Genomic DNA, 56631 nt, shown 5'->3' with positions numbered 1-56631 from the left:
GGGTCAGGCGGCCCCCATGCCGCGGATGTAGGCGGTGGCCATCCGCGCCTGGATGCGACGTCCCACCGCGCCGCCGAGGCTGGTGACCAGACGTCCGGGACGGGAGAAGGCGCTCACCGTCGCGGTGACGGTCCCGTCCTCGTTGAGGGCGACGCCGAAGTACTCCTCGCCGCACTCGACGTGGCCCGGCAGTGTCCCGTACACCAGGCTCGACGGGCCTGCGGTGAGGACCAGGCACGGGGAGTCCAGGGGAGTGAGCAGTCCGCGCCCCGGGGTGACCGTCACCAGGTCGCCGGTGACCAGCGGCGCCTGCGGTGACAGTGGTGTTCCGTGGCGGTGCAGCGGGGCGCCGGCGAGATGGTGCGCCCGTCCCGAGAACAGGTTGGCCAGCGCCCGGTCACGGTCGGCGGTGCCGTGGCCGATGACCCGGCTGTGGCTGAGGTGGTGGAAACCCTCCCGGTGGAGCCGGCTGAGCAGCGCGGGCCGGGCGTCGATGTCGTGGATCGACGCGGACAGGCCGGTGAGGTCGCCGGGGTAGGTCAGGTCGCGTTCCGACGGAGGACGTTCCGGGGCGCGCGGCGGGGTGGACGGACGGCGTAGCGGCATGGGGTCTAGGGTACCGGCCCAGGACGGCACGGGTACTTTCCGATGAGAGAGCATATGTGTCCCGGACACGATACAATCCCCTCATACCATTCCCGGCCCCCAGCGAAGGGACAGTACGATGCGCAGAAGAACCACCACAGCAGAACCGTCCGGTGGCCGTCCGCGGCGCTCCGTCGCCAGGATCCTTTCCGCCGGGGCGATGGCTGTCGCGCTGGTGACCGGTGGTTCGGCCCTGGCGCTCCCGGCGACCGCCGCGGCAGCGACGTCGACGCACGCCGGTGACGGCATCATCATCACCACGGCCGACGGCGGCGAGTCGATCTGCACCATGAACTCGGTCGTCGAGCGCGACGGCACCTTCTACGGGGTCACCGCCGGCCACTGCCTCAACCCGGAGGAGCTCGGCTCTCAGGTGGTGAAGGTCTCCACGAGGGACGGCCGTCTGCTGGCGGACTCCGGGGACGTCCAGGCCGGCGGCGTGGTCAGGGGCGGCACCGCGAACCCGTTCGACCCCCAGGCCGGGCTCGACGACTTCGGCTGGTTCCGCCTGGATGAGTCGGTGACCCCCGACCCCGGCCAGGTGTCGAGCACCGCCGACACCGGTTTCCCGATGCTGGACGACCTCCTGCGTGGCGGCAACCAGCCGTTGGGGGACCCGGTGCCGGTGAGCCGGAACCTGGTGGGCAGCATCGTCTGCAAGGACGGCACGATGTCGGGCAGGACCTGTGGTCCGGTCCTCGCGGTCAACTCCGACACCGAGGAGATCACCGCACTGATCCCGGCGATCGGCGGCGACTCCGGCAGTCCCCTGCACGTGTCGGGCAGGGACGGCAAGCGGCACGTCGTGGGCACGCTGTCCAACGGCACTCCGGTGCTGTTCAACACCTTCGACGGCACCCGTCAGCACCTGAACCGAATCTGAACCCTTTCCGGACAGAGATTCCAGCGGCCTGTCAGGGATCTCCAACGTGGGAGCCGTACTGTCGGAGACATCGCCACCACACGTGGTGAGGTGGTATCCAGGACGGTCGTCGCGAAAGGACTCTCGTATACGGCAGCTGAGCATTCTCCTCTTGAAACGTCAGCAGGACACCCCCGGTTCGTCAGGAGCCGGGGGTTTCCTGTGTCCGGGGACACGGGCAGCACTTTCTCGGTACACTCGGGATCCTGTTGTCCACTGACCTCTACCAACCGGGTCAGCCGGCGCCAGGTTCGGCCGGAAGACCCGGGGGAACCGGACCTGACGTGACTTCCTCCACCGACAAATCTGCGGCCCGTTCTGGGGCCCGTTCTGGGGCCCGTTCCGGGGCCACCGACGGCGCCGGGGCGACAAGCGACCAGGGGGAGGAGGTGACCGGGCGGGGGCCTGACAGGCTGGTCCTGGGGGTCTCCGCAGGATTCATCGTCATCTTCGTCGCCGTGTGCGTGGCCTTCGGGCCCCGGGCCAGGGACACGTTCTCGGTGATCTCAGGGTGGCTGATGACCAACCTCAACTGGCTGTACATCGCCGGCGTCACCGTGGCGCTGCTCTTCCTCGTGGCCCTGGCGTTCAGCCACTTCGGGCGCATGCGGCTCGGCCCGGACGGGGAGAAACCCGAGTACTCGCTGACGAGCTGGTTCGCGATGCTGTTCGCCGGCGGGCTGGGGAGCGTGCTGATGTTCTGGGGGGTGGCGGAGCCGATCAACCATGCGGTGAACGTCCCCATGCAGAACGAGGAACCGATGTCCCACGAGGCGGTGAACCAGGCCATGGGGTTCACGATGTACCACTTCGGCATCCACATGTGGGTGATCTTCGCCCTGCCGGGGCTCGCCCTGGGATACTTCATCTACAAGCGGAATCTCCCTCCCCGGGTCTCCTCGATCTTCGCGCCGATCCTCGGCGGCGCCATCTACGCCTGGCCCGGGAAGCTCATCGACGCGCTGGCGATCATCGGCACCGTCTTCGGTATCGCGGTCTCCCTGGGGCTCGGCACCCTGCAGATCGAGTCCGGACTCGGACGGGTCTTCGGTGTCGAGGGGTCGACGCTGCTCCTGGTCGGGATCATCGTCGCCATCGTCGCGCTGGCCAGCTGGTCGGTCGCCGCGGGCCTGGACAAGGGCATCAAGAATCTCTCGAACATCAACATCGTCATGGCCGTCGTGCTGATGCTCTTCGTCCTGGCCACCGGGCCGACGCTGATGCTGCTGCGGGGGACGATGGACACCGCCTCCCTGTACGCGGAGTGGCTCCCGAGGCTGATGTTCTGGTCGGACGCCGACGAGATCACCGTCGACGGGTGGCAGGGCACGTGGACGGTGTTCTACTGGGCGTGGACGATCTGCTGGTCGCCGTTCATCGGGATGTTCGTGGCGCGCATCTCCAAGGGCCGTACCGTCCGTGAGTTCGTCGGCGGTGTCCTGGCACTGCCGGCGTTGTTCATCCTCGTGTGGTTCGCGGTGTTCGGTTTCGCCGGTCTCAACGCCGAGCGGCAGGACCCGGGCAGCATCTCCGGTCCGGTCGTCGAGCAGGGGGACGCGGCGGCGTCCCTGTTCATCCTCCTGGACACCCTGCCCTGGACCACGCTGGTCAGTGGCTTCGCCCTGGTCGTCGTCGCCATCTTCTTCGTCACCTCGATCGACTCGGCCGCGCTGGTGACCGACATGTTCGCCGTCGGGGAGGAGAACGTGACCCCGACCTACCAGCGGGTGCTGTGGGCGGCGTCCATCGGGGCGGTGGCTGCGGCGATCCTGGTGATGTCGCCGCAGGCGGGCATCGAGGCGTTGCAGGAGATCTCCATCATCATCGGACTGCCGTTCTTCCTCATGTTCTTCGTGATGATGTACTCGATCCTCAAGGGGATGAACAACGACTACCACGCACGGCCGGAGCCGAGGACACGTCAGTGGGAGAAGACCGACAGCCCGGAGGCGTTGGAGGAGAACGAGCGCAAGCCCGCACCGGGGTACGACGAGACCGGTGACGAGCTGCCCACGGCGATCTACGACGAGGAGGGGAACCTGATCGTCCCGGGCAACATCATCGTCGCCGGGGACGTCGGCGTGGTCGGGGATATCGGCACGGCCGACCCGGACGACTACGGGGCCTTCGCGGACATCGACCTGCCCGACGGGGATAGGGAAGGGTGACGTTCGTCCCCGGGGGTGACCCCCGTTACACTAAGCAGATATAACCGCATACCAACTTTCAGGAACATGAGCGCGAAGGAGAACACCATGGTTCAGCGTGTAGGCGTTATCGGGGCCGGCCAGATGGGCGGCGGCATCGCCGAGGTCGCGGCGAAGGCAGGAAGCGACGTCCTGGTGTGGGAGGCCAAGCAGGAGGCACTGGACTTCGGCAAGGCGAAGATCGAGAAGTCCCTGGCCAAGGCCGTCGAGCGCGGCAAGCTCAGCGAAGAGGACCGCGACGCCGCCCTGGGACGGCTCACCTTCACCACCGCGCTCGAGGACTTCGCCGATCGTGAACTGGTCATGGAGGCGATCATCGAGAACGAGAAGATCAAGAAGGACGTCTTCGCCAAGCTCGACGCCATCGTCGAGGACAAGGCTGCACCGCTGTGCTCCAACACCTCCTCGCTGCCGATCCAGGCGATCGCCTCGGCCACCGAGAACCCCGGCCGGATCATCGGTCTGCACTTCTTCAACCCGGTGCCCGTACTGCCCCTGGTGGAGGTCATCCCCGCGCTGACCACCGACGAGGCCACCGTGGAGACGGCGCGCACCTACGCCACCGAGGTTCTGGGCAAGACCGCGATCCAGGCCAAGGACCGCTCCGGCTTCATCGTGAACTTCCTCCTGGTGCCCTACCTGTTGTCCGCCGTGCGCATGGTCGAGCAGGGAGTCGCCACCAAGGAGGACATCGACACCGGTATGAAGCTCGGCGCCAGCCATCCCATGGGCCCGCTGACCCTGGCCGACATGGTGGGCCTGGACACCTGCGCGTTCATCGCAGACGTCATGCACGAGGAGTTCGGTGACCCGTCCTACGCCTGCCCGCCGCTGCTGCGCCGGATGGTCCAGGCCGGCCACCTCGGACGCAAGTCGGGCAAGGGTTTCTACGACTACGCATAGATCCCTGCACGTGGTGTGAGTTGTCGCTACAGTCGGTGGGGCACACCTTTTCCACACCACCGTGAAGGAGATCCGCATGTCAGGGTTCGACGACATCAGGAACAAGGCTGAGGACGCCGCCGGTCAGGCCAAGGAGGCCGCCGGTGACGCCACCGGCAACGACGACCTGAAGAACGAGGGCAAGGCCGACCAGGTCAAGTCGGATGCCAAGCAGAAGTTCGAGGACGTCAAGGACAAGGCCTCCGACAAGGCCAACGAGGTAATCGGGAAGTTCAAGGACAACTGACCGGGCTCTCCGCCCCGCCCATGACGGAAAAACCCCCGCCGCCCTTCCCACGGGCGACGGGGGTTCTCCCGGTGAAGGGGCGGCAACGCCCCGGTGCCGCTACCCGGAGGTCTCGCCCTCCGAAACCTCGCCGGGGTACTCTCCGGAATGCTCGAGCGCAGGGCCGCTGTCGCCGTGGAATCCGAACCGGCGCAGCCGGGCACGGTCCTCCTCCGACGAACTCGCGGTGAGCCGCAGCAGCTCGCCGTAGATCCCCCCGCTGACCGCCAGTTCGGCCGGGGAGCCGATCTCGTCGACGTGGCCGGAGTCCAGGGTCACGATGGTGTCCACCGTGGCGATGGTGGAGAGCCGGTGGGCGATGACCAGCGTGGTGCGCCCGACCATGAGCTCCTCCAGGCCGGCCTGGACCGCCCTCTCGGCGCGGGTGTCCAGGGCCGAGGTGGCCTCGTCGAGGACCAGGATCGGGGCGTCCTTCAGCATCGCCCGTGCCACGGCGATACGTTGTTTCTGACCGCCTGACAGTCGGAGTCCGCGCTCACCGATGAGGGTGTCGTAGCCGTCGGTGAAGTTCCGGATGAAGCCGTCGGCGTTGGCCCGCTCGGCGACCCGCCGGATCTCCTCGTCGGTGGCGTCAGGACGCCCGTAGGCGATGTTCTCCCGGATCGTCCCGGAGAACAGCGCGGCGTCCTGGAACACGACACCCACCATGCCGCGCAGCTGGGCCGCGGAGAGTTCACGGATGTCGTGTCCGCAGACCTTCAGTGTTCCACCTGTCGGACGGTACAGCCCCAGCAGGAGGTTGACCAGCGTCGACTTCCCGCCGCCGGACTCGCCGACCAGCGCGACCTTCTCGTTGTGTCCCGCGGCGAAGCTGACCCGGTGGATCACCGGGTCAGCGGGGTCGTAGCCGAAGGTCACGTCGTCGAACTCGAAGACCGGTGTCACCCCGGGATGCGACGGATCCTCCACCGCCGCGGGCGGGGAGGGGATGGCGTCACGGACCTCGGCCTCGTCCACCACTGAGGGGCCGTACTCACGCGAGGCCGAGAGCAGTACCGGGGAGGCCGTCGGCTCCTCCAGCTCGTCCATGGCCTCGAAGTACTCCCGCGAGCCGGCGGCCGCACGTTGGGCGGAGTCGACCATCCAGCTCATCATCGTCGCCGGCTGCTTGGCCATGGCCACCAGCTGGACGAGCAGAACCAGCTCGCCGATGGTGAAGTCGCCGTTGAGCGTGCGGGTGAACAGCACGAGGTAGATCGCGAAGAACACCACGTTCATCCCCGCCATGCGGAAGATGTCCATCATGTGCCACCACCGCGACTGGCGCTTGGTGACGTCGACGGTCTCCGCGAAGTGGGTCTGGAACAGCCGCAGCTCCCGCAGTTCGGAGACGAAGGACTTGACCACCTTGACCTGGCCGACGACCTCGGCGAACCGTCCCTGGGCGGTGTCGATGTGCTCGTTCTTGGTCTTCTCCCACCGCATCCACCGCTTACTCGTCAGTGCGGTGAGCCACAGGTACATCGGGAAGATGATCACCAGCAGCAGGGCCAGCGGCCAGTAGTACCACGCCGAGATCGCCAGCACCACGATCACCGTGAGGACCATGGAGAAGAAGTTGTTCGCGAAGGCCTGGAGGAACTGTGTCAGGCCCATGATGGAGCGGTCCAGACGCGAGATGATCGTCCCGGTGATCTGCCGGTCGAAGTAGCTCTGCGGCAGCGACAGCAGTTTGGCGAAGTAGCGGTTGGACAGGATCTGCCGCATCCGCATCGCCATGACGTCGCCGAACCAGCCGCCCACGTTGTGGATCACGGTGTGGGCGAGTTCGGCGGCGAGGAGTCCCAGTGCCACACCGACCACCACCCGGGTGGCGGCGCCGGTGCTGACCGTGCCGTTCACCGAGTCCACGATCGTGTCGGTGGCGTGGCTGATCAGGAACGGTGAGGCCAACGACAGCAGGACGGTGGCGGTCGCCGCCACGATGACCATCGTGTAGTACGGCCACAGCTCCTTCATGGAGCTGACGATTCGGGTCAGGCTTCGCACGCGTCCCCGCTCCGCAGGTCAGCCTCGGCGATACGGTCGAGGGCGGCGTCCAGGATCTCCCGGGAGGTGCCGAAGTTCAGCCGGACATGTCCGGCCCCGGTCGGCCCGAAGTCGGTGCCTTCGTTGAGCCCGACCCGTGCCAGGGTGCGCAGCCGTGCCGCGGGGGCGGTGACGGTCCCGTCGGCTCCACGCAGCCGGTCCACCCCGGACACGTCCAGCCACGCCAGGAACGTGGCCTCCTCCCGGGGTAGTCGGATCCCCGGGAGCACCTCCGGCAGGCGCCGGCTGAGGTGCTCCCAGTTGGCGGCGAGGTAGTCGACCTCCTCGGCCAGCCAGTCCAGTCCGTCGGTGTAGGCGGCGGTGGCCGCCGCCAGCCCGATGGTGGACGCCTCACCGGTGACGAGGTTCGACAACCGTGCGATCGCACGGGAGTCCTCCGGGTTCGTGGTGATGATCTGGGCGCACTTCAGCCCCGCGGTGTTCCACCCCTTCGAGGTGGCGGTCACGGTCACCGTGACCTCCGCGGCCGTGTCCGACACCGTGGCGGTGGGCACGTGCCGGCCGGAGTACACCAGGGGGGCGTGGATCTCGTCCGAGATCACCCTCACGTGGTGCTTCGCCGCCAGCTCCGTGACCTCCCGCAGCTCCCCGGCGGTGAAGGCCCTGCCCAGGGGGTTGAAGGGGTTGCAGAGAATCAGGCTGCCCACGCCGTTCGGGTTGTCCGCGGAAGTGAACGCCCGCTCCAGGGCATCGAGATCGAAGACGGCCCCACCGTCGGCGCCGGTGGCCATCGGGACGTAGGTCGCCGGCCGCCGGGTTGCCGCAGGGACCTTCTGGAACGGCGGGTAGGCGGGGAGCGGGATGACGATCGTCGACCCGGGGGCGGTGAGGTTGTCGACGGCGACGACGATGCCCTTGACCACGTCCGGAACGACCGTGACATTCGCCGGGTCGATCGTCCAGCCGTGGCGCTTCTCCGAGAAGGACGCCAGGGCGTCCGCCAGCAGGCGGGACCCCGCCCCGAGCTCCGGATATCCGAAGTACTCCCGGTCGACCGCGTCACGCACCGCGGCGGCGACCGGCGGGCAGGTGCCGAAATCCGTCTCGGCCACCCACAACGGAAGGACATCGGGCTCGAAGGCCGTCCATTTCATCGTGCGGCGGGCACGCAGGGTATCTAGGTCGGGAAAGGTGAGAGCCATGGGGACAACTCTAACCTCCGGCACCGCCCCGGGACTGCGCAGGTCGCCGTGACCGTCCCGGGTACAGCGGACCGAGCAGCGTCCGTACGGCCCGCCACGGGTCCTGTGTCTGTTGCGGCCCGTCCGGCCTGTCCGGCGCGTCCGGCCCGTCCGGCGCCCCGGCCATGCCGAAGACCCGGGCGCTGCGACCCGGCGCCCGGAACCTCTCCCATCCCGGCGACCGGCCGTGCACGAAATCGACCACCGTGGAACGGAACTCCGCACCGACACCGCCCGGGCCGCCCAGACGTCCGACCGCGTCCGGCCCGCAGACCTGCCGGACCTCCGGCGGATCCACCGTCAGTGTGTCGAACAGCAGCGGAAGCTCCGCACAGTGCTGCGCGGGATACCGGCCGCCCCGGAACTCGTAGGCCCACACCGGTGCCCCCGCCGCCGCGAGGGCCTCGGCGAACGCGGACGCCCACCGGCGTATCGTCCGGTCGCCGACGGTGCGCCCCAACGGGTGCACCGGCCGGGCGGACGCGACGTACCGGCACCACGACCGCAGTGAACGCAGCGGGACACCCAGGGCGACCATCGCCGGAGCCACGAGCCACGCCTCCGGAGTCCCGGTGCGGCCCGCCTCTGTCGCCTCTGTCGCCACCGCCGCCACGGCACCCACCGTCCTGCGCAGCACGGCGTCGACCTGACGCACCCCGGGGAACCTCACGAACTCGTCGTGCATCGTCCCGACGAGCACCGGAACCGGCCGCATCGCCCCCGGCTCGAAGGGGAAGACACCGACGGCGCAGTCGGTGGCGTGCATCCGGGCGAAACGCCGGTACGCCGCAGTGAGCTCCTCCGGGGACATCGCACCCAGCTGCGCGACGCCGGGGTGCCGGGGTGTCCGCAACGCCAGCCGTGTCGACAGACGTCGGGACGTCCAGCCCCGCCGGGGCGCGCCGGGCGACATCAGCACGGCACGGTGGAACAGCCCGTCGGCACGCCTGTCGGTCAGCAGCCAGGCGGCGTGGGCCCCGCCGGCTGACTGTCCGGCCAGGGTGACCCGGCCGGGGTCGCCGCCGACGTCGGCGATGCAGTCCCTGACCCAACGCAGACCAAGGAGCAGGTCCTCCACGCCACGGAAGCGGACGTCCCCACCGTCCCCACCGTCACTGCCGTCTCCACCGTCCAGGGGGAGGAATCCCTCGAAGCGCTTCCGGTAGTTCAACGCCACCACCACACAGCCGGCGCGGGCGAGCGACGCGGCGTCGTACCAGGGCTCGTCGGCGTGACCGGTCTCGAACCGGCCGCCGTGCACCCAGACCATCACAGGGTGGGGGCCGTCACCGGTCCCTGCCGGGCACGTGACGGTGGCCGTGTGGGTGGCACGAAGGGACCGCCGTCGCCGCGTGTCCGCGCAGTCCAGCGTCCCGGACCACGACGGGGCCGGCCTGGGTGGGGCGAACGCCCGGGGACCGTCGTGGGGCGCGGCCACAGGGACGGCGCGGAAGACGGCCACGTCGCCGTTCCGCCATGAGCCACGCACCTCCCCGGAAGGGGTGCCCATCAGGGGAGCGCCGGTGGCCCCGTCGGTTCTCACGGGATCAGGGGGCGTGCTGCGTGGCTTCCTGCAGGATGATCGAGATGACGCCCATCGCGTGCAGGTCCAGCTGTTCGCGCAGGTTCGACGAGGGGTTCATCTCGTGGTCCACGAAGAGTCCCTCCACACCGGACACCATGTAGGTCACGACGGCTGCCCGGCGTGACTCCGGCACATGCCCGAAATGTGTGGCGCCGATCTCGGTGAGCCGACGGATCACGTCGGCGCGCATCTCCAGGTACATCCGTCGGGGACCCGGGTCGTCCGACCGCTTCTGCAGCGCCAGCGGCAGACACAACCGGATGAACTCCGGGTGGTTCTCCAGGGCGTCCAGGAGCTGTTCGGCGATCTGCGGCAGGTGCTGGAGGATGTCCTCGTCCTCCGGGATGGTCCATGCGGCGTTCCAGGCGTCGAAACTCTTCGCGATGACCTGCGACATCAGGTCGTCCTTGTCCTGGAAGTGCCAGTAGAGGGAACTTGCCGGCAGGCCGCACTCCCGGCAGATCTCGGCGATGCTCGTCCCGTCGTAGCCACGCTCGGTGGCGATGCTGGTCGCTGCGTCGAGGATACGCTGGCGGGAGCGTTCGCCGTCGGCGCGGCGGTTCCGTGCACGACGCTTCGGTGCGGGCTTGTCCGTGGCGTCGGCAGCGGAGCCGTTCTTGTGAGGAGACGTGGTCGTGCTGAGTTCTACCGGGGCTGACATGGTCAATATCCTACTGAAAATAACTACCGGTGACGCAGGCACCCCCGAACCGGCGCCCGTGCGGCCGACCCCGCGGCGTTAAGCTGGCGGGCATGACCGGTCACAACGCTCAGTCCAACCCGCTGCTCGCCCCGTCCGACCTGGACCATGAACTGCCCGACTTCGGCGCCATCTCCGTGGGGGACCTGGTCCCCACCTTCCGGACCGGAGTCGTCGACCATCAGGCGGAGATCGCGGCCATCGTCGCCAACCCGGAGGAGCCCACCTGGGAGAACACGATGGACGCCCTCGAGGCCAGCGGTCAGCTGCTGGACCGGGTGCTCGCCATCGTCTTCAACTACTCCGGGACCGACGCCACCGAGGACGTCATCGCCGTGGAGGAGACGGTGGCGCCGGAACTCGCCGCTCACATCAGCGCGGTCAACATGGACGCCGGCCTGTTCGCCAGGGTGAACGCCCTCCCCGCGCAGCCGGAGGGAAGTGAGAACGAGGCGCTGCTGGCCTACTGGCTCCGACGGTTCCGTCGCGGTGGCGCCATGCTCGACGAGGACGGTCGTGCGGAGCTGGGGGCGATCGACGCCCGCCTGGCGGAGCTCTCGACCAGGTTCGGGCGCAACGTCGTGGAGGCGGCGGACGCCGGTGCCGTCCTGTTCACCGAGGAGAGCGACCTCGCCGGGCTCAGCGAGGCGCACAAGGCACGCCTGGCGCAGGACGCGGCGGACGCGGGGCGGGAGGGCTGGCTCGTCCGGCTCGGTCTGCCGACGGTGCAGCCGGTGGTCGGGGAACTCGAGGACCCCGCCGCGAGGGCCCGGGTCCACGAGGCGTCGTTGCGGCGCGGGTACGGGGGCGACTCGGACAACACCGGGGTCCTCCTGGAGATCGTGCGGCTCCGCGCCCGCCGCGCGCAGCTCCTGGGGTACGCCAACCACGCGGAGTTCGTCATCGAGGAGGAGACCGCCGGATCACTCGGGGAGGTCGACGACCTGCTGGGCAAGCTGACCCCCGCGGCCGTGGCGAACGCCGCGGGAGAGTACAAGAAGGTGGTCGACAAGGCCGGGACGTCGGGTGCCGGAGAGCCGGTGGAGGTCAGCGGGGCGGACTGGCCGTACTGGGCGGCGACCTTGCGCGCCGAGGAGCTCCGGGTCGACGAAGCGGAGATGAAGAGGTACTTCCCGCTGGACCAGGTGCTGCGTGACGGCGCCTTCTTCGCCGCCCGGCGCCTGTACGGCATCACCGTCGAGCCGCGGGAGGACCTCGTGGGCTACCACCCGGACGTGCGGGTGTGGGAGGTCCGTGACGGGGACGCCGGGGAGCCGGTGGGTCTGCTGCTGACCGACATGTACGCCCGCCCCACCAAACGGGGTGGGGCGTGGATGAGCAGTTTCGTCCAGCAGAACAACCTGCTGGGGCAGACCCCCGTGGTGGTCAACGTCCTGAACATCGCCAAGCCGGCGGAGGGGGAGCAGGCGCTGCTGACCCCGGACGAGGTGGCGACCGTCTTCCACGAGTTCGGCCACGCCCTGCACGGGCTGCTGTCCGACGTGCGGTACCCCAGCCTGTCCGGGACCAGCGTGCCACGGGACTTCGTCGAGTTCCCCAGCCAGATCAACGAGAACTGGGCACTGGAGCCGGAGATCCTGGCCAACTACGCCCGCCACGTCGACACCGGCGAACAGTTGCCGCAGGAGATGGTGGAGGCGGTGCGTGCCCAGGCGGCCTGGGGGCAGGGTTTCGCCACCTCCGAGTACCTCGCGGCCTGCTGGCTGGATCTGGCGTGGCACCGGCTCAGCGTCGAGGAGGCGGAAGCGGTCACCGATGTCGTGGCCTTCGAGAAGGCGGTGCTGGAGTCCGCGGGTCTCGGCGAGGATGTGCTGCCGGCCCTGGCGCCGCGGTACTCCTCGGCGTACTTCAACCACGTCTTCGCGGGCGGCTACTCCGCGGACTACTGGAGCTACCTGTGGGCCGAGGTGCTCGACGCGGACGGTTTCGAGGGATTCGTCGACACCGACGCCGCGCGGGGGGACTCCCGGTCGGACGACGTCCGGGAGATCGACCCGGACGACGTCCGCTTCGCCGGGGACCGTTTCCGGCGGATGATCCTCTCGCGCGGTGCGACCATCGACTACGACGACGCGTTCTGGATGTTCCGGGGGAAGCAGCGCAGCGTGGAGCCGCTGCTGCGCCGTCGGGGCCTGGCGGGGTCTCTGGACCAGTAGCCGTGGGCGGTGGGGTGGAAGGTAAACTCGGCGGTTGTGACTGACGGCATTGAACAATGGGTCCTCGATCTGCCCCTCTGGCTGCAGACTCCGTTGACCCTGGTCGTCCTGGTCCTGGTGGCGTCTGTCGTGGCCGTGGCCATGATCAGGGTGGCGTTCGGTGTGCTGCCGGTGACCGGGGACGAGGAGCGGGCCTTCGGGTCGGCGGCTGAACCGGACGGCACAGACGGAACGTCCCATGACGAAGGAGAGACACGGTGAAACACCATTCCAGGGTCAGGCAGGCTCTCATCCTGCTGATCGTTCTGCTCGTCGTGGTCTGGCTCGTGACCTACCTCACCTGAGCGCCCCTGCGTCGGAGCCTCCCCGGTTCCCGGGGTTCACCGGGATTTCCGTTTTTGTGTGTGTCGCTACAGAAATCGGCTAGGATCATGCTCCGGAACACACTGGTTCCCGGATGTGATCCGGGCTACCTTCTTGAGAACACAGTGATTGGAGAGACATGCAGGAGTACTCCTCGGAGGCGCTGTACACCATCGGCGAGAACGAGACCTGTCTGACCGTGCTCAGGGAGAACACCCTGAAGCGCCCCCAGACGATCCTGTACAGCCGTCCCCGGAAGTTCGAGTGGGTCGACGTACGTGCGGACGAGTTTCTCCGTGAGGTCTACGACGTCGCCAAGGGACTGATCGCCAACGGCGTGGAGTTCGGTGACCGTGTCGCACTCATGTCGGACACCCGCTACGAGTGGTCTCTGCTGGACTTCGCCATCATGGCCGCCGGCGCCGTCTCCGTGCCGATCTACCCCTCGTCGTCCACGTCCCAGTGCGAGTGGATCGTGCAGGACTCGGGCGCCAAGATCGGTATCGCCGAGAAGTCCGGCCACGCGACCCGCCTGCGCACCTTCGTCAAGGAGGGCGAGCCGGTGGAGGGTACCGCCCACCTCACCCGCGTGCTCTCCTTCAGTGAGGGTGCCGTGGACACCCTCGTCGCTGAAGGCCGGGACGTCCCGGACGACGAGGTCGAGGCACGGATCGCCCGGACGAAGTCGTCCGACCTCGCCTCGCTGGTGTACACCTCGGGCACCACCGGACGGCCCAAGGGTTGCCGCCTGCTGCACTCGAACTGGCTGGGAGAGGCCCGTGCCATCCTGACCCACCCTATCGGCGGCATCGCCGTGGAGGGCAACAGGACGCTGACCTTCCTGCCTCTGGCGCACGTGCTCTCCCGTGCCGTCTCCCTGGCCTCCACCATCGGTGGGGCCACGCAGTCCCACTGGGCGGACATGTCGACCCTGGTCCCGGAGTTCCAGCGCTCCCAGCCGCACCTGATCCTGGGCGTGCCGCGCGTCTTCGAGAAGGTCCACGCCGGCGTGAAGACCAAGGCCGCCGAGGGCGGGGGGCTGGGGGCGAAGATCTTCCCCCTGGCGGAGAAGGCCGCCGTGGAGTACTCCCGGGCCCTGGACACCGCCTCCGGCCCGACGCTGGGGCAGAAGGTCCGTCGCGCCGTCTTCGACAAGCTGGTCTACGGCAAGGTCAGGGAGGCGATGGGTGGTGAACTCCAGTACTGCATCTCCGGTGGTTCCGCCCTCAACCCCGAGCTGATGCACTTCTTCCGTGGTATCGGCGTGCGTATCTACGAGGGGTACGGCATGACCGAGACGACCGCGGCGATCGCGGTGAACTTCGAGCCGGACAACATCATCGGCACCGTCGGCAAGCCGGTCGGCGGCAACACGATCCGGATCGCCGACGACGGCGAGATCCTCATGAAGGGCACCGTCGTCTTCGACGGCTACTGGAGGAACGAGGAGGCGACCCGGGACTCGTTCACCGAGGACGGCTTCGTCATCTCCGGTGATCTCGGCGAGCTCCTGCCGACCGGCCACCTGAAGATCACGGGCCGGAAGAAGGAGATCATCGTCACCGCGGGCGGCAAGAACGTCTCACCCGGCCCGCTGGAGGACATCCTGCGGTCTGCTCCGCTGATCTCCCAGGCCATGGTCGTCGGCGACAACGAGAAGTTCGTCGGCGCGCTGGTCACCCTCGACGAGGACGCCCTCGTCGGCTGGCGTAAGCGCAACGGGGTCAGTGCGGACACCCCGGTCAGGGAACTGGCGAAGAACCCCGTGCTGCGCACCGAGATCCAGGACGCGATCAATGAGGCGAACGACACCGTCTCGCATTCCGAGGGAATCAAGAAGTTCCGCATCTGCGCCCGTGACTTCACCGAGGAGGACGGCGAGGTCACCCCGTCGATGAAGGTGAAGCGCCATGCCGTGGCGGAGCACTTCGCCGAAGACATCGCCTGGATCTACACCTCGAAGTAGTCCCTGAACAGGGGGTTCACAGCGTTCTCCCAAATATCGGCACCACCCCGGCCCAGCCTCCCTGGGTCGGGGTTCTCCTTGTCCTACACTGTCCTTCAGTCGCGACCCCCGATGATCCGCCGACGAGTTACATGACGCTGCTGAGAGGAGCCATCCGTGCACGACGCCGCCCGCCTGCGACTGCGCGAGCTCACCCAGGGTGTCTACGACATCGGCGACGAGGTCGCCGAACTCATCGAGAACCTCGCCGAGGCCATGGCGGACTGGGACGGGGAGCTCGTGGACGACTGTCTGCTCGAGCTCTCCGAGGCCGTGGCGCAGGGACGGCCCGAGGTCCGCGCCGCCCTGGCCGAGCTCAACGGTCTGCGCCAGGCCTTCGTGTCTGGCATCCGCTCCGGCTCCCTGTCCGCGACCACTGTCGTCGACAACCACCCCGGCCGCACACTGTCCTTCCTGCGTGACCACGCCGTCACCCCAGTGGAGGCTGCTCCCGCGCCGATGGTCAGCACGGCCACGCTGAGGGTGAACCTGCGGCGGCGCAACGCCGAACTCACCGACATGCTCGAGGACCTCGCCGAGTGGACGGTGGAGCAGACCCGCCTGGCGGTGGAGGAGCAGAGCGTCCTGCTGCCCCAGTCGCTGGCCCGGGCGGAGAAGCACGCCCGGGAGGTCGTCGCGCAGTGGCGGGCCACCGTCGTCGGTGAGCACCCGGCCCTGGTCGCCGAGCTGCGGGGCGAGGCCCCGCCCCGCTTCCTGGCGGAACGGGCCCGGGTGGAGCAGGTGCTGTCGAAGATCCGTTCGCGCCGCGTCGCCGCAGGCTGACCGTCGCGCGCCGGACCGGTTCGGTGGTGCGCACCGGGACCGATAGCATGGTCCCAATGACCTCCATTCCTGACGACCGGTACGGGCTGTACATCCATGTGCCGTTCTGCAGCACCCGGTGCGGGTACTGCGACTTCAACACCTACACGCCGGGGGAGTCGGGCTCCTCGTCGATGTCGACGTACCTCGGGGCGCTGGAGGTCGAGCTGGAACTCGCGGCGGCGGACTGGGACCGCACCGGGCCGCCGTCCACCGTATTCCTCGGGGGAGGGACGCCGTCGCTGCTGGGGGCGGACGGACTGGTGCGCGTACTGTCGGCGGTGAAGCGGACCCTCGGCCTGGCGCCGGGTGCCGAGGTGACCACGGAGTCGAACCCGGAGTCGACCTCACCGCAGTTCTTCGAGACCCTCCTCGAGGCGGGGTACACCCGCATCTCCCTGGGCATGCAGTCCGCCGCCGGCCACGTCCTGAAGGTCCTGGACCGCACCCACACCCCGGGCCGTGCCACCGAGGCGGCCGGGGAGGCGCTGGCGGCGGGGTTCGAGCACGTCAACCTCGACCTGATCTACGGTACGCCCACCGAGACCGACGACGACCTCCGTCTCACCCTCGACAGGGTCCTGTCCACCGGCGTGGACCACGTCTCCGCCTACTCCCTGATCGTGGAGGACGGCACGGCGATGGCCCGCAAGGTGCGCAAGGGACTGCTGCCGCAGCCGGACGAGGACGTCTACGCCGACCGCTACGGGATGATCGACCTGGCGCTGCGTGAGGCGGGCATGCGGTGGTACGAGGTGTCGAACTGGTCCCGCCCGGGCGGCGAGTGCCGCCACAACATGGTCTACTGGCGCTCGGGGCAGTGGTGGGGCGCGGGCCCCGGCGCCCACGGGTGCGTCCGGCTGGTCGACGACCCGGTCACCGGCAGGGGAGTGGCCCCGGTGGGCGACGCGGGGACACGTGCCGGCGCCCCGGACCACAGCGGGGTGACGCGGCTGGTCAACGCGAAGCTGCCCCGTCGCTACGCTGACGCGCTCGTCACGGGGTCGGGCCCGGCGACCAGCCCGGTGACGACCGTCGAGCCGTTGTCGACCGGTGACGTGCACACCGAGCGGGTGATGCTGGGGCTCCGGCTGAGCGAGGGACTCCCGGACGAGGTGCTCGCGGCGGCGGGTCCCGCCGTGGAGCGCCATGTGGGCCTGGGGCTGCTGGAGCGGACCGGCGGCCGGACCAGGTTGACCAACCGTGGCCGTCTGCTGGCCGACGGGATCATCACCGACATCCTCCTCGCCGAGGAGGCCTGACGGTTGGCCGGGTCCGGTGGCATAATGTGCACACAGGGAACAGCGGGAAAGGAGTGGACCTGATGGCAGGAAAGGCGATGGGCGGTACGGAGCAACGTCGTGCCGAGGTGCTGCACGCCATCGTCGCAGACTTCATCGCCACCCATGAGCCGGTCGGTTCGAAGGCCCTGGTGGAGCGCCACAGCCTGGGGGTGTCCTCGGCGACGATCCGGAACGACATGGCGGTGCTGGAGTCCGAGGGCTACATCATCCAGCAGCACACCAGTTCCGGCCGTATCCCCACCGAGAAGGCCTACCGCACCTTCGTCGACGGCATCGCCCAGGTCAAGCCGTTGAGTCGTGCGGAGCGCCGCGCGATCCTCGGCTTCCTCGAGGACGGGGTGGACATGGAGGACGTGCTGCGACGCAGTGTGCAGCTGCTCGCCCAGCTGACCCGCCAGGTGGCCGTGGTGCAGATCCCCGACCTGAGGCGGGGGCGGGTGAAGCACTGCGAGATCGTGCAGCTCGCCGACACGCGCCTGCTGCTGGTGCTGATCACCGACGCCGGTCAGGTGGAGCAGCGCAACGTGGACCTCAGTGAGCCGCTCGCGGAGGAGGACCTGCCGAAGCTGCGGCAGCTGATCAACGAGACCCTCGTCGGCCATACGCTCGACGACGCCTCGGCGGCCATCGCCGAGATGGCCGCCGGCGACGATGACCGGGTGTCGCCTCAGCTCCGCTCGCCGGCCTTGACATGCGCCACGGTGCTGGTGGAGACGATGCTGGAGCGTCCCACCGACCGGCTGATCCTGGCGGGCACGCCGAACCTGGTTCGGGCGGGGGAGCTGGAGAGCGTGCTGGAGGCACTGGAGGAGCAGGTCGTGGTGCTCCGGCTGCTGTCCGCGGCCCGCGACCGTGGGGTCAGTGTGACGATCGGGGAGGAGAACGGCACCGCCGAGCTGCAGTCCGCGGCCGTGGTCTCCACCGGCTACGGCACCCGGGGGGGTGTGATGGGGGGCATGGGTGTGCTGGGCCCGACGTACCTGGACTACCCGGGCACGATCAGTTCGGTGCAGGCGGTGGGTCACTACGTCTCCCGCATTCTCGCCGGAGAGTAGGACGTACTACACTTGTCGGGGTGATTTCCGGGGCTCACCCCGAGCTCCGGTCAGACTTCAATTACGGTGAGAAGGAATAAGCCACCTTGGCACGTGACTACTACGGAATTCTCGGCGTCAGCAGTGACGCGTCGGACGCCGAGATCAAGAAGGCCTACCGACGCCTGGCCCGCAAGTACCACCCGGACGTCAACCCGTCCGAGGAGGCCGCGGAGAAGTTCCGCGAGGTGTCCCTGGCCCAGGAGGTTCTGACCGATCCGCAGAAGCGGCAGATCGTGGACGCCGGCGGGGACCCTGAGGAGCAGGGCCCCGGTGGGGGCGGTCCCGGCGGCTTCGGCGGCGGTGGTTTCGGGGACATCTTCGACGCCTTCTTCGGCGGGGGTGCCGGTGGCGCAGGCGGCGGCCCGAGGGTGTCGCGCGTGCGTCCCGGCAACGACGCCCTCCTGCGTCTCCAGCTGACCCTGGACGAGTGCTTCGCCGGTGTCACCAAGGACGTCACCGTGGACACCGCCGTCCTGTGTGAGGAGTGCGACGGTTCCGGTTCGGAGTCGAAGGCGGACCCGGTGACCTGCCCGACGTGCCACGGCCAGGGGCAGGTCATGGAGATCCAGCAGTCCATCCTGGGGCGCGTCCAGGTGGCCCGGGCCTGCCCGCGGTGCCAGGGTGTCGGCGAGATCATCGAGGACCCGTGCCAGGAGTGCGCCGGCGACGGCCGCGTGCGGGCACGCCGCGACATCGAGGTGAAGATCCCCGCCGGTATCCGTGACGGCATGCGGATCCGCATGTCCGGTGAGGGCGAGGTCGGGCCCGGCGGCGGACCCGCCGGCGACCTCTACGTGGAGGTGCAGGTCAAGGAGCACCCGTATTTCCTGCGCGACGCCGACGACCTGCACGTGACCGTGAACGTGCCCATGGTTGACGCCGCCCTGGGCACCACTGTCGAGGTGCCGCTGCTCGACGACAGCGTGGCCACCGTCACCGTCGAGCCGGGGACCCAGCCGGAGGCCGTGGTGCGGGTGAAGGGCAAGGGAATGCCGCACCTGCGTCGGGAAGGGCACGGCAGCCTCATCGCCCATGTCGACGTCAGCGTCCCGACGGACCTCGACAAGAAGCAGCGGGACCTGCTCGAGCAGTTCCGTGGCGCCTCCAGGCAGGTCGCCGGTCTGCAGTCCAGCGAGGACGAGCGCTCCGGCGGGCTGTTCTCCCGGTTGCGCCAGAAGTTCGGCCGGTAGACGGTGACGGCGGTGACGGCACAGTGACCGACCCTGTCTTCGTCGTCCCCGACCTCGTGGACCAGCTGGCCGGGGTCGGGGACACCGGTGTGTTCTCCCTCCCCGACGCGGAGGCGCGCCACGCCTCGGTGAAGCGGATGCGGCAGGGGGAGCCCGTGGTGCTGACCGACGGCTCAGGGACCGGTGTCGCCGGGGACTGGAACGGCGACGGTACCGTCGTCGGCCGGCACCGGGTCGAGGGGCGCCCGCCTCGTCCGCGGGTCACGGTGGTCCAGGCGATCCCGAAGTCCGACCGTGCGGAACTCGCCGTCGACCTGGCCGTCCAGGCCGGGGCGGACCGGATCATCCCGTGGCAGGCGGACCGCTGCGTGTCCCGCTGGACCGGTGGGAAGTCGGGGAAGTCCGACAAGGCACGGGCGCGGTGGACGGCCACCGCGGTGTCGGCGATGAAGCAGTCCCGGCGTCTCTCCGGCGCGCATGTCGGCGAGCTGCTGCCGGACATCGGCGACCTCCACGCACACCTCGCCCCACGGCCGTGGGACGGCCCGGCCACGTCCGGCAGCCCTACCGTGCAGGTCCTGGTGCTGCACGAGGAGGCGGCGACACCGCTGGCGCAGGTCGACCTCGACGTCGACGAGGTCGTGCTCGTCATCGGTCCGGAGGGCGGTGTCAGTGACCGGGAGATCCGGGCCGTCACGTCCTCCACCGGGGGGCACCGTCCGGGACGGGCCGTGGTGCTCGGGCCCGAGGTGCTGCGTACCGCGACGGCCGCGGCGGTGGCGCTGGGGGCTCTCGGGGTGCTCACCACGCGGTGGGGACGCTAAGCTTCATGTATCAGCACGTCCGTCAGCACGTGGCCACGTGCCCCATATCGTCGCAGGAGAATCCGGAAGTATCTTGAAGCAACCACCACGGCGCATCGCCTCCACCTCTGTCGAGCTCGACCCGGACACCGCTCAGACGGTGTCGGGACTGGCAGACGAGAACTTCCGCATCATCGAGGACCACATCGACGCCGACCTGCTCAGCCGGGGCAACCACGTGACCCTGCGCGGCGAGGCGTCCCAGGTCGCCCGGGCGCGTAGGGTGCTGCGCGAGCTCGAGGCGATGGCCGCCCGCGGCTCTGAGGTGACCCCGGACCTCACCCGCCGCACCATCGACCTGGTCGACGAGACGGACCGGCGCGCCGACGCCCGGGCGAGGGAGTCCCTGCCGGCGGACGCGGCCGTGCCGTCGGCGGGTATGGCCGCGGTGACCGGGGAGGTCATCGTCGAGCACCGGGGCAGGGTGATCCGGCCCAAGACGGTGGGCCAGCGGAGCTACGTCGACGCCATCGACGCCTCCACCGTGGTGGTGGGGACCGGTCCTGCCGGTACCGGCAAGACCTACCTCGCCGTCGCCAAGGCGGTGCAGGCGCTGCAGAAGCGGGAGGTCAACCGGATCATCCTCACCCGCCCGGCGGTGGAGGCGGGCGAGAAGCTGGGCTTCCTGCCGGGCACCCTCGGCGAGAAGATCGACCCCTACCTGCGTCCGCTCTACGATGCGCTGCGGGACATGCTGGACTCCGAGTCCATCCCCCGGCTCATCGAGTCCGGTGTCATCGAGGTGGCCCCGTTGGCGTACATGCGCGGCCGTACCCTCAACGGTGCCTTCGTGATCCTCGACGAGGCGCAGAACACCACCCCCGCCCAGATGAAGATGTTCCTGACCCGCCTGGGTTTCGGGACGAAGATCGTCGTTACCGGCGACCTCACCCAGGTCGACCTGCCGAACCACCAGGCCAGCGGGCTCAGTGTGGCGCACCGGATCCTGTCCGGGGTGGACGGCGTCACGGTGACGGAGTTCGACACCGCCGACGTGGTGCGGCACCGTCTCGTCGGACGGATCATCCAGGCCTATGAACGTTATGAGGCGGAACAGGCGGCGGAGGCTGAACTGGCGCGCCAGGACCGTCAGGAGAGGAGGAACCGGTGAGCATCGAGGTGTTCAACGAGTCAGGGTTCGGCGAGGTCAACGAGGAGGAGCTGATCGACGTCGCCCGCTTCGCCCTGTGGAGTCTCGACGTGCACTCGTCCGCGGAGCTCTCCATCCACATCGTGGACCTGGATACCATCGCTGACCTGCACGTCCGGTGGCTGGACCTGCCCGGCCCCACTGACGTGATGAGCTTCCCGATGGACGAGCTGACCCCGGGGTGGGGCCGCAAGGACGGCTCGCCCCCGGGGCCGGGGGTGCTCGGCGACATCATGCTGTGCCCGGAGTTCGCCCGTGGCCAGGCGGAACGTGCCGGCCACGGGTTGGCGCACGAGCTCGACCTGCTGACCGTCCACGGTGTGCTCCACCTGCTCGGGTTCGACCATGTCGTCCCCGAGGAGGAGCAGCGCATGTTCGCCCTGCAGAACGAGATCCTGGTCAACTGGTACGACTCCCAGGCCGAACGCGGCATCTCGTTCGGGCCGAAACCCAGTGGTGCCGCGGCGTTCCCCAGTGCCTCGGACGCCGGCACGGACCGGTGGGTGAACCCCGTCCCTCCGCCGTTCAGTGAGCCGCCCACCGATGACTGACCTCTCCGTCATCCTCTCCGCGGTGGTGGCGCTGCTGGTCGTGCTGCCACTGGCGGGCGTGTTGTCCGCCACGGAGACCGCCCTGGGCTCACTGTCGGTCGCCCGGGTGGAGTCGCTGGTCAAGGACGACCGGCCCGGATCGTCGCGGCTGCTGCAGGTCGTGCAGGACCGGCCTGACTACATCAACCTCCTTGTCCTGTTGAGGACCGTCTGCGAGGCCTCGGCGGCGGTGCTGGTCACTGTCGCCGCCCTGGACACCGTCCATGACCGGAGCTGGTCGATCGCCGTGTCGGTCGTGGTCGTCACGCTGCTGATCTACGTGGTCGTCGGTGTGGTGTCCCGTACGGTGGGACGCCGCAACCCCTACAGTGTCTCCCTTCGCGCGGGGACGGTCCTGGTCGTGGTGCGCAGGGTCCTCGGGCCGTTGTCCCGGGTGCTGGTGTGGTTCGGTGGTCTGGTGACCCCGGGCCGTGGCCTGCGCACGGGCCCGTTCGCCACGGAGATCGAGCTGAGGGAGATGGTGGACATCGCCCAGGAGCGTGGTGTCGTCGAGATCGACGAACGCCGGATGATCCAGTCGGTCTTCGACCTCGCGGACACCACGGCCCGGGAGATCATGGTGCCGCGGCCCGAGATCCTGTGGATCGAGGACGACAAGACCGTCGCCCAGGCCGTACGGCTGTGCGTGCGGTCCGGACTCTCCCGGGTGCCTGTCGTCGGTGACAGCGTCGACGACGTCCTCGGCGTGGTCTACCTCAAGGACCTGGTGGCGGCGACCTACGACGCCTCCGCGGCGGACCGTGCGGTGCCCGTCCGGGAGCTGATGCGTGAGCCGGTGTTCGTCCCGGACTCCCGCAACCTCGACGACCTCCTGGAGGACATGCAGCGTGACCAGGTGCACATCGCCGTGCTGATCGACGAGTACGGCGGGACCGCGGGACTTGTCAGCATCGAGGACATCCTGGAGGAGATCGTCGGCGAGATCAGTGACGAGTACGACGACGGTGACGATGTCCCGGTGGAGAGGATCAGCGACGGGGTCTACCGCGTGGAGGCGTGGATGAGCCTGAACGACCTCGCCGAACTCTACGAGGACGTCGACCTGGAGTTCTCCGACGAGATCCTCGACGAGGTCGACACCGTCGCGGGCCTGGCCGCCTACGAACTCGGCAAGGTGCCCCTTCCGGGCGCCGAGCTCGACGTCGCCGGACTGCACCTGACCTGCGAGGGCGGGCGCGACCGGCGCGGCCGGATCAAGGTGCGCACCGTGGTGGTCTCCGGACCGACCCGGCCCACCCGCACCACCGGCGACACACACGACGAAGACCACGACCAGACGAACCCGGAAACTCACAGACACCCCGGCACGGGGGCCGACCACACACGGGACGACGACGTCCCCGACGACACCAGAGACAGGACCCACCATGAGTGACAGCCCCGATTTCCCCGACGAGTCCGACCTCCCGTCCGACGCGGTCGCCGCACCTGCGGTGGACTTCAGCGCCCCCGAGGGCTTCCGCAGCGGGTTCGTCAGCTTCGTCGGACGTCCCAACACCGGGAAGTCGACCCTGACCAATGCACTGGTCGGCGAGAAGATCGCGATCACCGCCGACCAGCCGGAGACGACCCGGCACCCGATCCGCGGCATCGTGCACCGTCCGGACTCCCAGATCATCGTCGTCGACACCCCCGGTCTCCACCGCCCCCGCACGCTGCTGGGTGAGCGGCTCAACGAGGTCGTGAAGGAGACCTACGCCGACGTGGACGTCATCGGACTGTGCATCCCCGCCGACGAGAAGATCGGTCCGGGCGACCGGTGGATCCTCGACGCGGTGCGCAAGGCGGCGCCGAAGACCCCGGTCGTGGGTATCGTCACCAAGCTCGACAAGGCCTCCAAGGACCAGGTCGGCGCCCAGCTGATGGCGCTGCACGACCTGTTGGACGGCGGAGAGGTCGTGCCGGTCTCCGCCGCCGGCGAGGTGCAGCTCGACGTCCTGCTCGACGTCTTCACCCGACTGCTGCCGGAAGGGCCGAAGTTCTACCCGGACGACCACGTCACCGACGACGACCGTGACACCCGCATGTCGGAACTGATCCGCGAGGCGGCGTTGTCCGGTCTGCACGACGAGCTGCCCCACTCCGTCGCCGTCCAGGTTGACGAGGTGTTGCCGTCGGAGGACCGGGAGGGTGTGCTGGACGTCCACGCGGTGATCTTCCTGGAGCGCGAGGGGCAGAAGCGCATCCTCCGGGGCAAGGACAACCGGCGGTGGGGGCGGATCATCCACAACGCCAGGCAGAGCCTGATGGACCTGTTGGGGCAGAACGTCTACCTGGATCTGCGCATGAAGGTCGCGAAGAACTGGCAGTCGGACCCCAAGCAGCTGGGTCGCCTGGGGTTCTGAGTGCGTGGTGATAGTGTCGGTGTGTCCCGACACCATGTTTCCAGGAGATCTTCATGAGCACCCCCGGTGATAGCAACGGCCCCAGTGACGCCAACGGCGGTAACGGCGGTAATGACGGTAACGGCGAGTACCGGGCCAACCGGTGGAGCAACCCGTCCGGGGGAAACCCGAACCCCGACCCGGGGCAGGGCTTCCCGTCGTTCGGCGCCCAGCCGCAGCCGGAGCCTGCCGTCTACGCGACGGCCCCCGGTGGAGGGGCCGGGCAGGACTCCTTCTTCTCGGCGCTGTTCGACTTCAGCTTCACCCGTTACGCCACGCCGTCGATCATCAAGTTCGCCTACGCACTCGGTTTCGCGTTCATCGCGCTGCTGTGGGTGGGGTACGTCCTCTTCGCGCTCATCGCACCCGCCAGTGAGTTCGGCGTCGGTGGTTTCGTCCTCGGGCTGTTCGGGGTATTCGTCATCAGCGTCGGCATGTTGTTCATGCTGATGTCACTGCGGATGATGCTGGAGTTCTACCTCTCCAACATCCGTATCGCGCAGTCGGCCCAGGCGATCGACCAACGGTTGCTGGAGCAGCGCGGCGGCCAGACCCGGCGGTACTGACGCAGACCGTCGCCCCGTAAAGGGTCCGGTTCGGACCTGGTACGGGCCGGGTACAGCCCGCCGTCGTAGACTGGTCGTCATGTCCAGAAGCCCTCGTCCCCAGTACCGGGACGAGGCTTTTGTCGTCCGTACCCACAAACTCGGCGAGGCGGACCTCATCGTTGTCCTGCTCACCCGGGAGCACGGCCTTGTCCGGGCGGTGGCGAAGGGGGTACGTCGGTCGAAGTCGCGCTTCGGTGCCCGTCTCGATCGGTTCTGCCGGGTGAACGTCCAGATCTACCCGGGACGGAACCGGTCGAAACCTGACGGTGGGCTGGCGAACGTCACCGACGCCACCACCGTGCACACCTTCGCCCCCAGGATCAGCTCCGACGTCGACCGCTACTACGCGGGCGTGGCGATGCTGGAGATGGCCGAGCTCACGGTCCAGGGGGCCGTGGAGGAGGCGGGCCACATCTTCGAGGGGCTGGACGTGGCGCTCGCGACACTGGCGGAACCGGCGGCACTGCCTCCCCGGACTCTCGCCGACCGGTTCGTCCTGCAGGCACTGGGTATGGCGGGGTGGGCGCCCAGTCTCGTCGACTGCGCCCAGTGCGGTCGCCCGGGGCCCCATTCCGCCTTCCATGCGCTGGCTGGCGGGGCGGTGTGCGTCTCATGCCGTCCGCCCGGGGCGTCCACCCCGCCCGCCCAGTCAGTCCGGGTCCTGTGGCTGCTCTCGCGGGGGCGTCCCGGCGACCTGGCTGCGGTGGCTGCCGTGGCCGTGGGCCCTGAGGGCCACCGCGTGCTGGAGACCGCCCATGAACTGCTGCTCGCGCACGTGCGTCATCAGACGGAGTCCCCGTGCCGGGCGTTCTCCGCCCTGTGACGCCCCGTCTGGCACAATGACGGTCGTGAGTAGACCCGAGATCCCCGCTGAGTTCATTCCCCGCCACGTCGCGATCGTGATGGACGGTAACGGCCGTTGGGCCCAGGAGCGGGGACTCCCACGCACCGAGGGCCACAAACGTGGCGAAAGCGTCCTCATGGACGTCATCGACGAGTGCCTGGATCTCGGGGTCGACTACCTCTCGGCGTACGCCTTCTCCACGGAGAACTGGCGTCGCAGTGCCGAGGAGGTGCGTTTTCTCATGGGCTTCAACCGGGACGTCCTGCGGCGCAGGCGCGACGAACTCGACGCCAAGGGTGTGCGCGTGGTGTGGGCGGGACGGCGTCCGCGGCTGTGGCGCTCGGTGATCTCCGAGCTGACGAGGGCGGAGGAGCAGACCCGCGACAACACCCGCATGACCCTGGCGATGTGCGTGAACTACGGGGGGCGCGCCGAGATCACCGACGCCACGCGGGCGATCGCGACGGAGGTGGCGGCGGGGAGACTGAAACCCCGGGACATCACCGAGAAAACGCTGTCGGCGTACATGAATGATCCGGGCATGCCGGACGTGGACCTTTTCCTGCGTCCCTCCGGTGAACAGCGCACCTCGAACTTCCTGCCGTGGCAGTCGGTGTACGCCGAGATGGTGTACCAGGACGTGCTCTTCCCGGACTTCACCCCCGACCACCTTCGGGAGGCGGTTCTGGAGTACGCCAGGAGGGACCGGCGGTTCGGCGGTGTGAAATGACCGGGGAACCCACCCGCCGTCAACTCAACCGGTGGCGCCGGTACCTGGCCGACGAGCGGGCGGAGGGGGCGGTGTACCGGGAGCTGGCCCGGCAGCGCAGCGGTGAGGAACGCGAGATCCTGTTGGGGATCGCCGAGGCGGAGTCCCGTCACGAGGAGTACTGGCGGGCACGGCTCGGCGACGACATCGGTCTGCCGCGCAAGGCGGGGCTGAAGACCAGGCTGACGGCGTGGATGGCCCGCCGATTCGGCTCGGTGTTCGTCCTCGCCCTGCTCCAGTCGGCGGAGTCACGCAACCACTACCTCTCCGACGACGACGCCACGGAGCAGATGGCGGCGGACGAGGCGATCCACGCGGAGGTCGTCCGGGGGTTGGCGGCCCGGGGGAGGGCCAAGATGTCCGGTAACTTCCGTGCCGCGATCTTCGGCGCCAACGACGGTCTGGTGTCGAACCTGGCTCTGCTGCTGGGCATGTTCGGTGCCGGCGCCGGGCCGGCGACCATGCTCACTGCGGGCATCGCCGGTCTGCTGTCCGGCGCGCTGTCCATGGCCGCCGGTGAGTACGTGTCGGTGACCAGTCAGAAGGAGCTTCTCCAGGCGTCCACCCCGGACCCGAACGCCACCACGGCGGTACCGAAGCTCGACGTGGACCGCAATGAACTCGAGCTGGTCTACCGCGCCCGCGGGATGGACCCGGAATCCGCCGGTCGCAAGGCCCGCAAGGTCTTCGCCGAGCTGTCCCGGCTCAAGGAGATCAAAGACGCTGCCGATGCTGCCGACGCCGCCGACGGGGTGGACGTCGAGGCGGACCTCACCGGGGGCTGGGACGCCGGGACGGACGTTGCCGGCTCCGACACGTCCGACGTTTCCGACACATCCGCCACATCCGTCGCAGGCCCGATGGAGGACGGGGGGTCGGGGATGTCCGCCGCTGTCTCGAGCTTCCTGTGTTTCGCGGTCGGCGCCCTGGTGCCGGTGCTGCCGTTGCTCATCGGGATGGCGGGACTGCCGGCGATCATCGTGTCCGGTGTGCTGGTGGGTGTGGTCCTGCTGGTGACCGGTGCCCTGGTGGGGATGTTGTCCGGCATGTCGCCGTGGAAGCGTGCGCTGCGTCAGCTCGCCATCGGATTCGGTGCGGCCGCGGTGACGTTCAGCCTGGGGTCTCTCTTCGACGTCGCGGCAGGGTAGGCCGGGCGGGGGAGGAGTGCCACGCCCCCGGTGTCAGCGGCCGGCGCAGTCGGCGCAGAGCCCGAACACGTCGGCGGTGTGGCCGGTCATCACGAAACCGTGCTGCCGGGCCACGTCGGAGGCCCACCGTTCGACCGGGCCGCCGTCGATCTCGACGGCCTTCCTGCAGGACGTGCACACCAGATGATGGTGGTGGTGCACTGAGGTGCAGCTGCGGTAGAGCATCTCTCCGCTGTCGTCCTGCAGCGTGTCGATCATCCCCTGGGTGTTGAGCTGCTGGAGGGTGCGGTACACCGTGGTCAGGCCGACCTTGTGGCCGCGTTGGGTCAGGGTGGCGTGGATGTCCTGTGCGCTGGCGAAGGTGGTCATTCCTTCGAGCGTGTCGACCACGGCCGCTCGCTGGCGGGTGTTTCGCTGTCCGATCCGGGGAGTGTTCATCGTGTCCCCCACACTATCTGTTCGCGCAGGGTCGGGTAACGGAACAGGGTTCGGGAAGGTTCGGGGAGGGTCGGGCAGGGGCGTCGGCGGCCCCGGTGTGATCCCTGGAACGTGCAGGTGGGAAGGGATTCTCCGGGAGGGGTGCGACGGACTTGACAGGGGTGGCGGGGCCGCCGTAAATTAGTGCCAGTTCCCCAGGGATGGCTTGTCCCCCCCTAAGTCCATCCCACCAAACGGGGAACAAGGCCCCATCCTCTTCGGAGGACAGCGTGGCCGGGACCCGCGATAACCCCCCCCTTTCGCGGGTCCTTTTTTTATGCGCTGACGGCGCCCGGGGCCCTGGGCGTGACCCGGGGGTGCCCTGGCGTGGCCACCCCGGTATCATGGGCGTGATTGTCTGAACGACCGTCAACCCCACCGTCTACGAGGAGTGCCCCGAGCCCATGGCCGCAAGTAACATCGAGACCGTCGTCAACCTCTGCAAGCGCAGGGGACTGGTGTTCCCTGCAGGTGAGATCTACGGCGGTACCCGCTCCGCCTGGGACTACGGTCCCCTGGGCGTGGAGCTCAAGGAGAACATCAAGCGCCAGTGGTGGCGTCACATGGTGACCTCCCGCAAGGACGTCGTGGGTGTGGACACCTCGATCATCCAGCCGACCCAGGTGTGGGAGGCGTCGGGCCACGTGGACGTGTTCACCGACCCGCTGGTGGAGTCGTTGTACACCCACAAGCGTTACCGTGCCGACCACCTCCTGGAGGCGTACGAGGAGAAGCACGGCCACGAGGCGCCGAACGGTCTCGCCGACATCAACGACCCGGTGACCGGCCAGCCCGGAAAGTGGACCGAGCCGCGCGAGTTCTCCGGTCTGCTGAAGACCTACCTCGGCCCGGTCGACGACAAGGAGGGTCTGCACTACCTGCGCCCGGAGACCGCCCAGGGCATCTTCATCAACTTCAAGAACGTGATGGGCGCGTCCCGTCAGAAGCCGCCTTTCGGCATCGCCAACACCGGCAAGTCCTTCCGCAACGAGATCACCCCCGGAAACTTCATCTTCCGTACCCGTGAGTTCGAGCAGATGGAGATGGAGTTCTTCGTCAAGCCGGGTGAGGATGAGGAATGGCACCAGAAGTGGATCGACGACCGCTTCAACTGGTACGTGAACCTCGGCATCGACCCGGAGAACCTGCGGCTCTACGAGCACCCGAAGGAGAAGCTCTCCCACTACTCCAAGCGCACCGTGGACGTGGAGTACGCCTTCAACTTCGCCGGTTCGAAGTGGGGCGAGCTCGAGGGCGTCGCCAACCGCACGGACTACGACCTGAAGACGCACGCCGAGCACTCCGGTGAGGACCTCAGCTTCTTTGACCAGGAGACCGGCGAGCGCTGGATTCCGTACTGCATCGAGCCGGCCGCCGGCCTCGGGCGCGCGATGATGGCCTTCCTGGTTGACGCGTACTTCGAGGACGAGGCACCGAACACCAAGGGCGGGGTCGACAAGCGCACCGTCCTGCGTCTGGACCGTCGACTGGCCCCGGTCAAGGTCGCCGTCCTGCCGCTGTCGAAGAAGGAGACCCTGACCCCCACCGCGGAGAAGCTCGCTGAGCAGCTGCGTGGGTTCTGGAACGTCGACTACGACGTCTCCGGTGCCATCGGGCGTCGTTACCGTCGTCAGGACGAGATCGGAACGCCGTTCTGCGTCACCGTCGACTTCGACACCCTGGAGGACAACGCGGTGACCGTGCGCGAGCGCGACACCATGGCCCAGGAGCGCGTCAGCCTGGACAAGCTCCAGGGCTACCTCGCCGAGCGGCTCGCAGGCTGCTAGGCGGAACGGACCCGAGGACATGCCGAACCCTGATATCCGATGGTCAGTGCCGTCCGACGGGCACACCTTCCCGATCTACGCCGGTCTACCCAGCGACATGGACCGGGTAGGTGAGTACTCCGTGGAACGGGACGTCGCCACGATCCGTTTCGGTGGTGACACCTGGGCACTGCAGGCGGACAAAGGCCCGGTGATGAAGGCCACGACCGGCGAAGCCACCGGTTCCCAGGTGTTCACCGCCGTCGGCGACGGGAAGACCTTCGGGGCGTCGAAGAACGTCAGCTGCACCGCGGACCGGCACAGGGTGCTGATCCACGCGGAGAGCCGGAAGGACTTCGTCCTCTTCCGGGCCCCCTCTGACCCGGACGCACCGTTGGACCTGGAGGACGCCGAGAAGATCGGCCAGTTCACCTCTGAGAACGGCGGGCTCAAGAACGTCCACGTCTCCTTCGAGGGGGCGGGCGAGAAGCTGCCACTGGATGTCCAGGTGTTCCTGTCGTGGGTGGCGCGTCACGCGATGGAGACGCGGGTGCTGTCGTCTACCTGGCGGCTGTCCCTCTTCCTCCTCGTCCTGATCCCCTTCCTGGTGCTCTACTTCCTCGGCTACATCTGAGGACTCACCTGACAACCTGGAACCGGGCGCACACCATCGCCCGGTTCCTCTGTGCGTCGAGCAGTTCCAGGGTGAGCGGGCGGGGGAGCAGCGGCGCCCCGTCCCCGAGGGTCACGGGGGCGTACTGGATCCACACTTCGTCGAGCAGGCCGGCGTCTGCGAACTGGCCCGCCAGGTCGCCACCGCCGAGGATCCACAGGTCCCTCCCGTCGGCGGCTGTCGTCATCCGTGCATGAACCTCCTCCACCGGCGATGAGGTGAACCGGACGTCCGCACCGTGAGGAGAGGGAAGGTCCCGGTGGGTGAACACCCATGCCGGGACGTCGTAGCCCCAACCGTCGTCGTTGGCCAGGATCCACTCGTAGGTAGTGGCTCCCATGGCGATGGCGCCGATTCGGTCGAGGAAGCTGGTGGGCGACATCGGCCCTTCCCAGTCGAAGTCCTGGGAGGTCAGCCAGTCGAGGGAGTGGTCAGTGGTGGCGATGTAGCCGTCGAGGCTTGACGCGGTGAAGTAGTGGGTGGTCATGGGGCCAGGTTAGTCACTCGAGGGGAAGTTCCTCGGGTGGCAGGCGTGCTGGCCGCACCGGGGCGAGGTCGCGGCTCAGATACTGTCGAAACCGCCCCCTCCGCCGAAACCGCCTCCTCCGCCGAATCCGCCGCCCCCGAACCCTCCGTTTCCGCTGAGGAGGGAACCGAGGAGCATGCCGGCGACGAGATTGCCGCCGCCTCCGCCGCCCCCGTAGTAGTTGTTGCGGCGGTTGTACTCCTCGATGTCGCGGCGGGCCATCTGGGACGCCTGCCGCGCCAGGGCGTTCGCCTCCTGCGCGGCCGTGAACGCCGAGCGTGGTGCGGCCTCGCGCTGCTGGTGTGCGGCGTTGAGTGCCTGGGCCGCAGACTGGGCGGCGGAACGTGCCTCGACACCGATCATGCGGCCACGGGTGTGGATCGTGTCCTCGACGGCTCGGAGGTGGTTCGCCGCCTCGGCGATGGTGCGGTCGACCATACCCAGTGTGCGCTGGTAGGTGTTCTCGGCGCCGCGGGCCTCGTCCAGCTGGATGTCGAGCTGCCCGTCCGCTGCGAGCAGGTCGGAGTAGGTCCCGAGTGGATCACGGTCGCCCTTCTCCCGGGCGGCCTGGAGTGCGTCCTTGGCGTGCTCGACCGCTTTACCGAGCTCGGCCCGGTCGATGTCGGCGTTGCTCGCGGCGAGCTGGGTGGCCTCGGTGATCTCCTCGTCGACCTCCTGGATCAGGGAGTCGAGGTTCTTCTGGGCCTCATGGAGCTGGGATTCCGCGTTCTCCACGGCGGAGAGCTGGCTGTCGGCCTGGCTGATGGCCAGGTGTGCGGCACTGGCGGCGTCGATGAGCTCACCCTGCTGGCCTGCGGGCAGGTTGAGCAGTTCACGTGCACGTGAGATCGCCTTCTCCGCTTCCGCGACCTCGGCTTCGGCGATGTCGGGGTTGTCGGAGACGGAGTCGAGGAGTTCCGGGTTCACCTTGCTGGCCAGGCCCTCCAGGATCTCACGGGACCGGGGGATGCGGGCACGGAGTTCCACTGTCTGCTGGAAGAACCTGTCGACGATCTCAGGGGCGTCGATCAGCTTCTCGCGCAGGGTGGCGAACCTTTCCGCCTGGTCGCGCAGGTTCTGCTCGGCGGTTCCGCAGGAGGAGATCATGTCGATCAGCTGGGCACGCTCCTCACGTTCCCCGCTGACCAGCCCGTTCTGCAGCCGCTGGTGGGTGTCGTAGGCGTTGGCGAGCGCCTTCTTGGACACCTCCAGTGCCTTGCGGAGGTCCCGGGTCCTCTCTTCGCCGAACTCTGCTTCGGCGGTGTCGAGCTCCTGGTGGCCCTTGCGGATCGACTCGTCGGTGCTGTGCAGTTCCTCGCTGGCGAGGGTGCGGAGCACGTTGGTGGGCTGCTGCGACAGGTCGTCGGTGTTCTCCGGGGTGATGGTCCGGGCGGACTCGAGCTGTTCGGCGTCCCTCTCGTGCTTCTTCTTCCGCGAGTACCAGATCGCACCACCGGCGCCGCCGAGGACGACGACCGCCGCTGCACCGCCCCAGGCGTAGGACGATGCGGGGGTGACGTCCGCGATGACGTCGGCGACTGCTTGACCCCCGGCAGCCCAGTTGCCGCCGCTCAGTTTGTCGACGGCTGTAGACCGTACGTCCTCAGTGACAGAATTGGGTACCCGTGGCCCCGGGGCGGTGCCGATTCCGGCACCGGTCTGGGACCTGACGTCCACGACCATGACGAGGACGTTGTCTCCCGGATCCTGGGACAGCAGGTCCTGAGCGAGTGGTTCAACGTCTCCACCGATGTTGTCCGTGTAGACGATGTAGCCCTTCACTCCGGTCTCGGACGGCCCCTTCGCCAGGGTCTCCTCGATGGAGCTGCGCTCGGAGTCAGACAGGACGCCGGCCTGGTCGACCACCTGTGAATCCAGTGTGACGTCGGTGGCGGAACCGGTGTCCGTTGCCGTGCCCTGGGCGAGGACGGAGGCCTCCGCGCCCGCGGTGGCGGTCTGTGCCACAGCAGCCCCTGCACCGAGAAAAGCGCCGGTCCCGAGTCCGAGACCGGCGACGCCCGCGACGGCGACGGAGGCGGCGAACCGTCGGAGTCGGATGCTGGAGGCGGGCCGGGGATGATTCGCAGCGTACATGCACCCCACAATAACGAAATCCACGAACTCGGGTGCGTAGTCTTAGTCGCATGAACGGCAGAACCATCGGCAGCACCGCGGGACGGACGGTCGGTGCTGGTATTCGTGGACTGATCTACATGATCATCGGCACCGTCGTCATCGCCCTGGTCATCACACTGGCCACCGCAGCGCACGTGTGGGCCTACGCGCGCCAGGACAACCGGGCGGACGCGGACACGATCCTGGTGCTCGGCGCGGCCCAGTACAACGGCACCCCGTCGCAGTGGTTCGCCGCACGTCTCGACCATGCCGCGGAGCTCTACCGGCAGGGCGTGTCGTCGCACATCACCACCATCGGCGGGAAACTGGAGGGGGACGTCTACACCGAGGCGGAGGCCGGTGCAGCGTACCTCCGGGACAAGGGAGTCCCCGGAGACGCGATCACCGAGGTCAACGAGGGGATGGACACGCTCGGCTCGGCGGAGGCGTTCGCGCCGGTCGCCAAGGAGAACGGGTGGGACGAGGTCCTGGTCGTCACGGACCCGAACCATTCCCTCCGTGCGACGAACATGGTCGGGGACCAGGGCATGGTGGCGCACGCCTCCCCGACCAGGCAGGGGCCGGCGGTGTCGAGTCGGAAGGAGCAGCTCGACGCGATCATCCACGAGACCGGTGGCCTGCTGTACTACCGGGCGACAGAGGAAGGCGGCGGTGACTACACCGTCGACGAGAAGTAGAGGAGACCGATCACGGTGCAACGGTACGGCTACACCGCCCACGACCTGGAGCGCATCGTCGATGTCCCCGGGAAGTCACTCGGCATCGACGGCGCCGTGCCCGACGCACGCGACGACTTCGACCGCGACCGTGCCCGGGTGCTGCACAGCGCGGCACTGCGCCGCCTCGCCGACAAGACCCAGGTCGTCGGCCCGGGGTCCGGGGACACCCCACGGACCCGGCTGACCCACTCCCTGGAGGTCGGCCAGATCTCGCGCGGGATCGGGAAGACACTGGGGGTGGACCCGGACCTGGCTGACCTGGCGGGCCTGACCCACGACATCGGCCACCCCCCGTACGGGCACAACGGTGAGCGGGCCTTGGACGAAGCGGCGGCGTCGTGCGGCGGTTTCGAGGGCAACGCACAGACACTGCGGATCCTCGTGCGGCTGGAGCCGAAGACCGTCGGACCGGACGGGCGGAGCCACGGCCTCAACCTCACCCGTGCGTCCCTCGACGCCGCGTGCAAGTACCCGTGGGGGCCGACGGCCCCCGACGGCACGGCACGTCGCAAGTACTCCTGCTACGCCGACGACCTGGATGTCCTCGCCTGGATCCGGGAGGGTGCGCCGGACGGGCGGAAGTGCCTCGAGGCACAGATCATGGACTGGTCGGACGACGTCGCCTACTCCGTGCATGACGTCGAGGACGGGATCGTCTCCGGACGGATCAGCATGAACGTCCTGTGGGACCTGGTGGAGCTCGCCGCACTGGCGGAGAAGGGGGCACGGGCGTTCGGCGGTGATCCCGAGGAGCTGCTCGACGCCGCCGACCGTCTGCGGCGGATGCCCCCGGTGGCACGCGCCGCGGACTTCCACGGCACCCTCCAGGACCTGGCGGCGCTCAAGGGGCTCACCAGTGAACTGGTCAGCCGGTTCGTCACCGCCTCGGTCACCGCGACCCGCAGGTCGCACCTGAGTCCGTCGGGCGACGGAGACCGGCGGGTTCCCCTGGGACGTTATGCCGCGGACCTCGTGATCCCTGCCGAGGTGAAGGCCGAGGTGGTGCTGCTGAAGTCTCTCGCCGTGCTCTACGTCATGGACGAGCACCGCCACCTCGCCGACCAGGAGCGTCAGCGGGACCGTATCTTCCGGGTGACGGACTACCTGGCGCAGGGGGCGCCGGGGAGTCTCGACCTGTTGTTCCGTCCGTGGTGGGAGGCCGCGTCGACGGACGCGGAGAGGATGCGGGTGGTCATCGACCAGGTCGCGTCCCTCACGGAGGCGCGGCTGGAGCGCCTGGACCGCTCAGCGTCGGCGATCAGCGCGGCCTGGGGCTGACCCCCGCTCACTCCTCCGCGTCGGGGATCGCGCAGAAGGACTCGTAGTGGTCCGGGGTGTAGTACCAGACGTCGGGATCGGTGTCGGTGCCCCCGCCGACGACGATGCGTCGGGCCCCACGGTGGTCCAGACCGGGGGTCGAGACGGTGTACTCGCGGTAGTAGCCGCCGGACTCCTCGGGCAGCCGACCCTCGTAGTTGCCGAAGTGTTTGCCGTCGTGCCCGGGATGGTCGAAGCCACCGTCACCGAGGATCGAGTCGATCACCTCGTCGGCCTGTTCCGGCAACGAGGCCACCTCGCAGGTCTCTCCGGTTGCCGCGGGGCCGGCGGTGTTCCCGCCCCCGCCGGAGTGTCCGGCGTCGTCGTCACCGGTGACGGCGTCGAGTCCGAGGTATCCGGCGACGAGGAGGACGGCCGCGCCGGCGGCACCGGCGAGTCCGCCGGTGAGTCTGCTGTTCCGAGTGCTCACAGCACGTCAGTACATCACACGGTGTCTAGATGTTCACGTTCGGTGTGACCGACGCGTCCGCCTCCGGCTCGACCCCGGGCACCGTGGTGGACCGGTCGGAGGACACCGGGGTGATCGGCAGGCGCAGTGCCGCAGGGGCACTGTCCGGGACCACGGGCTTGACCGGGCGCACCGGCGTGACCCGCCGGTAGTCGTTGAGCGTGTCGCGCTGGTCGGGGCGGGGGTCGCTCTCGCCCTTGTTGGGCCACAGGGCCGCCGCCCGTTCCGCGTTCGCCGAGATGGACAGTGACGGGTTCACACCGGGGTTGGCGGTGATGGAGGACCCGTCGGTGACGAACATGGTGGGGTACCCCCACACACGGTGGTACGGGTCGACCACGCCGCGGTCCGGGGCCTCGGAGATCGTGCAGCCTCCGAGGAAGTGGGCCGTCAGCGGGATGTTGAACACCTCCGACCACACGCCGCCGGCGATGGCGTCGGGGAAGTGCGCGGCGCCCCGGCGGGTGGCCTCGTTGCCTTCGGGGATCCAGGTCGGGTTCGGCTCGCCCTCGCCCTGACGGCTGGTGAGGAAACGGAGCGGCCCGATCTTCTTGAGGCTGGTGGTCAGGGAGTTGTCCCGGGCCTGCATGACCAGGTTGATCATCGTCCGTTCCGACCAGCCCCGCAGGTCCAGGACCAGCTTGACGGCCGTGGGGTTCTTCGACAGCTGGCGGAGGAACTCCATCCACCGCGGCCACCTGGTGTCCCCGTCGGTCATGAGGGTCTGCAGCAGCCCCATCGCATTCGAGCCCTTGCCGTACCGCACCGGTTCGATGTGGGTGTCAGGTGCGGGCCAGTAGCTGGAGGTGATGGCGACACCGCGGGAGAAGTCGTGGTCCGGGTCGCCCTTCTCCAGGCCCACTCCGAGGAGAGCCTCCGAGTTGGTCCGGGTGAGCTGTCCGAGGTGGTCGGAGAGCCGGGGGAGGGTCCCGTCCTCCTTCGCGCGGTGAAGCAGGTTCTGGGTCCCCCAGGTGCCGGCCGCCAAGACGACGTAGTCACTGGTGAAGGTCCGCCTCTTCTTGCGGCCGACGATCGGTGCGGTGGTCTCGGTGGTCACGGACCAGCCGGTGTCACCGTCCGCGCCGACCTTCTCGATCCCGGTGACCGTGGTCCGGTCGTGCACCGTGGCACCGGCCTGTTCGGCGAGGTAGAGGTAGTTCTTCAGCAGGGTGTTCTTCGCGCCGTGGCGGCAGCCGGTCATGCACTCGCCGCATTCCGTGCACGCGGTCCGGTCCGGACCGACCCCTCCGAAGTAGGGGTCGGCGACGGTCTCGCCCTCGTCCCCCTCCAGTCCGACCTTCTTGCCGAAGAACACCCCGACCGGGGTCATGCGGAAGGTGTCGCCGACCCCCATCTCCTCGGCGACCTTCTTCGACAGCCGGTCGGCGGGGGTGACCGTCGGATTCGTGACCACTCCGAGCATGCGGCGGGCCTGGTCGTAGAAGGGGGACAGCTCGTCCTCCCAGTCGGTGATGTGGTCCCAGGCCGGGCTGTGGAAGTAGTCCTCGCCGGGCTTGTAGAGGGTGTTGGCGTAGTTCAGGGAGCCGCCGCCGACACCGGCCCCGGCGAGGATCATCGCGTCCTTGAGCAGGTGGACGCGCTGGATCCCGTAGAGCCCCAGCTTCGGGGCCCAGAGGAACTCCTTGAGGTGCCAGCTGTTCTTCGCGAACTCGTGGTCGGCGAAACGCCGGCCGGCCTCGATGATGCCGACCTTGTAGCCCTTCTCCGTCAGCCGGAGGGCGGTCACCGACCCGCCGAAGCCGGAGCCGATGATCAGGACATCGTAGTGGGTGTTCTTCATGGTGCCGTGCTCTTCTCTCCGCGGTACGCTCCGGGCGTCATTCCGGGGCGGTGCGGGGTAGTCGTCGATACTGTTTTGCGGAAGATAGAAGTTATCCTAGGGGCACCGGTCCCCGACTTCAGGAGAATCGGGGACTTCGTCCGGGCGGTGGCTATCATGGTCGTCATGGCACGAGGGCGGATTCCGGACACCGACATCGCCGCGATCAGGGAACAGACCCCGATCGAGGAGGTGGTCGGCGAGTATGTCCAGCTCACGCCGGGTGGTGTGGACTCGATGAAAGGGCTCAGCCCGTTCAAGGACGAGAAGACCCCGTCCTTCCACGTGCGACCGAACAAGGGGTACTTCCACTGCTTCGCCACGGGGGAGGGTGGCGACGTCTTCAGCTTCCTGATGAAGATGGAGCACGTCAGCTTCCCGGAGGCGGTGGAGCAGTGCGCCGAGCGCATCGGGTACCGCATCAACTACGAGGGCGGTGGCCCGGTGAACCGGGTCGAGCCAGGTACGCGGCAGCGGCTCGTGGCGGCGAACCGTGCCGCCCACGAGTTCTACATGGAGCGGTTGCGCGACCCGGAGGACGAGGGCGCGGAGACCGCGAGGGCGTTCCTGCGTGACCGGGGCTTCGAGGGGGAGATCGTCGACACCTTCGGCTGCGGCTACGCCCCCGCCGGGTGGGACACGTTGACCAAGCACCTGCTGCGTCGCGGTTTCGAGTTCAAGGAACTGGAGGACGCGGGCCTGAGCAGGATGGGCAACCGGGGGCCGATCGACCGTTTCCACCGGCGCCTGCTGTGGCCGATCCGTTCGGTGGCGGGGGACGTGATCGGCTTCGGCGCGCGCAAGCTGTTCGACGACGACAACCTCGGCAAGTACATGAACACCCCGGAGACGTTGCTCTACAAGAAGTCGAAGGTGCTGTTCGGGATCGACCTGGCGAAGAAGCACATCGCCTCCGACCACCAGGCGGTGGTCGTGGAGGGCTACACCGACGTCATGGCGATGCACGCGGCGGGCGTGCCCACCGCCGTGGCGGCGTGCGGTACCGCCTTCGGTGAGGACCACCTGCAGATGCTGCGTCGTTTCATGGTGGACGACCAGTTCTTCCGTGGCGAGATCATCTACACCTTCGACGGTGACGAAGCGGGCCAGAAGGCCGCGTTGCGGGCCTTCGAGGGGGACCAGAAGTTCACCGGGCGCAGCTACGTCTCCGTGGCGCCGGACGGGATGGACCCCTGCGACGTGCGGATGGAGAAGGGGGACGCGGCGGTCCGGGAGATCGTCGCCGACAGGATCCCGATGTTCGAGTTCGTGATCCGCACGGTCATCCGCGGGTACGACACGCACCACATCGACGGCCGGGTCGAGGCGATGCGCCGGATCGTCCCGGTGCTCGCCGGCATCAGGGACGATGCCCTGCGTGACGAGTACGCTCGCCAGGCCGCCGGATGGCTGAGCTGGCCTGACCCGACCGAGATCGTCAGCCAGGTCCGCGCCGAGGCGGCGAAGGGGCGCCGGGGCAGCCGGGGGCCGGAGCTGAAGGAGGGGGTCGCCCGGCTCGCACGCCGTTCCGCCGAGGCGGAGAAGGCGGGTGCGGCGGCGGGGTCGAACGTCACCTCGATGCTCAGCCGTCCTGACCCGTCGGACATGTACCTGGAACCGGCCCGTGAGGTGCTCAAGCTGATGCTGCAGGAGCCCGAGCTGGTCGGCGCGGACGCGGACGGTCTGCTGCCGGACTCCTTCGAGCACCCCACCTACGTCGCCGTGGCGAAGGCCGTCGCCGCGGCCGGTGGGGTGGGTTCAGTCGGCGACGGGGGCACACATGCCGCCGGGGCGGAGTGGCTGGACGCGGTCACCTCGGCGACGGACGACGTGATGTGCCGTGCGGTGATCAGTGAACTGGCGGTGGAGGAGCCGCGGTGTGAGCGGGACCGTCTGCGGTTCTACGCCGGAGCCGTCGTCGCCCGGATGGAGGAACGCTGGGTCGGCATGGAGATCGCCGAGCTGAAGTCACGGATGCAGCGTATGCGGCCGGACCAGGGCGGAGGCCGGAAGCAGGAGTACAACAACACCTTCGCCGACCTCATGGCGCTGGAGAAGTACCGGCGTACCCTGCAGGAGCAGGCGCAGGCCTACGGTGATCTCCGCGGCTGACGGAGTGCGTCAGGGGTGGCGGCGGGTGAACCGGTCGAACCTGCTCTGGACGGCGGCGCCGTTGCCGTCCTGCTCGCTGACCGGGCGCCCCTTGGAGTCACGCATCCGGGGCTGTTCGCCCTCGATGTAGATGTCCTCCTCGTGTTCGGCGGCGTCGTTCTCCAGGACGGCGTCGCCGTTGATCGCCCCTGAGCCGCGGAGGTCACGCAGTTCCCGCATCCGCGGGTCCGGGTCGAGACGGTCGGCCAGGGCCTTCCGGCCGGCCTGGACGGCCCGGCGGGTGGCGGGGGAGTTGACCGCAGCCTCGTAACCACGCCGGATCTGCTCGTACCTGCGGCGCCCGGCCTTGGTGCCGAAGACGTATCCGGCGGCAGCTCCGATGACCAGCTGGATCATGAAAAATACTCTCCTGGGGATTCGACGCGACGGTGGCGGACTGACTCGGTCCGGGGTGTTTCCGGGGTGCTTCCGGGGTGTGCACGTCCCACCAGCCTACCCTGACTCCCCGGTGTGATCGACGGTAAACATCCGTATCCTGTGTGGGGAACAGGACAGCTGCAGGACGAGAGGGAGTGTCGAGAGATGAGCACAACGGTCAAGGGAGTGATCGCCCGGGGCAAGGGCGCTGAGGTCGAGGTGACTGACGTCGTCGTGCCGGACCCCGGCGCCAATGACGTGGTTGTGCGGGTGCAGTCCTGCGGGGTGTGCCACACCGACCTGGCGTACCGTGACGGAGGCGTCAGCGACGACTACCCGTTCCTGCTGGGGCACGAGGCGGCCGGAGTCGTGGAGAAGGTCGGGGAGGAGGTGACCCATGTCGCCGAGGGTGACTTCGTGGTGCTGAACTGGCGTGCGGTGTGCGGGGAGTGCCGGGCGTGCAAGAAGGGTGAGCCGAAGTACTGTTTCGACACCTTCAACGCCTCGCGGCGGATGACGTTGACGGACGGCACCGAACTGGAGCCGGCGTTGGGGATCGGGGCCTTCGCGGAGAAGACCCTGGTGCACGAGGGGCAGTGCACCAGGGTGAACCCGGACGCGGACCCCTCCGCGGTGGGTCTGCTGGGCTGTGGTGTGATGGCCGGCCTGGGCGCGGCGGTGAACACCGGTGAGATCGCCCGTGGAGAGTCTGTGGCTGTGATCGGCTGCGGTGGTGTCGGCATGGCCGCGATCGCGGGCGCGAAGCTCGCCGGGGCGACGACGGTCATCGCGGTGGACCTGTCGGACGAGAAACTGCGGCGCGCGAAGGACTTCGGTGCCACGCACACGCTGAACCCGTCGGCGCTGGACGGGGACCCCGGGGCCACCGGTGAGGACCAGCCGTTGGTGAGGGCCGTGCACGGTATCCTCGGCGGAGTCGGCGCGGACGTGGTCGTGGACGCGGTCGGTGTGCCGGCCACGTTCACCCAGGCGTTCTACATGCGGGACCTGGCGGGGCGTGTGGTGCTCGTCGGCGTGCCGACCCCCGAGATGACCCTGGAACTGCCGTTCCTGGACGTCTTCTCCCGGGGCGGTGCGGTGAAGTCGTCGTGGTACGGGGACTGCCTGCCGGAACGCGACTTCCCGATGTACACGGAGCTGTACCTGCAGGACCGGTTCCCGCTGGGGGACTTCGTCGATGAGCGGGTCGGCATCGAGGACGTCGAGGCGGCGTTCGCGAAGATGAAGCAGGGCTCCGTCCTGCGTTCGGTGGTGGAGCTGTGATGGCACAGGGCAACGGCGGGGGCAACGGCGGGGGCAACGGCGAGAGGAACAACGTGGAGGGCGGCGCGGGTACCAGCCGGGGTTCCTCCGGGATGTCCGGGTCGGGCCTGCGCATCGACCGGGTCGTGACCCACGGTGTCTTCGCCCTGGACGGCGGTGAGTGGGAGGTCGACAACAACATCTGGGTCATCGGCGACGATGACGAGGTGATCGTGGTCGATGCCGCCCATGACGCCGACGCCATCGTCCGGGCGGTGGGGGACCGGACGGTGCGGTCGGTGATCTGCACACACGCGCACAACGACCACATCACCGTGGCACCGCAGCTGGCGGAGCGTCTGGACACCCGGATCCACGTGCACCCTGGTGACCAGATGCTGTGGAACCAGACCCACCCGGAGGTCGCGCACGAGGACCTGGAGGACGGTCAGGTCTTCGACATCGCCGGCACCAGGCTGCGGGTGATCAACACCCCGGGGCATTCGCCGGGGTCGTGCTGCCTCTATCTTCCGGAGGCGAAGGTACTGCTCAGCGGTGACACGATGTTCGCCGGCGGACCTGGTGCGACAGGCCGCTCCTTCAGCGACTTCGACACGATCATCCAGTCCCTGAGGACGAAGGTGCTGACCCTGCCGGGGGAGACTGAGGTGTACACCGGGCACGGTGACGCCACCTCCATCGGTGACGAGGCTCCCCATCTCGAGGAGTGGATCGCCCGCGGCTATTGATCCGAATACCCCGGAGGGGTACTCTGTGCTCCACTGTGGGTCTGAATGAAGGAGATAGCGTGCCCGAGAACCTGCTCGCCCCTGACACCTCCCCGGAAGCGTCCGGATGCGGTTGCGGACCGCATGCCGACGCAGGCGACGGCTCCGGGGAGTCGCACGGGTACAGCTCGGACAAGAAGCGCTACCTCGCACGGCTGAAGCGCATCGAGGGGCAGGTCCGTGGTCTGCACCGGATGGTCGACGAGGACACCTACTGCATCGACGTCCTCACTCAGGTGTCGGCGGTGCAGTCGGCGCTGAAGGGCGTTGCCCTCGCCCTGTTGGACGACCACATGCAGCACTGTGTGCTGCACGCGGCGCAGCAGGGGGAGGAGGAGGCCATGGAAAAGCTCGACGAGGTCTCCGCGGCGGTCGGCCGACTGCTGAAGTAGCGGGGTGGGTGCGGGGGTCACTGACTGCGGAGCTTTATCAGGAGCAGCGCCAGTCCGCCTGCGAGGAGCCCCCAGAGCACGTTGACCAGGATGACAGGGATGACGGTCACCGGGTTCGCGAGTGGCCCGGCAAGTGAGCCGTCGAGTACCGGGGAGAGTGCCGCGCTCAGCAGTGTCGCCAGGACAGCGTAGGTGATCCCGGCCAGTACGAGGGTCAGTAGGGGGAAGTCGGTGCGCGTGACCATGACAGCGGCCACCCACACCCCTGTGACAGTGAGAGTGAGCACCACCGGGACGACCGCAGGTAGCTGCAGGTCCGCCTGGGTGGCGATGATGCGCACCAGGGGTCTGATCAGTGCGAAGGTGCCGAGGCTCGCGATCAGGTACCAGTTGACTGACCTGCGTTCGGGGGTTGTGTGGGACATGCCTCCGAAATTAAGCGGATTCAGGCGGGTCAGCATCCTCCCGTGTTCCCTGATCCGGTCGCGGCTGAGGGACCGTCGGATACGTCGGAAGGCGACACCGGGGAGAGACTTCAGGCCGATGTGGCCCGCCGGCGACCGGGTTAAGGTGCCCGGCATGTACAAGTCTCGAAGCCTGAAGAAGCATGTGGCCCGTGAACGGGGCGGTTTCTCCCCCGCGGTTTTGTTTACTCTCGCTGTGCTGGGCGTGCCCCGTGTCGTACTCCACGATCTCGGGATCATCCAGGAAGGTTCGGTACTCAATTCAGTGCTGGTATTCCTCCCTCCGGCTGTATGGGTCCTGGTCGCCGTCGTCGCACGCGTCTCGAAGCCTTTCGTCTCCCTTCTGGCGGTGGGGGCGGTCTACGGCGTTCTGCTGGTCGTGGTTCATCAGTTGCTCTGGGGTGTCTCGTTCGACGGGAATCCGCCTTCACTCGGCGGAAATCTGGCTGACCTGGACCCCATGTGGCAGAACGTCATCCTGCGGCTGGCGTCAGTTCCTTCCGGTCTCTTCACCGGCGTTCTGGTGGGAGCGTGCTCCGGGGCAGTGGCCTGGGGCATCAGTGCGGTTGGGCTGCGACGTCCGGGGAACCCGGAAACACGATAGGGTCGGTCATGTGAGCGAACTAAGTGCACGGAACGCCCCACGACGTGGCACGGGTGCATGTTCCATGCTGGTTGGTGGACGCCTCGATGGCCGTCCTGGTCGCGGTGGTGCTTGTCAGTGTCGTCGCGTTGTCGCGGGTGGGGACCGACCACCGTCCGGATCCGGGGGCGTACCTGCTCGTCACGGTGTTCGGAGCCGTGCTCCTCGTCCGGCGCAGGTTCCCGCTGGCGGTCCTGTGGCTTAGCGTCCTGGGGACATTCGCCTACTACTCGTTCGAGTATCCGCCGATCGGGGTGGCTCTCCCGGTCGCAGCTGCTCTGTTCTCGACTGCGGAACGTGGTCTCACACCGTGGGCGGTGGCTGGAGGGGCTCTGGTGTTCGCCGTCTCGTTGGCCTTCCGGTTACGGGACGACCCGCAGCCCGTCGGATACCTGATCGGAACGGAGTCGGTGTCGACGCTGGCACTGATTGCCGCGGCGGTGTCTCTCGGGCACGGCATCCGTGCACGCCGGCTGTACGGGGCGCAGCAGGAGAAGATCAACCATCTCAACAAGGTGGTGGAACGTGAACACATCTCCCGCGAGCTCCACGACACGGTCGGCCACGGGCTCTCGGTGATCTCCCTGCAGGCGGGTGTTGCCCGCGATGCACTCGGTGACGGGAACACTGTGGCGGCCCACGCCGTCGACATGGTCAGCAAGCAGACTTCTGCGACCCTGACCGAACTGCGGACGATGCTACGTCTGCTGCGTTCGGACCCGGACGACACCTTCCGTGGCGTCCATTCGCTCTCGGATGTCGATGTTCTCGCCGATCAGGCTCGGGCAAGTGGGCTCGAGGTCAGGATGAAGATCGATGTCGCGGTCGACGAGCTCTCCCCGGCGGTGGATGCGACGGCGTACCGGGTAATCCAGGAATCACTCACGAACGTCCTGCGCCATGCCGGTGCATCGTCGGTGGACATCACTGCCAGTGTGCGGTCTGCGGTGTTGACGGTCACCGTCGCCGACGACGGGCAGGGGGCGTCCGGCGCTCCGGCGGACGCCGACCGTTTCGGACTGACCGGGATGAGAGAGCGTGTGGGTATCCTCGGAGGCCGTCTGTACACAGGGAACGACCGTGGTTTCACCGTCACCGCGACGATGCCGGCGAGGTTGGGGTCATGATCCGTATTGCGCTCGTGGATGACCAGGAACTGGTCCGTACCGGCCTGCGTACTCTGTCTCAGCACGACGGTGACATCGAGGTCGTCGCCGAGGCATCAGACGGTCAGGGCGGACTCGGCGTCGTCCGGCGGTACCGACCGGACGTCGTCCTGATGGACATCCGAATGCCGAGGATGGACGGGATCGCAGCTACGGCGCAGATCACCCAGGACCCTTCTCTGGAAGGGACCCGGGTGATTGTCCTGACGACGTTCGACGATGACGACGATATCGCCGCGGCGATACGGGCCGGAGCAGCCGGCTACCTACTGAAGGATGTTGCGCCGGCAGAACTGCGGGATGCCGTCCGCGTGGTCGCGGAAGGGGAGTCGTTGTTGTCCCCGTCGGTGACCACCAAGGTACTGGAGAGATTCGCCGCATACTCTGAAGCGTGCGTTCGGCCGGAGCTGCTGGACGGGCTGACCGACCGTGAACGGGACGTCCTGTCCAGGGTCGGCCTCGGTGAATCGAATGCTGAGATCGGTGCGAGCCTCTACATCAGTCCGGCGACGGCGCGGACCTACGTCAGCAGACTGCTGTCCAAACTGCACGCCCGCGATCGTTCGCAACTCGTGGTCCTGGCCTATGAATCGGGCCTCATCGAGCCGGGGTCGGACGCAGGCCGTTGAACGCAGAGAGGCCGCCGTCCGCGGGGACGGCGGCCTCTGAGGGGGGTGGATCCGTACCGTGGGGCCAGCGGGGCTTGAACCCGCGACCAGCGGATTATGAGTCCGCGGCTCTAACCAACTGAGCTATAGCCCCGTGTCGACATTTAAGCACACGGCCCTTGGTCACGTGGGCAGGTCCCCCATGATCTCCCCGGCACGTTCACCGGGGGTCACCTGGGGGCTCCGGTGGTGGGCAGGAAGCCTTGTATCTGCAGGTGGTGGCCATGATTTGATCCTTTGTGTCGACCTCTGTAAAGTTCCATTCCGTTGCAGGGGAGAGCGCATCCCCGGCCGCAGTATTCCTCCATAGCTCAATGGCAGAGCATTCGACTGTTAATCGAAGGGTTGCTGGTTCGAGTCCAGCTGGAGGAGCAGAACGCAACCGCCGACCACACCGTGGTCGGCGGTTTTTCGGTGCACGGGGAGAATTGACCCTGTCCCCGCGCCGTGCGCTGTGCATATACTGGATCTCCCGCTGAAGGAGCGCCCGCCATGCCTGTGCGAACCGTCCACACGAACACCGACGACTCGACCATCGAGATCGTCGCCGACTACCCGGTCGCCGCCCGGAGGCTCTGGAACGCCTACGCCGACCCGAACCAGCTCGAACGCTTCTGGGGGCCACCGACGTACCCCGCGAGGTTCACCCGCCACGACGTCGCTGTCGGCGGGCGGTCGAACTACGTGATGACGGGCCCGGACGGTGACCGGTCCGCAGGGTACTGGACCTTCAGCCAGGTCGACGCCCCGGCGTCGTTCACGGTGCGGGACGGGTTCGCCGACGAGTCAGGCGATCCGAATCCTGCGACCCCCGAGATGACCATGACCTTCCGGTTCGACGACACCGACCGCGGGTCGAGGATGACGATGGTCACCTCCTTCGACAGTGAGGAACAGATGCGGTCCATGCTGGAGATGGGCATGGACCAGGGGATGGAGGCCGCGTTGGGGCAACTTGACGGTGTGCTCGAGGAACCGGACCCTGCCGCCGCCGGCACCGGGACGAAGCTGACGATTCTCGGCAGCACCCTCGTGAGGATCAACCGGGTCCTCCCCGGAACGGTCCGCCAGGTCTGGGATGCCCACCACGACGCCGATGTCCTGCGCCGTTGGCAGCTGGGTCCGGAAGGTTGGTCGATGCCGGTCTGTGAGACGTCCACGACCGTCGGCGAAAGCTACCGCTCCGTGTGGGCCAGGGACGGGGCGGACGGGGCAGACGGAGGTGACGACACCGGCGCTGAGGGGGCCGAGTCCTTCGGATTCACCGGCACGGTGCTGGAGGTGGAGGAGCCCTACCGTATGGTCACGACCGAGATGATGACCGACGGTCGGGGTACACCTGTCGACGACGGCCCGGTGACCCGCAATGAACTGACCTTGTCCCCGGTGGCGGACGGAACCCTGCTGACCCTGGTGATCACGTATCCGGGGGAGGCCGTCCGCGACATGATCCTGGGGACCGGGATGGTGGACGGCATGGAGGCGAGCTACGCCAGGCTCGATCAGCTCCTGGGCTGAAGCGCGTCCCACAGCCGGTCGTTGAAACCGTCCCACCGTTCCTTCGCCCACGGACCGAAGTCCCGGTCGGTGAGCACCACTGCGGCGTTGCCGGTGGGACGGTGGAACCACAGGAACGTGCCGGACTGGCCGAAGTGTCCGGCGGTGTCCGGTGGCATGGTCTGACCCATCCAGTGGGGGGACTTGCCGTCGTGTATCTCGGCTCCGAGCCCCCAGGGACAGGGGTTCTGGCGCCCGTAGCCGGGGACGATACCGTCGAGGTCGCCGTTCTGGATGGAAAGGGCGTCCACCCAGGTCTGTTCCGACAGTAGAGTCGGGGTCAGGAACTCGGCGGCCAGTGCCGTCATGGCGGAGAGTGTGGCGCTGAATCCGTGGCCGGCGGACCCGGAGAGGTCGATGTCGTCCGTCGACAGGCCCAGGGGCTCGCACACCGCGGCACGCGTGTACCCGGCGAAGGGGATGCCTGTGGCGGAGACCAGGTCGGCGAGGATCTCGTAGCCTGCGGAGGAGTAGATCCGGCGCGTCCCGGCAGGCTTCTCGCGCACGCGTGACTGCATCCCCACACCGGAGGCGTGGCTGAGCAGTTCGCGGACGGTGGCGTCCGGGGGTCCCTCCACGTTGGTGGCGTACTCCTCGTTGATCTCGGCCACGGTGTCTCCGAGGGAGAACGCGCCTTCCTCGGTGGCGATGAGGACACTGTGGGCCGTGACCAGTTTACTGACGCTGGCCAGGGGGAAGAGCCGCCCGGTGTCGCCGTGTGCCGTCACCGTGGTCCCGTGGAGCGCCGCCGCCGCCACCGTGTCGACGGGCCAGGCGGCGGTCTCGGCGAGGACGTCCTTCACCTGCACGGGGTCAGGCGCCCTCGGTGCGTGCGGGGGACCGGGACTCGACGAACCGCACGATGTCGGCGACGGTGCGGGTGGCGTCGAGGTCCTCCTCCTCGACACGCACCCCGAAGGCGTCCTCGATGCGGATGGCGATGTCGATCCGAGAGACCGAGTCGATGTGGAGGTCGTCGGTCAGGTCGCTGTCGGCGGCGATCTCCTCGACGTCGACCCCCGTGGCGTCCTCGATGATCATCGAGATTCGCGACAGCGGGTCGACCGACCCGTTGCGGGCGTTGCGGGAGGGACGCGTTCCCTGGGACGCCCCGTCCTCGGCGGTGACGGGGTCACCACCGAGTTTTTCGGCGAGCTTGTCTCGGGCATCCGGTGAGATCTCCACGGACATCGACCTTTCTGGGTTCTGTGGTCCCTTTACTGTCGGGGACCACATTAGCAACAGGACTCCCGGCGGCCGGTGCTACGCCTTCGTCGGGTCCGTCAGGTTCAGCTCCTCGGCGGCGTCGTTGACGTCGTCCCAGCTGAACTTGCCTTCGCGGGCCAGGGCGGACAGCACCGCCACCACGATGGACTCGGCGTCGGAGTTGAAGAACCGGCGCGCGGCTGCCCGGGTGTCGGCGAAGCCGAAACCGTCGCAGCCCAGGGTCGAGTAGTCGCCGGGGACGTAGGCACGGATCTGCTCCGGGAGGTCCGTGGCGAAGTCGGAGACCCCGATGAACGGGCCGGTCGCCCGGTCAAGCACCTGGGTGACGTAGGGGGTCGGCGTCTCGGCCGAGGGGTGTCGCAGCGCCTCGCGGGACAGGGCGGCACCTTCCCGGGCCAGTTCGGTCCAGGAGGTGACCGAGTACAGCGAGACGTTGACGTCGTAGTTCTCGCGCAGCATCTCCTTGGCCCGGATGGCCTCGGTGACTCCGACGCCGGAGGCCAGGATGTTGGCCTGCAGGTCGGATTCCGGGGCCGGGCCGGCGTCACCGGTGGAGTTCGCGCCGGTGCCGATCAGGCGGTCGGCGGGGGAGTAGAGGTAGATGCCCTTGAGCAGTCCCTCGACGTCCAGGTTCTCCGGCACGGCCGGCTGGTGGACCGGCTCGTTGTAGGCGGTGAGGTAGTAGATGACGTTCTCGCCACGGTTGTCCTCGCCGGAGCCCTCCCCGTACATGCGCTGGATGCCGTCGCGCAGGATGTAGGCGATCTCGTAGCCGAAGGCGGGGTCCCAGGCGACGACGGCCGGGTTGGTGGCGGCGAGCAGCAGCGAGTGGCCGTCCATGTGCTGCAGGCCCTCACCGGTCAGGGTGGTGCGGCCGGCGGTCGCGCCGATGAGGAACCCGCGGGCCATCTGGTCGGCGGCGGCCCAGATGCCGTCACCGGTGCGCTGGAAGCCGAACATGGCGTAGAAGATGTACAGCGGGATCATCGGCTCGCCGTGGGTGGCGTAGGAGGTGGCCGCGGCGGTGAAGGAAGCCACGGACCCCGCCTCGTTGATGCCCTCGTGCAGGATCTGCCCGGTGGTGGACTCCTTGTAGGAGAGCATCAGGTCGGCGTCGACCGGGGTGTAGTTCTGCCCGTGGTTGTTGTAGATCTTCAGCGTGGGGAACCAGGCGTCCATGCCGAAGGTGCGGGCCTCGTCCGGGATGATCGGGACGAGACGCTTCTTGATCTCCGGGTCACGCATCAGGTCCTTGAGGGCGCGGACCAGGGCCATGGTCGTGGCGACCTCCTGGTTCCCGGACCCCTTCAGCACGCTCTTGGCGATGTCCTTGACCTCGGGCACCTTCAGCGGGGTGTAGGAGCTGCGCCGTTCGGGGACGGCCCCGCCGAGCTCCCTGCGGCGTTCCAGCATGTACCGCACCTCGGGGGAGTCCGGGCCCGGGTTGAAGTACGGCGGGAGGTAGGGGTCCTTCTCCAGCTCCTCGTCGGAGATCGGGATCTCCTGCTTGTCGCGGAACTGCTTGAGGTCCTCCAACGCCAGCTTCTTCATCTGGTGGGTGGCGTTGCGGCCCTCGAAGTTGTGGCCCAGTCCGTATCCCTTGATGGTGTGGGCCAGGATGACGGTGGGCTGGTCCTTGGTCTCCAGGGCGCGCTTGTAGGCCGCGTAGATCTTGCGGTAGTCGTGCCCGCCGCGACGCAGGGCGAAGATCTCCTCGTCCGTCATGTCCTCGACGAGCTTGGCGGTCTCCGGGTTCTTCTCGAAGAAGTACTTGCGGACGTACGCGCCGTCCTTGGCCTTGAAGGTCTGGTAGTCGCCGTCGGGGGTGGTGTTCATGACGTTGACCAGGTCGCCGTCCTTGTCCTTGGCGAGCAGGTCGTCCCACTCACGCGCCCACACGACCTTGATGACGTTCCAGCCGGCACCGCGGAAGAAGCTCTCGAGCTCCTGGATGATCTTGGTGTTGCCGCGCACCGGGCCGTCGAGACGCTGGAGGTTGCAGTTGACCACGAAGGTCAGGTTGTCCAGGTTGTACAGCGCAGCCTGCTGGATGAGGCCGCGGGATTCCGGCTCGTCCATCTCACCGTCGCCGAGGAACGCCCAGGTGTGCTGGTCGGAGGTGTCCCTGATGCCGCGGTCGTGCAGGTAGCGGTCGAAGCGCGCCTGGTAGATCGCGTTCATCGGGCCGAGGCCCATGGAGACCGTCGGGAACTCCCAGAACTCCGGCATGCCGTGCGGGTGCGGGTAGCTGGGCATCCCCTTGCCGGGCTTGCTCTTCTCCTGGCGGAAGGCGTCCATCTCCTCCTCGGTCAGCCGGCCCTCGAGGAAGGCGCGGGCGTAGACGCCGGGGGAGGCGTGGCCCTGGAAGAAGACGTGGTCGCCGCCGCCGGGGTGGTCCTTGCCGCGGAAGAAGTGGTTGAAGCCGACCTCGTAGAGGGCGGCGGCGGAGGCGTAGGAGGAGATGTGGCCGCCGACTCCGATGCCGGGGCGCTGGGCGCGGTGGACCATCACCGCGGCGTTCCACCGGATCCAGCGACGGTAGCGCTTCTCCATGTCCTCGTCACCGGGGAACTCCGGCTCCATGGTGGTGGGGATGGTGTTGACGTAGTCCGTGGAGAGCAGCGGGGGCATCGGGACGCGCTTGGCGGAGGCGCGTTCCAGCAGGCGCAGCATCAGGTACCGGGCGCGGTCGGGGCCGGCGTTGCCGAGGAGGCCGTCGAGCGAGTCCATCCACTCCCTGGTCTCCTCGGGGTCGGAGTCGCGGAGATAGGACGCGACACCGTCGCGGATGCTGCTGAAGTTGCTGTCCGACGGGTCGGACTGGGGTGACCTGCTGGATGCAGTAGTCATGACGCTCCTCCTGGGTACGGGAATGGACGTGCCCCGCAGTCCAGGTTTACGACTGCGGCGCCTGTCGACGGTCTGTCACTGTCCGATACTACGGAAGACTCCGGCGGGTAATTCCAGCGCGATGACGGTGAAGTGGGCTCGCCGTCTAGCCATGACCAGATACTTCCCCTACTATGCAGGGGAGATCGGTGCCTTGAACTGCGGGTGTCGCGTACGACGCGTCATCCGCGGCCCCGGGGCCCCGGGCGAATGGTGAAATATGCCACTCGGAAGATCTACGCGACGTACCCTCACAGAGGGTGCAACAAGTAATGACACCAGAAATATCAGAGGAAAGGTCAGGGAACCGCAAGTGGGAGACGCCTCCGGCGCAGCAGTGCACGAAGGACAGGACTGGGCAGAGTTGTTGGACGTGACCAACGGCCAGATCGTGCAGGAGCTCGGTTGGGACGAAGACGCTGACAGCTCGATCAGCGAAGGCCTCGAGGAGGTCATCGGTGAAGCTCTTCTGGACGAAGAGACCGATGAGATGGTCGACGTTGTTCTGCTGTGGTGGCGCCACGACGACGGTGACCTCGTCGACGGACTCGTCGACGCGACCAGGAACCTGGGGGACTCCGGCCGGATCTGGCTGCTGACCCCGGCCGCAGGCACCCCGGGGACGGTGGAGCCCGGCGAGATCGCCGAGTCCGCCCAGGTCGCCGGGCTCGTGCAGACGATCTCCACGCGCCTCGGTAACTGGCAGGGGGCCTGTCTGGTACCCGGCGGCACGAAGCGCTAAGGTTCTAGAGGTTCCCGGTGAGCGGTCCTGTCGGGACTGTCGGGGAATGACGCGCATTTAGCTCAGCTGGAAGAGCAGCTGGTTTACACCCAGCAGGTCGGCGGTTCGAACCCGTCAGTGCGCACAATGAACACCCTCTGAACAGCCTTCGCGTTGGTCCTGAGGGTGCTTGTATTCTCTCCGGTCAGCCGATCTACCGTGTAATCTACTGACCTACCGACCGGGGTGGGGCGCTCCGGGGCGGTTCACAGTTCCCCTCGGGTTCCGCTCTCCCACCTGACGGAGCCGACTGGTTTCCCTCCATTGTTGTTCCGGGTTAATAAGCAGAACCGTGACGCCGTAGTTGTAGTTCCCCGTGGGGTCGTGACCTGGCGCTGAGGGAGTCGGACGGCCGATTGTGATGTGAGCTCAGCGGTATTTGCAGTAGTGCGGCAACAGCTCGTACGCTGCCTAGCGGTTCGCTTCGCTGAGATACGGCTTCGCGTAAGCTCACTCACTGATCAGCGTGCGGTGGAATCGCTCGACCTTGCCGTTGATCTGCGGCTGGTGCACTCGGATGGAACCCTTACGTGGCCTTTCTTACTCCAGGGCATCGTTGAACGCGTGCGTGCGGTAGGAGGAGTGGTTGTCAGTCAACACTGCCTTAACCGTCGCCCTCATTGAAGCGAAGCAGTAGCTGGCTCGGGGCCTGAAATTGGCGGTGGTGTCTTTACACTCATTATTCGGGATGCGGCAGGCCCATGGCCGGCTATGTCCCGAAGTGACAACGAGTTTACCTTTGTGTATATATATAAGATATGACGTTCTTCACTATAAGAGCACCGAAGTGGTTCACCGCACTCTCCACGGCAACGGTCATCACCCTCGCAGCGGGCATCACCGGCGCCGCCGCCCAGGGCTCCGACAGCATTCCGGGCATCTCCTGGCCCCCACCCGCCGGCGCGCCCGCCACCACCGACTCCGACCCTTTCTACCTCCCGCCGGACAGCCTGCCCGACACGCCGGGAGAGGTCATCCGCACCCAGGACGCTCCCCAGCTGCTCGACCTGGCCGGCACCGACGGGCCCGGTAGCGCGGAGAAGATCCTGTACACCTCCACCACCGAGGACGGGGACCGGGTCGCGGCCAGCGGAGTCGTACTCAAGGCGTCCGGCACGTGGCACGGCAAAGGGCCCGCCCCCACCCTGGTCTATTCACCCGGCACCCGCGGCTCAGGCGACATCTGTGCACCGTCGAGGAGTTCGTACCAGCTTTTCGGGGTCGACACCGGCAACGGTGCGGTCAACCTCAACTACGAATACCCGTTCCACGCCGCAGCCAGTGCGCTGGGCATGAACGTGGTCGTCGTCGACCTCATCGGACTCGGCACCCCCGGTCAGCACACCTACGTCAACAACCCGGAGCAGGGGCAGGCCACTCTCGACGCCGCCCGGGCCGGGCTGTCGCAGCTCGGCCTGCCGTCGGACTCCCCTGTCGGCTTCTTCGGCTACTCGCAGGGCGGCGGGTCGGCGGCGGCCGCCGCCGAGATGGCGTCGAGCTACGCCCCGGAACTCAACGTCAAGGGGACGTTCGCCGGCGCTCCGCCTGCTGACCTGCTGGAGGTCGTCGACGCTGTCGACCGTCACGCCATCACCGGGGTTCTCGGCTACGCCCTGAACGGAGCCCTGGAGCGGCACCCGGAACTGGCGTCCCTGCAGGACGAGTACTTCAACGACCGCGGCAAAGAATTCCTCGCGGACACCAAGGACCGCTGCATCGGTGACTCTGTCGTCCGCTGGGGGTTGACCGACACCCGCACGATGACAAAGGACGGCCGTTCCTTCGGCGAGATCGCCCGCGACGACGAACGTCTGCGCAGCGTCCTGGAGAGCTACAAACTGGCTTCCGCCTACACCGATCTCAACGCCCCCCTCATGATCGCCAACGGTAAGAACGACGACACCATCCCCTGGGGCCAGGCCCGCGAGACCGCCGCACGGTACTGCGAGGCTGGCGGCACCGTCCAGTTCGTCACCGATCCGCTGCCGTCGATCCTCCCGAAGTCCGCGATCAACCACGCGGTGCCGATGCTCACCAACGCCGGGCCTGCGATGAGCTACATGGTGGACCGCTTCAATGATCGGCCCGCGCCCAGTAACTGCGGGCGGTTCTAGGCAACGTGGTACACAGCGACAGGCTAAGATTCTGGCACCGCAGGTTTGTAAGGATCAACGCCGCCTCGATCGTCATGTTTGTGGAAATAGTGCCGTGCTACCAGGATTCATGGAAGATCCTTCGCCGGGGGCATCGGCACCGCTGTCGTTACGCGTCGCCTGCTCTGAATACAGCGAGACTGGCTCGGACCCAGCATTCTGCCGACCTAGTTCAACCCAGACCAACTGGCCAGGATCCCCTGGGGGCGTAGTCCTGCTCTGCGGTGTCGATAAGGCTGGCGACTGAGGCGACGAGCAGTGCTCGATGATGTCTCAAGCGTTTAGCTGACCAAGATTCCTCCGGGGAGTGGACCTTAAGCGCCGGGGAGGCGTATTGCCACGCTGTTACCTGACCCAACAACAGGGCGAGAACGTCGACTGCCTGTCCGCCGAACCTCTCCGAGAGTGCCGCTATCTTCGGTGCGTACGCAGCGGCCTCATCGGCAGAAGCGTCGGGGCGTTCCAGCCCGGCCCACGAGGTCAACCGAAGAACCTCTGGATGCTCAATCAGGTAATCGAACAGTGCTCCTGCATATCCGGGGAGGTCTTCGACCGTGAACGGGACCGCCTCTGCCATCTCGGTCAGTGATAGCGCCACAATGATGTCGAACAGGGTGTCCTTGGGGCCGAAGTGCACGTAGATCGACCGTTTGTTGACATTGCCCGCTTCGGCGATCCGGTCCACTCGGGCACCCGCCAGGCCATGCTCGGCGAACTCGCTACGAGCGGCTTCTAAGATCCTTCGCTTGGTTTCGGCGGCGTTGGGCGGCATGGCATCCAACCTACCGGTAACCAACTAGTTATTGACAAAAGGATCCGCCCGTGTGACGATGTGGTTTGTAAGTATCCAGATAGTTACCCCAAGGAGTGCGCATGTCCCAGAAGATTCTCATTACCGGCGCCAGCAGTGGATTCGGACGCGGAGCGGCTATCGAGCTCGCCCGTCAAGGCCAGGACGTCATCGCGGCCGCTGAGACATGGCCACAGGTACGAAGCATGCGCGAAGACGCACAAGCTGCCGATGTTGAAATGACTGTCATCAAGCTCAACCTGCGGGACAACATCGATATCTCCCATGCCGCAAGTTTCGACGTGGATGTGCTCGTGCTCAACGCAGGCGTCATGGAAGGTGGAGCCATCGTCGACATCCCACTTCAGCGAGTCCGCGAGTCCTTCGACATCAACGTGTTCGGCCATCTCGAACTGGTACAGGCCATCGCCCCGAAGATGATCGAGCGTCAGCAGGGACGTATCGTGTGGACCTCATCAATGGGTGGCATCCTCGTTGTTCCGTTCCTGGGGGCCTACTGCGCCACCAAGCATGCGATCGAAGCGATCGCCGGTTCGATGAAGGCCGAACTCGAGCCCTTCGGAATCAAGGTCGCCACCGTGAACCCCGGAGTTTTCAACACCGGTTTCAACGACACCGGCGCTGAAAGCTACGTGCAGTGGTACAACCCCGACACCGCGAATATCCCTATGCCTGACTTCAGAGACTCACTGGCGGATCAGGCCGATCCGCAGGAAATGATCGACGCGATGGTCGACACGATCACGTCCGACAACCCTGACTACCGAACCATGCGTCCACAGGAAACCATTGCTGCCGCCAAGCAGTGGCAGGAAACCGAGTGGACCCAGAAAGCCTAATTCTCCGCAGGAGAACGTAAGGAGCAGACCCCATGGCACAACCTACAATCACCCTCGAATCAGCCACACAGGCTATCGCTACAGGCAAGCACAAGGCACAGGAACTAGGACTGAACGCAGTATTCGCCGTCCTCGACGCCGGTGCCAACCTTGTCTCCTTCGAGCGCATGGACCGAGCATGGCTGGCATCCAACGACCTCGCTGTCGCGAAAGCACGGACCTCGGTGATGTTCGAGATGCCGAGCGAAGCGCTAAACGCCCCCGTGCAGTTGGGTGAACCCTACGCGCACTTCGACCACACCAACGGTGGACTACTGCTCATGGGAGGCGGCATGCCCATTACTGATGTGGAGGGGAACCTGCTCGGGGCTCTGGGCGTCTCTGGCGGCACGCCAGACCAGGACGCCGAGATAGCTCGCGCTGCTGTGAGCTGAACTCGGGCAGAGGGATCAGTCTGGCTCTGCGAAGAAGTGTGCTGTGTGACTGGCTCTGCGCTGACAGTGCGAAACCGATAGAGGCCTAGGTGTAGTTCCCCGTGAGGTTGTGAACACGCGCTGAGGGAGTCGAACCTCCGATAGCGGTGTGGGCTCGATGCAGATTGTAGTAGTGCAGAAACTGCTCGTACACCGCCTCACGGTGCGTCTCACTCAGATACGGTCGGGCAT

General features: G+C 67.6%; 51 protein-coding genes, 3 tRNA genes and 2 pseudogenes. 38 read left to right on the top strand and 18 right to left on the bottom strand.

Annotation, left to right across the window (positions count from 1 at the left end):
- Positions 1-3: 3 nt before the first annotated feature.
- On the bottom strand, positions 4-606 hold the full coding sequence (locus Q0A34_RS05235) for a DUF1990 domain-containing protein (protein WP_291478953.1): 603 nt from the start codon (positions 604-606) through the stop codon (positions 4-6).
- 118 nt (positions 607-724) lie between these two features.
- On the opposite strand from Q0A34_RS05235, the gene Q0A34_RS05230 reads away from it, so the two are divergent.
- The 4 genes from Q0A34_RS05230 to Q0A34_RS05215 all read left to right on the top strand — a co-directional run bounded on the left by Q0A34_RS05230 (position 725) and on the right by Q0A34_RS05215 (position 4963).
- The gene (locus tag Q0A34_RS05230; protein ID WP_291478952.1) at positions 725-1528 is read left to right on the top strand and encodes a hypothetical protein; all 804 of its coding nucleotides are present in this window, start codon (positions 725-727) and stop codon (positions 1526-1528) included.
- Positions 1529-1956: 428 nt separating this feature from the next.
- On the top strand, positions 1957-3735 hold the full coding sequence (locus Q0A34_RS05225) for a BCCT family transporter (RefSeq protein ID WP_291478966.1): 1779 nt from the start codon (positions 1957-1959) through the stop codon (positions 3733-3735).
- 87 nt (positions 3736-3822) lie between these two features.
- Complete coding sequence (locus Q0A34_RS05220; RefSeq protein WP_291478951.1) at positions 3823-4677, top strand: 3-hydroxybutyryl-CoA dehydrogenase; 855 nt, start codon at positions 3823-3825, stop codon at positions 4675-4677.
- Between the two features lie 76 nt (positions 4678-4753).
- Positions 4754-4963, top strand: a complete 210-nt coding sequence (locus Q0A34_RS05215) for a CsbD family protein (protein ID WP_291478950.1) — start codon at positions 4754-4756, stop codon at positions 4961-4963.
- 99 nt (positions 4964-5062) lie between these two features.
- On the opposite strand, the gene Q0A34_RS05210 is transcribed toward Q0A34_RS05215, so the two are convergent.
- The 4 genes from Q0A34_RS05210 to Q0A34_RS05195 are packed head-to-tail and all read right to left on the bottom strand — an operon-like array spanning position 5063 to position 10499.
- Positions 5063-6955, bottom strand: coding sequence for an ABC transporter ATP-binding protein (locus Q0A34_RS05210; protein WP_291478965.1), 1893 nt, complete (start codon positions 6953-6955; stop codon positions 5063-5065).
- Positions 6956-6999: 44 nt separating this feature from the next.
- Complete coding sequence (locus Q0A34_RS05205) at positions 7000-8214, bottom strand: aminotransferase class I/II-fold pyridoxal phosphate-dependent enzyme (RefSeq protein ID WP_291478949.1); 1215 nt, start codon at positions 8212-8214, stop codon at positions 7000-7002.
- Positions 8215-8224: 10 nt separating this feature from the next.
- A complete protein-coding gene (locus Q0A34_RS05200) occupies positions 8225-9796 on the bottom strand; it encodes a carboxylesterase family protein (protein ID WP_291478948.1) in 1572 nt (523 codons plus the stop codon).
- A gap of 4 nt (positions 9797-9800) precedes the next feature.
- Complete coding sequence (locus Q0A34_RS05195) at positions 9801-10499, bottom strand: TetR/AcrR family transcriptional regulator (RefSeq protein ID WP_291478947.1); 699 nt, start codon at positions 10497-10499, stop codon at positions 9801-9803.
- A gap of 92 nt (positions 10500-10591) precedes the next feature.
- On the opposite strand from Q0A34_RS05195, the gene Q0A34_RS05190 reads away from it, so the two are divergent.
- The 16 genes from Q0A34_RS05190 to Q0A34_RS05115 all read left to right on the top strand — a co-directional run bounded on the left by Q0A34_RS05190 (position 10592) and on the right by Q0A34_RS05115 (position 27873).
- Positions 10592-12715, top strand: a complete 2124-nt coding sequence (locus Q0A34_RS05190) for a M3 family metallopeptidase (RefSeq protein WP_291478946.1) — start codon at positions 10592-10594, stop codon at positions 12713-12715.
- Positions 12716-12751: 36 nt separating this feature from the next.
- On the top strand, positions 12752-12976 hold the full coding sequence (locus Q0A34_RS05185; RefSeq protein WP_291478945.1) for a hypothetical protein: 225 nt from the start codon (positions 12752-12754) through the stop codon (positions 12974-12976).
- Positions 12977-13217: 241 nt separating this feature from the next.
- The gene (locus Q0A34_RS05180; RefSeq protein WP_291478944.1) at positions 13218-15044 is read left to right on the top strand and encodes a long-chain fatty acid--CoA ligase; all 1827 of its coding nucleotides are present in this window, start codon (positions 13218-13220) and stop codon (positions 15042-15044) included.
- A gap of 156 nt (positions 15045-15200) precedes the next feature.
- Positions 15201-15866, top strand: a complete 666-nt coding sequence (locus Q0A34_RS05175; protein WP_291478943.1) for a hypothetical protein — start codon at positions 15201-15203, stop codon at positions 15864-15866.
- Between the two features lie 56 nt (positions 15867-15922).
- Positions 15923-17167 (top strand): radical SAM family heme chaperone HemW, encoded by a 1245-nt coding sequence (gene hemW, locus Q0A34_RS05170; protein ID WP_291478942.1) that lies wholly within the window; start codon positions 15923-15925, stop codon positions 17165-17167.
- Between the two features lie 62 nt (positions 17168-17229).
- Positions 17230-18264, top strand: coding sequence for a heat-inducible transcriptional repressor HrcA (gene hrcA, locus Q0A34_RS05165; protein ID WP_291478941.1), 1035 nt, complete (start codon positions 17230-17232; stop codon positions 18262-18264).
- An 86-nt stretch (positions 18265-18350) separates the two neighbouring features.
- Positions 18351-19496 carry a molecular chaperone DnaJ gene (dnaJ, locus tag Q0A34_RS05160; protein WP_291478940.1) on the top strand — a complete coding sequence of 382 codons (1146 nt, stop codon included), beginning with the start codon at positions 18351-18353 and terminating at the stop codon, positions 19494-19496.
- 23 nt (positions 19497-19519) lie between these two features.
- The gene (locus tag Q0A34_RS05155) at positions 19520-20320 is read left to right on the top strand and encodes a 16S rRNA (uracil(1498)-N(3))-methyltransferase (protein WP_291478939.1); all 801 of its coding nucleotides are present in this window, start codon (positions 19520-19522) and stop codon (positions 20318-20320) included.
- Positions 20321-20393: 73 nt separating this feature from the next.
- Positions 20394-21470 (top strand): PhoH family protein, encoded by a 1077-nt coding sequence (locus Q0A34_RS05150; protein ID WP_291478938.1) that lies wholly within the window; start codon positions 20394-20396, stop codon positions 21468-21470.
- Positions 21467-22060: an rRNA maturation RNase YbeY gene (gene ybeY, locus Q0A34_RS05145; RefSeq protein ID WP_291478937.1), complete on the top strand. Its 594-nt coding sequence runs from the start codon at positions 21467-21469 to the stop codon at positions 22058-22060. Before Q0A34_RS05150 ends, ybeY begins: the two co-directional genes overlap by 4 nt.
- A complete protein-coding gene (locus Q0A34_RS05140; RefSeq protein WP_291478936.1) occupies positions 22053-23495 on the top strand; it encodes a hemolysin family protein in 1443 nt (480 codons plus the stop codon). Before ybeY ends, Q0A34_RS05140 begins: the two co-directional genes overlap by 8 nt.
- Positions 23496-23553: 58 nt before the next feature.
- Positions 23554-24465, top strand: coding sequence for a GTPase Era (gene era / locus Q0A34_RS05135; protein WP_291478964.1), 912 nt, complete (start codon positions 23554-23556; stop codon positions 24463-24465).
- Positions 24466-24518: 53 nt separating this feature from the next.
- On the top strand, positions 24519-25070 hold the full coding sequence (locus Q0A34_RS05130) for a DUF4282 domain-containing protein (protein ID WP_291478935.1): 552 nt from the start codon (positions 24519-24521) through the stop codon (positions 25068-25070).
- A 79-nt stretch (positions 25071-25149) separates the two neighbouring features.
- Positions 25150-25935, top strand: a complete 786-nt coding sequence (gene recO, locus Q0A34_RS05125) for a DNA repair protein RecO (protein ID WP_291478934.1) — start codon at positions 25150-25152, stop codon at positions 25933-25935.
- A gap of 16 nt (positions 25936-25951) precedes the next feature.
- On the top strand, positions 25952-26686 hold the full coding sequence (locus Q0A34_RS05120; RefSeq protein WP_291478933.1) for an isoprenyl transferase: 735 nt from the start codon (positions 25952-25954) through the stop codon (positions 26684-26686).
- The gene (locus Q0A34_RS05115) at positions 26683-27873 is read left to right on the top strand and encodes a VIT1/CCC1 family protein (protein WP_291478932.1); all 1191 of its coding nucleotides are present in this window, start codon (positions 26683-26685) and stop codon (positions 27871-27873) included. The genes Q0A34_RS05120 and Q0A34_RS05115 overlap by 4 nt, the downstream gene beginning before the upstream one ends.
- Before the next feature lie 33 nt (positions 27874-27906).
- Here Q0A34_RS05115 and Q0A34_RS05110 read toward each other — a convergent pair whose 3' ends face one another.
- Complete coding sequence (locus Q0A34_RS05110; RefSeq protein WP_291478931.1) at positions 27907-28311, bottom strand: transcriptional repressor; 405 nt, start codon at positions 28309-28311, stop codon at positions 27907-27909.
- A 443-nt stretch (positions 28312-28754) separates the two neighbouring features.
- Here Q0A34_RS05110 and Q0A34_RS05105 point away from each other — a divergent pair, with 443 nt between their 5' ends.
- Positions 28755-30137, top strand: coding sequence for a glycine--tRNA ligase (locus Q0A34_RS05105; RefSeq protein WP_291478930.1), 1383 nt, complete (start codon positions 28755-28757; stop codon positions 30135-30137).
- Positions 30138-30156: 19 nt separating this feature from the next.
- Positions 30157-30750, top strand: a complete 594-nt coding sequence (locus Q0A34_RS05100; RefSeq protein WP_291478929.1) for a hypothetical protein — start codon at positions 30157-30159, stop codon at positions 30748-30750.
- A gap of 4 nt (positions 30751-30754) precedes the next feature.
- Here the strand turns inward: Q0A34_RS05100 and Q0A34_RS05095 are convergent, their stop codons facing one another.
- Both Q0A34_RS05095 and Q0A34_RS05090 read right to left on the bottom strand, forming a co-directional pair.
- Complete coding sequence (locus tag Q0A34_RS05095; protein ID WP_291478928.1) at positions 30755-31276, bottom strand: dihydrofolate reductase family protein; 522 nt, start codon at positions 31274-31276, stop codon at positions 30755-30757.
- 75 nt (positions 31277-31351) lie between these two features.
- Positions 31352-33409, bottom strand: a complete 2058-nt coding sequence (locus tag Q0A34_RS05090; protein WP_291478927.1) for a TPM domain-containing protein — start codon at positions 33407-33409, stop codon at positions 31352-31354.
- A gap of 50 nt (positions 33410-33459) precedes the next feature.
- Between Q0A34_RS05090 and Q0A34_RS05085 the strand changes: the two genes are divergently transcribed.
- Together Q0A34_RS05085 and Q0A34_RS05080 are read left to right on the top strand one after the other, a co-directional pair.
- Positions 33460-34128: a YdcF family protein gene (locus tag Q0A34_RS05085; RefSeq protein ID WP_291478926.1), complete on the top strand. Its 669-nt coding sequence runs from the start codon at positions 33460-33462 to the stop codon at positions 34126-34128.
- A 15-nt stretch (positions 34129-34143) separates the two neighbouring features.
- Positions 34144-35448: a deoxyguanosinetriphosphate triphosphohydrolase gene (locus Q0A34_RS05080; protein ID WP_291478925.1), complete on the top strand. Its 1305-nt coding sequence runs from the start codon at positions 34144-34146 to the stop codon at positions 35446-35448.
- Positions 35449-35455: 7 nt separating this feature from the next.
- Here the strand turns inward: Q0A34_RS05080 and Q0A34_RS05075 are convergent, their stop codons facing one another.
- Both Q0A34_RS05075 and Q0A34_RS05070 read right to left on the bottom strand, forming a co-directional pair.
- Positions 35456-35917, bottom strand: a complete 462-nt coding sequence (locus Q0A34_RS05075) for a ribonuclease domain-containing protein (protein WP_291478924.1) — start codon at positions 35915-35917, stop codon at positions 35456-35458.
- A 25-nt stretch (positions 35918-35942) separates the two neighbouring features.
- The gene (locus Q0A34_RS05070; RefSeq protein WP_291478923.1) at positions 35943-37757 is read right to left on the bottom strand and encodes a GMC family oxidoreductase; all 1815 of its coding nucleotides are present in this window, start codon (positions 37755-37757) and stop codon (positions 35943-35945) included.
- 165 nt (positions 37758-37922) lie between these two features.
- Here Q0A34_RS05070 and dnaG point away from each other — a divergent pair, with 165 nt between their 5' ends.
- Positions 37923-39908, top strand: a complete 1986-nt coding sequence (gene dnaG, locus Q0A34_RS05065; protein ID WP_291478922.1) for a DNA primase — start codon at positions 37923-37925, stop codon at positions 39906-39908.
- A gap of 195 nt (positions 39909-40103) precedes the next feature.
- On the opposite strand, the pseudogene Q0A34_RS13715 reads toward dnaG, so the two are convergent.
- Positions 40104-40304, bottom strand: a pseudogene (locus tag Q0A34_RS13715) (hypothetical protein); the annotation flags it as partial.
- A 186-nt stretch (positions 40305-40490) separates the two neighbouring features.
- Here Q0A34_RS13715 and Q0A34_RS05055 point away from each other — a divergent pair.
- From Q0A34_RS05055 to Q0A34_RS05045, 3 genes are all read left to right on the top strand, one after another.
- Positions 40491-41609 (top strand): S-(hydroxymethyl)mycothiol dehydrogenase, encoded by a 1119-nt coding sequence (locus Q0A34_RS05055; RefSeq protein WP_291478920.1) that lies wholly within the window; start codon positions 40491-40493, stop codon positions 41607-41609.
- Positions 41610-41701: 92 nt separating this feature from the next.
- Positions 41702-42337 (top strand): MBL fold metallo-hydrolase, encoded by a 636-nt coding sequence (locus Q0A34_RS05050; protein WP_291478963.1) that lies wholly within the window; start codon positions 41702-41704, stop codon positions 42335-42337.
- Positions 42338-42396: 59 nt separating this feature from the next.
- Positions 42397-42768, top strand: a complete 372-nt coding sequence (locus Q0A34_RS05045; RefSeq protein ID WP_291478919.1) for a metal-sensitive transcriptional regulator — start codon at positions 42397-42399, stop codon at positions 42766-42768.
- A 17-nt stretch (positions 42769-42785) separates the two neighbouring features.
- Here Q0A34_RS05045 and Q0A34_RS05040 read toward each other — a convergent pair whose 3' ends face one another.
- The gene (locus tag Q0A34_RS05040; protein ID WP_291478918.1) at positions 42786-43193 is read right to left on the bottom strand and encodes a hypothetical protein; all 408 of its coding nucleotides are present in this window, start codon (positions 43191-43193) and stop codon (positions 42786-42788) included.
- 154 nt (positions 43194-43347) lie between these two features.
- On the opposite strand from Q0A34_RS05040, the gene Q0A34_RS05035 reads away from it, so the two are divergent.
- The 3 genes from Q0A34_RS05035 to Q0A34_RS05025 are packed head-to-tail and all read left to right on the top strand — an operon-like array spanning position 43348 to position 45670.
- Complete coding sequence (locus Q0A34_RS05035; protein WP_291478917.1) at positions 43348-43836, top strand: hypothetical protein; 489 nt, start codon at positions 43348-43350, stop codon at positions 43834-43836.
- A 44-nt stretch (positions 43837-43880) separates the two neighbouring features.
- The gene (locus Q0A34_RS05030) at positions 43881-45002 is read left to right on the top strand and encodes a sensor histidine kinase (RefSeq protein WP_291478916.1); all 1122 of its coding nucleotides are present in this window, start codon (positions 43881-43883) and stop codon (positions 45000-45002) included.
- Complete coding sequence (locus Q0A34_RS05025; protein ID WP_291478915.1) at positions 44999-45670, top strand: response regulator transcription factor; 672 nt, start codon at positions 44999-45001, stop codon at positions 45668-45670. Before Q0A34_RS05030 ends, Q0A34_RS05025 begins: the two co-directional genes overlap by 4 nt.
- A 59-nt stretch (positions 45671-45729) precedes the next feature.
- Here Q0A34_RS05025 and Q0A34_RS05020 read toward each other — a convergent pair.
- A tRNA-Ile gene (locus Q0A34_RS05020) sits at positions 45730-45803 on the bottom strand.
- 206 nt (positions 45804-46009) lie between these two features.
- Here Q0A34_RS05020 and Q0A34_RS05015 point away from each other — a divergent pair.
- Together Q0A34_RS05015 and Q0A34_RS05010 are read left to right on the top strand one after the other, a co-directional pair.
- Positions 46010-46081 (top strand) — tRNA-Asn (locus Q0A34_RS05015).
- A gap of 120 nt (positions 46082-46201) precedes the next feature.
- Positions 46202-47227, top strand: coding sequence for an SRPBCC family protein (locus tag Q0A34_RS05010; RefSeq protein ID WP_291478914.1), 1026 nt, complete (start codon positions 46202-46204; stop codon positions 47225-47227).
- On the opposite strand, the gene Q0A34_RS05005 is transcribed toward Q0A34_RS05010, so the two are convergent.
- From Q0A34_RS05005 to aceE, 3 genes are all read right to left on the bottom strand, one after another.
- Positions 47212-48075 (bottom strand): serine hydrolase, encoded by an 864-nt coding sequence (locus Q0A34_RS05005; protein ID WP_291478913.1) that lies wholly within the window; start codon positions 48073-48075, stop codon positions 47212-47214. The two genes, Q0A34_RS05010 and Q0A34_RS05005, sit on opposite strands and share 16 nt — an antisense overlap.
- 4 nt (positions 48076-48079) lie before the next feature.
- On the bottom strand, positions 48080-48451 hold the full coding sequence (locus Q0A34_RS05000) for an acyl carrier protein (RefSeq protein WP_291478912.1): 372 nt from the start codon (positions 48449-48451) through the stop codon (positions 48080-48082).
- 78 nt (positions 48452-48529) lie between these two features.
- On the bottom strand, positions 48530-51343 hold the full coding sequence (gene aceE / locus Q0A34_RS04995) for a pyruvate dehydrogenase (acetyl-transferring), homodimeric type (RefSeq protein WP_291478911.1): 2814 nt from the start codon (positions 51341-51343) through the stop codon (positions 48530-48532).
- Between the two features lie 352 nt (positions 51344-51695).
- Between aceE and Q0A34_RS04990 the strand changes: the two genes are divergently transcribed.
- The 3 genes from Q0A34_RS04990 (at position 51696) to Q0A34_RS04980 (ending at position 54277) form a co-directional block, all read left to right on the top strand.
- A complete protein-coding gene (locus Q0A34_RS04990) occupies positions 51696-52124 on the top strand; it encodes a DUF3052 domain-containing protein (protein ID WP_291478910.1) in 429 nt (142 codons plus the stop codon).
- A 51-nt stretch (positions 52125-52175) separates the two neighbouring features.
- A tRNA-Val gene (locus Q0A34_RS04985) sits at positions 52176-52248 on the top strand.
- Between the two features lie 673 nt (positions 52249-52921).
- Positions 52922-54277, top strand: coding sequence for a lipase family protein (locus Q0A34_RS04980; RefSeq protein WP_291478909.1), 1356 nt, complete (start codon positions 52922-52924; stop codon positions 54275-54277).
- Positions 54278-54488: 211 nt separating this feature from the next.
- Here Q0A34_RS04980 and Q0A34_RS04975 read toward each other — a convergent pair whose 3' ends face one another.
- The gene (locus Q0A34_RS04975) at positions 54489-55088 is read right to left on the bottom strand and encodes a TetR family transcriptional regulator (protein ID WP_291478908.1); all 600 of its coding nucleotides are present in this window, start codon (positions 55086-55088) and stop codon (positions 54489-54491) included.
- Between the two features lie 101 nt (positions 55089-55189).
- Between Q0A34_RS04975 and Q0A34_RS04970 the strand changes: the two genes are divergently transcribed.
- Positions 55190-55966, top strand: a complete 777-nt coding sequence (locus Q0A34_RS04970; protein ID WP_291478907.1) for an SDR family oxidoreductase — start codon at positions 55190-55192, stop codon at positions 55964-55966.
- A 32-nt stretch (positions 55967-55998) separates the two neighbouring features.
- On the top strand, positions 55999-56400 hold the full coding sequence (locus Q0A34_RS04965) for a heme-binding protein (RefSeq protein ID WP_291478906.1): 402 nt from the start codon (positions 55999-56001) through the stop codon (positions 56398-56400).
- A gap of 85 nt (positions 56401-56485) precedes the next feature.
- Here Q0A34_RS04965 and Q0A34_RS04960 read toward each other — a convergent pair.
- Positions 56486-56631, bottom strand: a pseudogene (locus Q0A34_RS04960) (IS481 family transposase); the annotation flags it as partial.

Source organism: Corynebacterium sp. (assembly GCF_022712195.1).
Classification (GTDB): domain Bacteria; phylum Actinomycetota; class Actinomycetes; order Mycobacteriales; family Mycobacteriaceae; genus Corynebacterium.
Note: the sequence above shows the minus strand (reverse complement) of the source record. Positions and strands in the feature narration are given on the sequence as shown.

Excerpts from the sequence above, each read along its gene's own strand:
- Q0A34_RS05215 (WP_291478950.1), top strand. The coding sequence starts at position 4,754 with ATGTCAGGGTTCGACGACATCAGGAACAAGGCTGAGGACGCCGCCGGT.
- Q0A34_RS05055 (WP_291478920.1), top strand. The coding sequence starts at position 40,491 with ATGAGCACAACGGTCAAGGGAGTGATCGCCCGGGGCAAGGGCGCTGAG.
- Q0A34_RS05010 (WP_291478914.1), top strand. The coding sequence starts at position 46,202 with ATGCCTGTGCGAACCGTCCACACGAACACCGACGACTCGACCATCGAG.
- Q0A34_RS05220 (WP_291478951.1), top strand. The coding sequence starts at position 3,823 with ATGGTTCAGCGTGTAGGCGTTATCGGGGCCGGCCAGATGGGCGGCGGC.
- Q0A34_RS05090 (WP_291478927.1), bottom strand. The coding sequence starts at position 33,409 with ATGTACGCTGCGAATCATCCCCGGCCCGCCTCCAGCATCCGACTCCGA.
- Q0A34_RS04970 (WP_291478907.1), top strand. The coding sequence starts at position 55,190 with ATGTCCCAGAAGATTCTCATTACCGGCGCCAGCAGTGGATTCGGACGC.
- Q0A34_RS04965 (WP_291478906.1), top strand. The coding sequence starts at position 55,999 with ATGGCACAACCTACAATCACCCTCGAATCAGCCACACAGGCTATCGCT.
- Q0A34_RS05105 (WP_291478930.1), top strand. The coding sequence starts at position 28,755 with ATGGCCGCAAGTAACATCGAGACCGTCGTCAACCTCTGCAAGCGCAGG.
- Q0A34_RS05100 (WP_291478929.1), top strand. The coding sequence starts at position 30,157 with ATGCCGAACCCTGATATCCGATGGTCAGTGCCGTCCGACGGGCACACC.
- Q0A34_RS05190 (WP_291478946.1), top strand. The coding sequence starts at position 10,592 with ATGACCGGTCACAACGCTCAGTCCAACCCGCTGCTCGCCCCGTCCGAC.
- Q0A34_RS05070 (WP_291478923.1), bottom strand. The coding sequence starts at position 37,757 with ATGAAGAACACCCACTACGATGTCCTGATCATCGGCTCCGGCTTCGGC.
- Q0A34_RS05180 (WP_291478944.1), top strand. The coding sequence starts at position 13,218 with ATGCAGGAGTACTCCTCGGAGGCGCTGTACACCATCGGCGAGAACGAG.
- hemW (WP_291478942.1), top strand. The coding sequence starts at position 15,923 with ATGACCTCCATTCCTGACGACCGGTACGGGCTGTACATCCATGTGCCG.
- recO (WP_291478934.1), top strand. The coding sequence starts at position 25,150 with ATGTCCAGAAGCCCTCGTCCCCAGTACCGGGACGAGGCTTTTGTCGTC.
- Q0A34_RS05035 (WP_291478917.1), top strand. The coding sequence starts at position 43,348 with ATGTACAAGTCTCGAAGCCTGAAGAAGCATGTGGCCCGTGAACGGGGC.
- Q0A34_RS05195 (WP_291478947.1), bottom strand. The coding sequence starts at position 10,499 with ATGTCAGCCCCGGTAGAACTCAGCACGACCACGTCTCCTCACAAGAAC.
- Q0A34_RS05095 (WP_291478928.1), bottom strand. The coding sequence starts at position 31,276 with ATGACCACCCACTACTTCACCGCGTCAAGCCTCGACGGCTACATCGCC.
- aceE (WP_291478911.1), bottom strand. The coding sequence starts at position 51,343 with ATGACTACTGCATCCAGCAGGTCACCCCAGTCCGACCCGTCGGACAGC.
- Q0A34_RS05120 (WP_291478933.1), top strand. The coding sequence starts at position 25,952 with ATGACGGTCGTGAGTAGACCCGAGATCCCCGCTGAGTTCATTCCCCGC.
- Q0A34_RS05235 (WP_291478953.1), bottom strand. The coding sequence starts at position 606 with ATGCCGCTACGCCGTCCGTCCACCCCGCCGCGCGCCCCGGAACGTCCT.
- Q0A34_RS05130 (WP_291478935.1), top strand. The coding sequence starts at position 24,519 with ATGAGCACCCCCGGTGATAGCAACGGCCCCAGTGACGCCAACGGCGGT.
- Q0A34_RS05205 (WP_291478949.1), bottom strand. The coding sequence starts at position 8,214 with ATGGCTCTCACCTTTCCCGACCTAGATACCCTGCGTGCCCGCCGCACG.
- Q0A34_RS05230 (WP_291478952.1), top strand. The coding sequence starts at position 725 with ATGCGCAGAAGAACCACCACAGCAGAACCGTCCGGTGGCCGTCCGCGG.
- Q0A34_RS05050 (WP_291478963.1), top strand. The coding sequence starts at position 41,702 with ATGTCCGGGTCGGGCCTGCGCATCGACCGGGTCGTGACCCACGGTGTC.
- hrcA (WP_291478941.1), top strand. The coding sequence starts at position 17,230 with ATGGCAGGAAAGGCGATGGGCGGTACGGAGCAACGTCGTGCCGAGGTG.
- Q0A34_RS05040 (WP_291478918.1), bottom strand. The coding sequence starts at position 43,193 with ATGTCCCACACAACCCCCGAACGCAGGTCAGTCAACTGGTACCTGATC.
- Q0A34_RS05025 (WP_291478915.1), top strand. The coding sequence starts at position 44,999 with ATGATCCGTATTGCGCTCGTGGATGACCAGGAACTGGTCCGTACCGGC.
- Q0A34_RS05140 (WP_291478936.1), top strand. The coding sequence starts at position 22,053 with ATGACTGACCTCTCCGTCATCCTCTCCGCGGTGGTGGCGCTGCTGGTC.
- Q0A34_RS04975 (WP_291478908.1), bottom strand. The coding sequence starts at position 55,088 with ATGCCGCCCAACGCCGCCGAAACCAAGCGAAGGATCTTAGAAGCCGCT.
- Q0A34_RS05110 (WP_291478931.1), bottom strand. The coding sequence starts at position 28,311 with ATGAACACTCCCCGGATCGGACAGCGAAACACCCGCCAGCGAGCGGCC.
- Q0A34_RS05210 (WP_291478965.1), bottom strand. The coding sequence starts at position 6,955 with ATGGTCATCGTGGCGGCGACCGCCACCGTCCTGCTGTCGTTGGCCTCA.
- Q0A34_RS05085 (WP_291478926.1), top strand. The coding sequence starts at position 33,460 with ATGAACGGCAGAACCATCGGCAGCACCGCGGGACGGACGGTCGGTGCT.
- dnaG (WP_291478922.1), top strand. The coding sequence starts at position 37,923 with ATGGCACGAGGGCGGATTCCGGACACCGACATCGCCGCGATCAGGGAA.
- Q0A34_RS05115 (WP_291478932.1), top strand. The coding sequence starts at position 26,683 with ATGACCGGGGAACCCACCCGCCGTCAACTCAACCGGTGGCGCCGGTAC.
- Q0A34_RS04980 (WP_291478909.1), top strand. The coding sequence starts at position 52,922 with ATGACGTTCTTCACTATAAGAGCACCGAAGTGGTTCACCGCACTCTCC.